The following is a 46,746-nucleotide window of genomic DNA, read 5'->3' as shown; positions in this document are numbered from 1 at the left end:
GCAAATGGCGGGATTGCGTTGGCATGATTGGTTGTTGAGCGTTGGTCAAAATGGTTGTTTTTACAGTAGCGCTAACACTTGCACCGCCCGAGCCGCTTCCAGCTGGCCCTGCCGCTGCCGGACGGCACGTGCGCCTCGGTCCTGGCGGCGCTCTCCTCCCTGCGCGGGGTCCTCGGCGAGGACGGCGCGAGGCGCGCCTTCGGCGCCGTGCTCACCGACAACGGCAGCGAGTTCGCCGACGAGGGCGCCATCGCGGCGCTGCTCGGCGAGCGGGACGGCGAGACCAGGCTCTTCTACTGCGACCCCCGGCAGAGCCAGCAGAAGGGCGCGTGCGAGAAGAACCACGTGGAGATCAGGAAGCTGCTGCCCAAGGGCGCCGGGGCCAGGTTCGACCGGCTGACGGCGGCGGACTGCGCGCTGCTCATGTCGCAGGTGAACTCCGAGCCGAGGGGCGCGCTCGGGTTCCTGACGCCGGCGCGCGTGCTGCGGATGGCCCTCGGGGAGGACGCCTCCGCCCTCATGGACGCGTTCGGGATAGAGGAGCTTGCGCCCGGCGAGCTCGACCTCACGCCCGGCTGCATCGACAGGGCCAGGGCCGCGAGGGGCGAGGGGCCGCTGGCGGGATAGGCGGCGGGCCGGGACATGGGCCGGATGGCCCGTTGCGCTGAGTCCGGAACGGCTGCGCGGCGGGCTGGCGGAGCATGCGGCGGCGGCATGGGGGCACCGGCCTCCATAGCCTCTCCACCTGCGGAAACGAGGCGACGGCCAGGTGCCGGGAGCTATTTCCGCGTTGCGCTAGCTGCGGAAACGCGGGTCCCGTTCAGGCTGTTGCGTTGAGATTGAAAATCAACCCTAGAAAATCGTTTTACGACTACCTACAGAGAAGGGGCACCCAGTTGGAGCGCCCCTTGCTTAGGGTTTGATGAGGTTTTGAATCGTCTGCGTACTAGCGGCGCTTGCGGGTGGCCGTTGCCTTGCGGACGGAGGTCTTCTTGGTCGGAGCCTTTTCCTCGGTCGCGGCGACGGGGGAGACCGGGGCCTTCTTGGCGGGCTCGGGCTTGGCCTTTACCTCGGCCTTGGGCTCCTCTTTAGCGGCAGCGGACTTGACCTCGGCTGCCTTCGGCTCAGGCTTGGCCTTTAGTGCGGTCTTGTCCTCGACCTTAGCCTCCGCTTTGGGAGCAGCAGCCTTGGTCGTGGACTTCTTGGCCGTCGTCGTTGCGCGCTTGCGCGTGGTGGTCTTGGCGGCCGGCTTGGCCTCGACGGTTACCTTGGCCTTGGATTCGGCGGGCGTCTCCTCGACTTTGGCGGCCGGCTTTGTGGCTACCTTGGTTGTGGCGGCCTTCGTGGTCGTCGATTTCGTTGTTATGGTCTTCTTGGCAGCTGTTGCCTTCTTGGCGGTCGCGGTCGTCTTCTTGGTAGCGGCCTTGGCCGGTGCCTTTGCTGCAGCCTTAGCCTCGACGGCGTCGGCCTTTACCTCGGGAGCAGCCTCGGCTTCGGCGGCCTTCTTGGCAGCTGCGGTGGTGCGCTTGCGCGAGGTCGTTTTCTTGACAGCGGTGGTCTTGGTTGCCGTCGCCTTACGAGTCGTGGTCTTCTTGGCCGCAGGCTTCGCAGCGGGCTTCACCTCGGACTCTGCCTCAGGAGCAGCCTCAGCCTTCACCTCAGACTCGGCCGTAACGGGCTCAGCTTCAACCGGCTTCTCTTCGGCCTTGGGCTCCTCAGCGGCCACCGGCTCAGCAACAGCCTCAGGCTCGTCGACAACAGCCACCGGGCGCTCGATCTCCGGGTGCATAAAGAAGTACAGGTCCAGATACTTATCGGCCGAGCGCGTCCAGCTAAAGTCCTGGCTCATGGCCTGCGTTACCAGCTGGTTCCAGGCGTCGCGGTTATCCCAGAACAGACGCGCCGCGCGGAACACGGCGTCGCCCATCTCGTCGCCGTTAAAGTTGGTAAACGAGAAGCCCGTGCCTTCGCCGGTAAACTCGTTATACGGAATCACCGTGTCCTTCAGACCGCCAGTCTCGCGAACAATCGGCAGGGTGCCGTAGCGCATGGCGATGATCTGCGACAGGCCGCAGGGCTCAAACTTCGAAGGCATTAGGAACATGTCGGCGGCGGCATACATGCGCTGCGACAGCGCAGGATCGAACTCGATGCGTGCGGCCATGGTACCGGGGTACTTGTCCTGGAAGTAGCGCAGACCGTCCTCGTAGTCGCGGTCGCCGGTGCCCAGCACCGCCACCTGCACGCCGCCGGCCAGAATGCGGTCGAGCGCGTACATGACCAGGTCCATGCCCTTCTGGCGCGTCAGGCGCGTGACCATGACCATAAGCGGACGGTCGTCGCGAACCTCGAGCCCCAGCTCTTCCTGCAGCTTGGCCTTGCATACGGCCTTGCCGGAACGGTCCTCCACGGTGTAGTTGGCGGCAATGCGCTTGTCGGTCGCCGGGTCAAAGCCCGCCACGTCAATGCCATTCAAAATGCCCTGCAGCGCATAGGAGCGCTCGCGCAGCACGCCGTCCAGGCCCTCGCCAAACTCGGGCGTCTGGATCTCGCTGGCATAGGTTGGGCTCACCGTGGTTATGGCGTCGGCATAGCGCAGGGCGCCCAGCATGTAGTTGATGCTGCAGGCGTCGCAACGCAGCTGCGAGGCGGCCGCCGGAATGTGTGCCACACCCAGGATGTCCTCCATCACGGTGTCGCTAAACTGGCCCTGGAACGCCACGTTGTGGATCGAGAACACGGTCTTGACGCGGTCATACAGCGGCAGGCCCTGGTAAAACTCGCGCAAAAACACGGGCGCAAGTGCCGTCTGCCAGTCGTTGCAGTGCAGGATGTCGCACTCAAAGCCGGCTGGCAGGTGCTGCAGGCTCTCGGTGATGGCCTTGGAGAAGAACGCAAAGCGCTCGCCGTCGTCAAAGAAGCCGTACGGATAGTCGCGCGCAAAGTAGCGCTCGTTGTCGATGAACATATAGGTGACGCCGTCGTGCTCGAGCTTCTCGAGTCCGCAGTACTCGTTGCGCCAGCCCAGACTCACGTAAAAGTCGGAGAAGTGCTCCATCTGCGCCTTGTACTCGTCCTTTATGGTGGCGTACTTGGGCACCATCACGATAACTTCGGCGCCGGCGCGCACAAGCGCCGCAGGCAGCGAGCCTGCCACGTCGCCCAGGCCACCGGTCTTTACAAACGGTGCGCACTCGGCCGAGGCAAACACGATCTGCATCTTTTTGCTGGAATCTGCCATATTGTCTCCCATGTTGCAATTCGAGAATAGCCGCCTGGCGCTAACCGGGCGGCTATTCTACTTGTTACGAGCGATGTTGCGGTGCCAACGTTAACGTACGATGGTGGTGTCGGAAGTTAACGGAGCCTTGCCCAGCACCAGGATGTTCTCGGGCGTGCCGCGAAGCTCGGTGTTGGTGGGAACCACGTTGTTTTTGTCCAGAATGGCGTTCTCAACGCGGGCGCCGCTCTTGATGATGCAGCTCTGGTTGATGATCGAGTTGGTCACCGAAGCGCCTTCCTCGACCACGACGCCGCGCGACAGGATCGAGTTGCGCACGGTGCCCTTGATGATGCAGCCGGCCGAGATGATCGAGTTGCAGGCGTGGCTGCCGGTCGCATAGCGCGAAGGAGGCACGTCGTGAGCCTTGGTCAGGATCGGGCGCTCGGGATCGAAGAGCTGGTCGGCGATGGTCTGGTCGAGCAGGTCCATGCTGCGGCGATACAGCGACTTCTCGCTAAACACGCCCACGACCTCGCCCTTGTACTCGTAGCTGCACACGTCGATGTTGCCAAAGTCGCCCTGGAGTGCCTCGAGCAGGTCCAGATAGTCGGCGGCCTGGTAGTGGTCGATGATCTCGAGCAGCGTCTCGCGGTTGACGATGCAGCAGTCCATGGAGGCGTTGTCGCCGTACACGACGCCGGCGCTCACGCCCGTCAGGCGGCCGTTCTCGTTAATCTCGAGCTTGGTCTCGTCTTCGACGTTGCGCGTGGCCTTGCAGTACACCACGGTCATCTGGGCACCGGAGTTCTCGTGCGCCTCGATGATGGTGTTGAGGTCCATGTTAAAGATGATGTTGGTGCCCATCATCACAACATAGGGCTTCTCCGAGCGCTGGAACAGCGTCTTGTTGGAGATGATGTCGCGCAGCAGGAAGCGCATGCCGCCCTTGGTGGTGCCATACGCGTTGCCGGGCACCATGAACAGGCCGCCCTTCTTGCGGTCCAGGCCCCAGTCCTTGCCCGAGCCCACGTGGTCGATCAGCGAGCGGTAGTTACCCGGCATGACGACGCCGACGGTCTTGATGCCAGCATTCATCATGTTGGACAGCGGGAAGTCGATCAGGCGGTAGCGGCCCAAAAACGGAACGGACGCGATGGGGCGATCCTTGAGCAGCACGCTGCCGTAGGTCGAAGAGTAGTTAGCGGTGATGTAACCGATGGCCTTGCGATTGATCATCGGATCATTCCCCCTTCCCGATAACGACGTCATTTCCAACGACGGCCGTATCCTTGGTGGTATCGACAGAGCCGAGCTTCACGCCCTCTTCGACCGTGGAGTTCTCGCCCAAAATAGCGCGGCAGATGTGTGCGCCGCTCTTAACGTGCGCACCCGGCAGCAGCACGGAGTCCTCGACCACGGCGCGCTCCTCGATGATGACATCGGTCGAAAGGATCGAGTGGCGAGCGGTGCCGTAGATCTTGCAACCGTTGGAGACCAGGCAGTCGTCCAGGCGGCCGTCCGGGCCAATGTAGTGCGGCGGACGCGTGGTGATGTTGGACATGATGGGGAAGTTCTTGTCAAACAGATCGAACTCGGGGTTGTTGCCCAGCAGGTCCATCGAGGTCTCGTGGAAGCTGGCGATGGTGCCAACGTCCTTCCAAAAGCCGTGGAACTCGTAGCTGTACAGGCGCTTGTTCTCGCCGAGCAGCTTGGGGATGATGTCCTTGCCAAAGTCGTGGCTCGAGCGCTGGTCCAGAGCATCCTCCTCGAGTGCCTCGATCAGCACGTCGGCCGAGAAGATGTAGATGCCCATGGAAGCGAGGTTCGAATCGGGCTTCTCGGGCTTCTCGGTGAACTTGGTGATGCGGCCGTCCTCGGGATCGGTGGTCAGGATACCAAAGCGGCTGGCCTCCTCCCACGGCACGGGCATAACGCTCACCGTGAGGTCGGCGTTGTTCTCAATATGCGTCTTGAGCATCTTGCGGTAGTCCATGCGATACAGGTGATCGCCCGAAAGAATCAGGACGTACTTGGGGTCGTTGGCCTTGATGTAGTCGAGGTTCTGCGTAATGGCGTCGGCCGTGCCCGCATACCAGGCGCCACCGGTCTGCGTCTCGTACGGCGGCAGGATCGACACGCCACCGTCGCGGCTGTCCAGATCCCACGCCTCGCCGGAGCCCACATAGGCATGCAGCAGGTAGGGACGGTACTGCGTCAGAACGCCCACCGTGTCGATGCCCGAGTTGGAGCAGTTGGACAGCGAAAAGTCGATAATGCGGAACTTACCACCAAAGCTAACCGCCGGCTTAGCGATCTTTTGGGTGAGTGCCCCCAATCGGCTGCCCTGTCCTCCTGCGAGGAGCATCGCGATGCATTCTTTCTTACTCATCGATTTCTCCTTCTGTCATCGATGTTCCTAACCCATTAGCGACGGGCGCGGCGCTCGGTCGCGCCCGTCGAATAATGCCGTGCGGCAAAGGGAGCTTGCGCGCTTTATGCGTGCCAGATCTCGTCGCGGTACTCGCGAATGGTGCGGTCGGACGAGAACCAGCCACTCGAGGCGGTGTTGAGCAGGGCCTTGCGGTTCCAGGTCTCCTGGTCGCCGTAGCTGTTCGTGAGCTTCTCCCAGGCGTCGACGTAGCTGCGGAAGTCTGCCATGACCAGATCGGGGTCGTTGTTGTTCATGAGCTCGTTGTAGATGCTCTCGAAGTTGCCCGAAAGACCCGCAAAGGTGTTGTCCTTGAGCTCGTCCATAACGCGGCCCAGACGCTCGCGGTCGCCGTTGAGGGTATCCCACGCAAAGTAGCTGTTGGATGCCCAGAGCTGCTCGACCTCGGGAGCGGTCAGGCCAAAGATGGCCTCGTTCTCGCGGCCGGCCAGGTCGGCGATCTCGATGTTGGCGCCGTCGAGGGTGCCCAGCGTAATGGCGCCGTTCATCATGAGCTTCATGTTGGACGTGCCCGAGGCCTCCTTGCCGGCCGTGGAGATCTGCTCCGAGATCTCGGCGGCGGGGTAGATGAGCTGGGCGTTGCTCACGCGGAAGTTGGGGATAAAGCAGACCTTCATGACCTCATTGACGCGGGCATCGTTGTTGATGACGTCGGCCACGGAGTTAATGAGGCGGATGGTCTCCTTGGCAAAGGTGTAGCTCGAGGCGGCCTTGCCGCTAAAGATGAAGGTCGTCGGCGTCACGTGGAAGTTAGGATCGGCGATGCGACGGTTGTAGATGTCCATCACCTTCATGATGTTCATGAGCTGGCGCTTATAGGCGTGGAAGCGCTTTACCTGGACATCGAAGACGGTGTTGGGGTCGATAACCAGACCGGTCTCGGCCTTGACGTAGGCGGCCAGACGCTCCTTGTTGGCGCGCTTGGAGGCACCCACGGCCTTCAGGAACTCGGTGTCGTCCTTAAACTCCTTGAGTTTCTCAAGCTCAAAGGCGTCTTTGAGCCAGCCATCGCCAATGGCCTCGGTCACGAGCCTGGCGTAGGTGGGGTTGGCCTCGGCAAAGAAGCGACGGTGCGAGATGCCGTTGGTCTTGTTGTTGAACTTCTCGGGCGTCAGGGCATAGAAGTCCTTGAGCACGATGTTCTTGATGATGTCGGAGTGGATCTTGGCCACGCCGTTGACGCTGTGGCTGCAGATCACAGACAGGTTGGCCATGCGAATCTCGCCGTCCCACAGGATGGCGGTCTGGCGCAGACGCTCCTGCCAGCCCTCCTGCGTGGTGTCGAAAGACTCGTGCCAACGACGACCGATCTCGTCGATGATCTGGTACACGCGGGGGAGGAGCTTGGAGAACGTGCCGATGGGCCACTTCTCCAGGGCCTCGGGCAGGATGGTGTGGTTGGTGTAGCTCACGACCTGCGTCACGATGTTCCAGGCGTCATCCCACTCGAGCTTCTTCTCGTCGATGAGGATGCGCATGAGCTCGGGGCCGCACATGGCGGGGTGAGTATCGTTGGTGTGGATGGCCACAAACTGCGGCAGCAGCTCCCAGTTCGCGCCGTGCTCCTTCTCAAAGGTGTCGAGCAGGCTGTAGATGCCGGCCGAAACAAACAGGTACTCCTGCTTCAGGCGCAGCAGACGACCGTGCTCGCCGGCGTCGTTGGGGTAGAGGATGGCGCTGATGGCCTCGGCCTCGGCGCGCTCGGCATCGGCCAGGGCATAGTCGCCGCGGTTGAAGGCCTCCAGGTCAAAGTGCTCCTCGACCGGCTCTGCGGCCCAGACGCGCAGCTTGTTGACGGTCTCGCCGGCATAGCCCACAACGGGGATGTCATATGGGACGGCCAGGATGTCCTGCGTGTCCACCGTGCGGTAGAACGTGCGGCCGTTCTCCTCAAAGCCCTCGACGCGGCCACCGAACTTGATGGTCACGGCCTTGTCCTGACGACGGACCTCCCAGGGATAGCCGTGGGTGAGCCACTCGTCGGTGGCCTCGACCTGGCTGCCGTTGACAATCTCCTGCTTAAACAGGCCGTAGCGGTAGCGCATGCCGTTGCCGTAGCCGGCAATGCCCTCGGCTGCCATGGAATCCAGGAAGCATGCGGCCAGACGGCCCAGGCCACCGTTGCCCAGAGCCGGATCGGGCTCCTGGTTCTCGATGACGGACAGGTCGAAGCCCATGTCTTCGAGCGCCTCGGCGACCATGTCGCGCACGCCAAAGTTGAGCAGGTAGTTGTCGAGCAGGCGGCCGATCAAAAACTCGATCGAGAAGTAGTACACGCGCTTCTTGCCCTCGGCGGCGACGCGGGCGTCGCTCTTGGTGGCAACGGTGCGCGCCTTCTCGGCCACGAGCTTGGCCAGGGCGTTAAAGCGGTCGAGGTCACTGGCGGCCTCGACGCTCTTGCCGCTGATGCTCATGACGGCATCGCGATAGAGCTCGGTAAACTCCTGCTTGTTGTCGAAGATCTTATTCATACGTTCCTTTCCCCCGGGGATGTTTCTCCCGGAACGGTTATGACTTACATCCTACGCCCCCGCGGGGCGGGTAATTACAGCTGTAACGGTTTTGTTACGCATCCTTGGCAGACGGCTTAACAGAAGCAGACTTGGCCTTGGTAGCGGCCTTTTTGGCAGCCGGTTTCTTGGCTGCGGCCTTAGCAGCGGGCTTTGCGGCAGCCTTGGCCTTGGCCTTGGTCGTCGTAGCCTTGGCCTTAGCCGGAGCCTTCTTAGCAGCCGCAGGCTTGGGCTTCACCGAAGACATACGCTTTTTGGGCGCAGCCTTGGGCTCCTCGACCACGGGCGGCTTATAGCTGCTGGGACCGCGACGCTTAAGCACCACGCCTGCCAGACCGGGCACCTTAATCTCAATGGAGTCCATCTGTCCATTCCAGGGATAGGGCTCGCTCGAACAGGTGTAGGGCTCCTCACCGGCGTATCCGCTGCCACCGAACTCGGGGCGGTCAGAATCAAAGATGACCTCCCAGTCACCCTCGCGCGGCACGCCCACGCGGAAGCTCTCGTAGCTCGCCGGATCAAAGTTGATCAGGATCACCAGGTCGTCATCGACGTCCTCGCCCTGGCGCACAAAGCTCACGATGGACTGCTTGGAGTTGTCCGCGTCGATCCAGGTAAAGCCGTCGTCGGTGTAGCCGCGCTCGTACAGGGCAGGCTCGGCGGTGTACAGGTGGTTGAGCGCCTTGATAAACGCCTGATGATGACGGTGGGTCTCGTACTCCTCGGTCAGGAACCACTGGATGGACTCGTAGTAGCGCCACTCAATAAACTGGCCGATCTCGTTGCCCATAAAGTTGAGCTTGGCACCGGGGTGCGTCATCTGGTAGAAAGCCAGCGTGCGCAGGCCGGCAAACTGGCGCCACCAGTCGCCCGGCATGCGGCCGATCAGCGAGCACTTACCGTGTACGACCTCGTCGTGGCTCAGCGGGCAGATGAAGTTCTCGGTAAAGGCGTACATGATGGAGAACGTGAGCAGCCCGTGGTTGCCGGGGCGCCACGGAAAATCGGTCTGCATGTAGTGCAGGGTGTCGTTCATCCAGCCCATGTCCCACTTGTAGTGGAAGCCCAGGCCGCCGTCCTGCGGCGGATAGGTCACGAGCGGCCACGCAGTGGATTCCTCGGCCATCATCATCACGTCGGGGTGGTGGGTCTCCACGGCGCAGTTGACCTGACGGATAAACGCACTGGCGTCCAGGTCCTCCTCAGTTCCGTACTTGTTGAACTTCTTTTGCCCCGGATCGTCAATGCCAAAGTTGAGATACAGCATGCTGGACACGCCGTCCATGCGAATGCCGTCAACGTGGAAGTTCTCGAGCCAATACAGCACATTGGAGACCAGGAAGGAACGGACCTCGCCACGGGCGAAGTCGAACTTGTGCGTGCCCCAGTTGGGGTGAATCTCGTGCTCAAACAGCATGTGGCCGTTAAAAGTGGCAAGGCCGTGGGAGTCGGCGCAAAACCCGCCGGGCACCCAGTCCATGATCACGCCGATGCCTGCCTCGTGGCACGCATCGATAAAGTGCATGAGCTGCTGCGGGTTGCCGTAGCGCGACGTGGCGGCGTAGTAGCCGGTCGTCTGGTAGCCCCAGGAGCCATCGAAGGGATGCTCCATGAGCGGCATGACCTCGATATGCGTGTAACCCATGTCGCGCACGTAGTCCACGAGCTCCACCGACAGGTCGTCGTAGGTGTAGAACTCGCCGCGCTGCGCGGGGAAGGGGTCCATGGGACCGGGGTAGTTGCCGAACTCGTCCGGCTCGCCCTGCGGCGCGTCGCCGTGGCGCTTCCACGAGCCAATATGCACCTCGTAGATGTTGAGCGGCTGCGACATGTGGTTGTGACCGGCGCGGCGCTTGAGCCACGCGGCGTCGTTCCACTTATAGCCGTCGAGGGTCCACAGCACGCTGGCGGTACCCGGAGGGCACTCGGCCTTAAAGGCATACGGATCGGCCTTATAGAGCTTTTCTCCCTCGTTTGTCTCGATGAGATACTTATAGAGCTGGCCCTGCTCGGCGCCAGGAATAAAGCCTTCCCAAATAGCGCTCGTATGCACGGGCACCAGCGGGTTGGCTTCCTCATTCCAATCGTTAAATTCGCCAATGACATGGACGCTCTTTACGTCGGGCGCCCAAACGCAAAAGCGCCAGCCGCGCGTACGGTTCTGCGTGTCGGGGTGCGCGCCCATCTTTTCCCAGCTGCGCTCCCACATGCCAATGCCAAACAGATAGACATCGTCCTTAGAGAGTTCCGGCGCGTGCGGGGCGGCTTTACGGGTAGCGGGCTTTTTGGTTGCTGGCTTTAGCTTTGTATCGCTCACGTTTGATCCCATCATGACGCGGCAGCGTGTTGCCTTGGTGACTAGATGCGAAAGGTCCAAGGCTGCACGAATCGAAGGGACGGCGATAGTTCTATGATTCGTTCCACCTCGCGTGCTCGGTGGAACTTTCGGCAGAAACTACGATAACACCTGTACGTTACTTTTATGAAGGAAAGTGGTTTTAGGGCGGCGTTTAATCGGTAAGCGCCATGTTTAGACCACTGGCAGAATTGCCGTGGTAAAACTCTTGACAGTTTTACCAATTAGGGTTTCAAGATTGTTAGTCTGACGTTTGGTAAAACGTTTTTAGCAGGATGTTTACCATTTGACATTGAAAGGTTCGTTTATGTCCCAGACCGCCGCCTCCAACGTTGCTTTTATTTTCGATTGCGACGGCACACTGGTTAATAGCACCCCCGTTTGGGCTTATGCCCAGCCCGAGTTATTGCACCGCCACGGAGTTGACGTGACGGTCGATGATTTTGCCCAGTTTGAGCATCTTTCGCTGGAGGACGAGTGCCAGGCCTACCACGATACGTGGGGTATTGGTGCGAATGGTGAGGAGCTGTATCGCGAGCTGGGCGACATCCTGATCGATGGCTACTCCAAGGTGCCGCCGCGCGAGGGGCTCCTGGCATTTTTGGAGCAGGCGAAAACGGCGGGCGTTGCCATGTGCGTGGCTACGTCCACGCCGGCCGAGCTGGTTAAGTCTGCGCTTGCGGGAGCCGGGCTCGATGCCTACATGGAGTTTGTGACCACCACCGGCGAGGCGGGACGCTCCAAGCAGTTCCCCGATGTGTATGAGCTGGCACTGCGCCGCCTGGAGGAGCGCCATGGGCATAAGTTTGACCGCGCATGGGTGTTTGAGGACGCCGTCTTTGGCCTTAAGAGCTCTGGCACCGCCGGCTTTAAGCGCGTGGGCATCTATGACCCGCACGGCCGTATGGAGCGCGATGAGGTGCGTGACAACTGCGACATCTTTATCGACAGTTATGAGGACCTGGTCCTGGCCCGCGTACTTTCGTTTGAGGGCTAGGCGAGTACCGTGGCTTGCAAAGTATTAGTGGTTTGTGGCTCGCCGGTGGTGGCGAGTGCGGATCTGTTGCGTAGGCTAGCAGGGGAGTGCAACCACGTCGTCGCCGTGGACCGCGGACTCGATGCGCTGCTGGGCGCCGGCCTGAGCTGCGATGTATATGTGGGAGATGCCGACACGGTGAGTGATGCGGGTCGCGCGTTGGTCGATGCCGCTAAGGACTTTGAAGTTGAGCGCCACGACCCGTACAAGGACTATACCGATCTTGCACTGGCCCTCGATTCCGTCCGACGCCGCTGGCCGGGTGCCGAAGTGGTGGCAACCTGCGCTACCGGCGGCCGCCCGGATATGGCGCTTTCCGTACTGGGGTTGCTCGCAGGCTACGATGACGCCCCAGTCTGGATTGCCGAAGACGAGACCACGGCCCGCATTCTGCACGAAGGCGAATCCTGGACCATTGAGGGCGCCGAAGGCAAGACGTTCTCCATCGTCGCCATAGCCCCTAGGACGGTTGTAAGCGAACACGGTCTAGAGTGGGAGTTAGATCACACTTCGCTGGGCTTGTTAGCCGATACGGGCATTAGCAACGTCGTCAGGTCAACAGCCACGATCCAAGTCCATACCGGCACCGCCATCGCTTACCTATATCAATAGGCATTTAGAATCTGACCCCAAAAAAGTCCTTGCGCGTCGCGCTAACTTCCCCTATAGTATTTCTTCGTCACGGGGGCGTAGCTCAGCTGGGAGAGCGCTTGACTGGCAGTCAAGAGGTCAGGGGTTCGATCCCCCTCGTCTCCACCATCGTGAATGCAAAGGCCTTCGGAATTCCGAAGGCTTTTTTCATGCCAAAACACCACGCGCCACAAACCCCACTTACGCCAACAAAAAGTTGCACAATTTATTTCCCATGTCTGTACATAGTTTGTTAGCCAAACGCAATTACCAGTGCAGCTCGCTGCTCTAGTTGGGCTTCATGAACGCTCCCAATTATTGCCAGCACCCCAATAACCTGCGCCAACGTGAACAACTTTCCAAAACAACCCCCTTTAGCACGTCAAATGAACGATATGTTGTCAAACGCAGCCCAAATCAGTTTCACTAACAGCTTGTGCTAGGATATCTAACGTTACATGAGTTCAACTGTGCTCACGGCTCCAATAGGCCACGAAGCGCAGGGTCGATCAGCATCCGGCCGTAACGGCGGTGCTAGAAAAACCACGAGCTCCAATATCGATTGCCATGCGCGATTTTGCACTTGCTTTTGCGGATATTTATAAGTTCGTTTTAGTCAGTTCAACAATTTACTATGGCTAATCACTGCGGTTCTTCAGCTGTTTGCGTGCGGTCCAGTTTTGAAATCCCTTGACTGGCTCGCACGCAGCCAGCTGAGGTTTTAGGCAATCTTGCGATACGTGCCTGAAGCTTCAGCGCTGCTTTTATGCATACCGTTCACGGTGGGGCAGAGCCACGTGCTTGTCTGACTGGGCTCAGGGTTTGAATATGGAGCGCCTTCGCGCACACGCGCCCTGGCGAAGCCATACCCAAACCCCGTGAGCCACACGTAAGACAGCAAGGGGGTGGTGCTCGTGTGGTATGTGATCCAGGTCATTAACGGTCGCGAAGACGTAATGCGCGAGCGCATCGAGCGCATGGTGCCGGCTGGCGCCATGCAGGAGCTCTTTTATCCCCAATATCAAACCGAGATCAAGGTTCACGGCGAATGGGTCAATACGACCAAGCCTCTCTTTCCCGGTTATCTTATCTGCGATACGGCAGATCCCCGCACCGTGCAACAGTATCTGCTACGTATGGACGACTTTGCCCGGGTGCTTTCCCAGGACGGTCAGTTTGTGCCGCTGGCAAAAGAAGAGGTTCAGCTTATTGGCGGATTTACGCATAGGGGAGACCGCGTGGTGCCCATGAGCGAGGCTCTAAAGGATGGAGACCAGGTCGTAGTAACGGCAGGCCCGCTGCTGGGGCACGAGGCCCTTATCAAAACCATTAACAGACGCAAGAGCACTGCCTTTTTGGAGCTCGACTTGTGCGGCCGACGCGTAACCACCCGCGTTGGCCTTGCGGTGCTTTCAAAAGAGCAGCGCGTTATGCGCAATCACAGAAGAGCGATCGCCTAGCTGCAAGCTCGCAAGCGGACGACCGAAGGCAAAAAGTATCAGGTGAGGGACTCTTGGAGCCTACGATGATGACCATGGCACAGGGCGCGCGGGAGACGCGCACGGCCGCCACGGCGAATTCCGTTACTGCCGCAGCCGGTGCTGCGGGGGATTACCTTACAAACGAAGAAGCGTACAAGATGCTGCGCGGTGCCAACTCCGGCGTGAAGCCCGAGCTTGGGCACAGGCTCTACCGCGTTGTTAAGCGTACGGTGGACATTGTCGCCGCCGGCGGAGCCCTGGTGTTGCTCTTTATTCCCGGGGTAATTCTGAGCGTGGTCATTTGCATAAAGAGCCCGGGCGCCAGCCCCCTATATTCACAGTGGCGCGTGGGCCGCGTGCGCAAAGACGGCACGTTCTACCTGTTTAAGATCTACAAGTTCCGCAGCATGGTTCCCAACGCAGACCAAATGCTCAAGGACTTGCAGGCCCAAAACGAGGCCACTGGCCCCATGTTTAAAATGAAGCACGACCCGCGCATTATTCCCGGTGTGGGTAACTTCATTCGCAAGCACAGCATCGACGAGCTGCCCCAGCTCATCAACGTGTTCTTGGGCCAAATGAACCTCATTGGCCCGCGCCCCGGCCTGCCGCGCGAGGTTGCCCTGTACAGCGAGCACGACATGAAGCGCCTGGCGGTAAAACCCGGCTGCAGCGGTCCTTGGCAGGTAATGGGCCGCAGCTACCTGGGCTTCAAAGAAATGGTTGAGCTGGATCTTCGCTATATAGAGAATCGCAGCCTGCGCCAGGACCTGCGGTTGATATTCGGCACGCTGAAGACGATGTTCTCTGGGGAAGGTGCCGTGTAGCATGCGCATCGCCATGATAGGCCAAAAGAGAACGGGTTCGCGCGAGGGCGGCGTAGAAGTGGTGGTAGGCGAGCTTGCTCGCCGTATGGCAGACCTTGGTCACCAAGTAACCTGCTACGACCGTATGGGCGAAGGAGCTCCTTCCGAGCCCTACGAGAAGGATGGCTACCGCATCGTTCCCGTAAAGGCTCTGGACATCAAGGGGCTCTCTGCGCTCACGAGCAGCTTTGCCGCAACAAGGGCCGCCATCAAAGACGGGGCAGACGTAATTCACTATCACGCAGAGGGGCCGTGTGTCCCCCTTCGTTTTGCGCGTTCCGCGGACATCAGGACCGTGGCAACGATCCACGGCCTGGACTGGCAGCGTGCAAAATGGGGCGGCTTGGCTTCCAAGTACATCAAGTTCGGCGAGGCGACGGCGGCCAAGTGCGCGGATGCGCTCATCGTGCTTTCCCGGGGCAATCAGGAGTACTTCAAGGAGGCTTACGGCCGCGAGGCTACGCTCATTCCCAACGGCATCACTCCCGAGGCGGATCTTCCCGCGAAGGAGATCTCCGAGCGCTTGGGGCTCACCCAGGGCTCCTATGTCCTCTACCTCGGTCGCATTGTGCCCGAGAAGCGACCGGAACTGTTGGTGGAGGCGTACAAGCAGGTAAAGACGGATAAGCGCCTGGTTATCGCGGGCGACTCCTCCGATACGGACGACTACGCCGTGGCGCTCAAAGAGGCTGCCGCGTCCGACCCCCGCGCGCTCTTTACGGGCCACGTTGAGGGCAACCTGCTCTCCGAGCTGTACTCCAACGCGTATTGCTACGCGCTCCCCTCCGACGTTGAGGGCCTGCCCATGAGCTTGCTGGAGGCCATGTCTCACGGTGCGGCATGCGTTACCTCGGATATTCCCGAGTGCGCGGATGTTCTGCAGGGTTGCGGGCTCACGTTCCCACACGGAGACGCGGGGGCGCTGCGCGACGTGCTTGAAGGCCTGATAGCGGATTCTGCCCAAGCGGAGAGGCTGGGCGCCATGGCACGTGACCGCGCGATTAATGGCTATGACTGGAACAGCGTCGTCCAAAGGACGCTTGCTTTGTATGAGGGTGTTGCGTAATGAAGATCCTTCTTGTAAATAAGTTTCATTGGCGCAAGGGTGGAAGCGAGACGTACTACTTTGCTCTTGCCGATGGTCTTCGCGCTCTTGGGCATGAAGTTGCCTTCTTCAGCATGGAGGATGAGCGTAATGAGCCGACTGAGTGGTCGCGTTACTTTGTAACGAATCGCGACTATAACGGACCGAGCTCTATTGTCGATAAGGCGAAGGCCGCGCAGGCACTTGTGTATTCCAAAGAGGCGCGCGAGAAGTTCGATGCGCTGTGCCGTGAATTCCAGCCCGATGTAATCCATCTCAATCTCACTCATAGGCAGATTACGTTTTCCATCTTGGACGCTCCCTGGCTAAAGCAGCATCCAACGCCGGTTGTGTATACCTCGCACGACTTGATTCTTGCTTGCCCGAGCTATCTTATGCTTGATTCCGAGGGCAACGTTTGCGATTCGTGTCTCGGGGGTCATTTTGGCAATTGCCTTAAGAAGAAGTGCGTAAAGGGTTCGATCGCAAAAAGCGCGTTAGCGGTGGCTGAGGCGGAGTGGCTTAAACGGCACAAAACCTATTCACGTCTCGATCGCATCATCTGCCCGAGTGAGTTCATGCGGAACAAGTTTATTGAAGCGGGGCTTCCCGAGCGTCAGCTTGTCCTCATGCGGAATTTCCTGAATCCCGATTCGATGTCACGGGAAGTTGCCAACCAAAATAATGAAGATCCCTACATGCTGTATCTGGGACGCCTTTCTCGCGAGAAAGGCGTGTTAACGCTCGTGCATGCTTTTGAGAAGGCGGCACCGGTGATCCCTGATTGGCGTCTTGTTATTGCAGGCGATGGCCCTGAATGTGATGCTGTGAAGGTCAAAGTTTCCGCAATGCCAAACGAAATAAGCTCGAGGATTGAGCTGGTTGGATATAAAACCGGTGACGCCCTGCGCGGACTTGTGAATCGAGCCACTCTGGCGGCTGCGCCGTCAGAGTGGCTCGAGAACGCGCCATATGCGGTTCTCGAGGCACTCGCCGCGGGCAAGCCCGTTATCGGTACGAACATGGGCGGAATACCCGAGCTGGTACGTGAGGGTGAAACGGGCTTCCTGGCTGAAGCCCACGATGAGGCAGGACTCGCAGATGCAATCCGTAGGGGTGCGGCGGTGGCCGCCGAACCTGCGGCTTACGCCGCGATGAGCGCGCATTGCCGTTCATTCGTGGCAGAGAACTGTAATCAAGAGAAATACATCCGGAATCTCGTCTCCCTGTATCAAGAACTAATTGACCGGAAGGTGGTGGCCTAACCCATGGCCGAGAAGAAACTCAACGGAACCGTAATCGTAACGTACCGCTGCAACGCGCGCTGCACCATGTGCAACCGCTACAAGGCTCCCAGCCGTCCGGAGGAGGAGCTCTCCCTCGACGTGATCAAGAAGCTCCCGCGCATGTACTTCACCAACATCACCGGTGGCGAGCCCTTCATCAGGACCGACCTTGCGGATATCGTGCGCGAGCTGTACAAGAAGTCCGACCGCATCGTCATCTCCACCAACGGCTTCTTCACCGACCGCATCATCGCCCTTGCCGAGGAATTCCCCCAGGTGGGAATCCGCATCTCCATCGAGGGTCTGCAGCAGACCAACGATGAGATCCGCGGTCTCCAGAACGGCTTCAACCGCGGCTACGAGACGCTCAAGAAGCTCGTGGAAATGAAGCACCCGGACGTGGGCTTTGGCATGACGGTGCAGGATCGCAACGCTGCGGACTTGGTGCCGCTGTACAAGCTTTCCGACGAGCTCGGCATGGAGTTCGCCACCGCCAGCCTGCACAACAGCTTCTACTTTGTCGAGGCGAAGAACATCATCAAGGACCGTCCCATGGTGGCCCAGAACTTCGAGAACCTGGTAAACGAGCTCCTCAAGTCCAACGAGCCCAAGAAGTGGTTCCGCGCGTACTTCAACATGGGCCTCATCAACTACATCTATGGGCAGAAGCGCCTGCTCCCGTGCGATATGGCGTTCGACACGTTCTTCATCGACCCCTACGGCGACGTCATGCCCTGCAACGGCACCAAGGAGAAGCTCGTTATGGGCAACCTTAACGACGAGTCTTGGGATGAGCTGTGGGAGAGCGCCCAGGCCGAGAAAGTGCGCGGCTGCGTGCGCCACTGCGACCGCAACTGCTGGATGATCGGCTCCGTGTCTCCTGCCATGCACAAGTACATCTGGAAACCCGCGTCGTGGGTGCTGGCGCACAAGCTCAAGCCCGGCAAGAAGTTCGACATGCACGAGCTCCCCATCGTGCGCGACTACGAGTCGGGCAAGGTGACGAAGGAGGAGCTGGACGCTCTTTCCACCTGCGACATGCACGCCGCGATCAACGACGGCCTTTCCGACGCAAGCCGAGCCGACGCGCACGTGTACGAGACTGAGGAGGCGCTGTAGTGCAGCCGGGTGGAAAAATCGAATGCAAAAATTCAGAAATAGCGGTTGCTCGATATCAATCGGAGGAAACACGTGAAAGTATCCTGCATAACCAGGCACGCAATCTCTAATTATGGCTCCCTGCTCCAGGCATATGCGACACAACGAGCGGTAGAGAGCTTGGGGCATGAGTTCGAGATTATGGACTATGTACCTGCTTGTGAGGACGTATCCCAGCAGGTGAGGACGCTTCTTTCGACAAAGCCGTCCTGGAACGGGAACCCGTTGAAGAAGTCTGTCTACAGACTTCTGATGGAGCCTGAGACAAGGGTGGCGGGCAAGCGGTTTGCGCGTGAGCGTTCCCAGCTGCTTAAGATGAGCCCTCACTATGCATCCCTGGAGGAGCTGAAGGCTAATCCGCCCAAGGCCGATGTCTATATGACTGGAAGCGATCAGGTGTGGGGTCCCATCAGCTCGGGCGCATACGACCTGTCATACGCGCTTGAGTTTGCTCCCGAGGGCTCAAGGCGCATCTCATATGCGGCAAGCTTTGGTAAGAAGAATATCCCGGATAGCGTGCGCCCCAGGTTTCTCGAGGACCTTCGAGCATATGAGGCCGTGTTCGTACGCGAGGATGCCGCGCGCGAGCAGCTTGCCTCGTGGGGCATAGAGGCCGGACAGGTTGTCGATCCCACGCTGCTGCTTGATGGCGAGGCGTGGAGAAGGATGGCGGCACCTGCTCCGAAGGGCGAATACATCCTCGTCTACCAGATTCACAGCGACCCGACGGTGGGGCAGTACGCCGTGAAGGTTGCCAAAAAGCTTGGCTTGCCCCTGATACGGATCTCCGCAAGCCTGCACCAGGCCTCACGCGAGGGCAAGTTCAAGTGGCTGCCGACGCTTGCTGAGTTTCTCTCGTATGTCGACAACGCAGCATGCCTAGTCACGGACTCGTTCCACGGTACGGCTTTTGCCATAAATCTCAATACGCCGCTGGTAGAAGTGCTGCCCAAGAACGGAACCTCGAGCAGGAACGTGAGTATTCTGCGACTCACGGACCTCACGGACAGAGTGCTTCAGAATCTAGATGATGTCGAGTTAGCATCCAAGCAGATTGACTTTGGTCGGGTCAACGATGTGATGGGTGCGGAGAGGGAGAAGTCCCTAGCGCAGCTCAAGAGCATGATTGAGGAGTAGGGCATTGTCAAACGTTGGCACTAGGACGGTATGCAAGAAGGATATGTGCGCTGGCTGTATGGCCTGCGTCGATTCATGCCGACATGGAGCGATTGCCATTGAGGATACGATTGAGGCGTATAACGCCCGTATTGATCCTACAAGGTGCGTGGGATGTGGACTGTGCGAGAAAACGTGTCCCCAGATGGTATCCCCATCTTCGTTGCGTCCTCTCGAGTGGCTACAGGGGTGGGCGAAAGATACATCGCTCAGAATGTCATCTTCGTCCGGGGGTCTGGCTACGGCCATCTCGGAGGCGTTTGTGGCGTCAAATGGATTAGTGTGTTCATGTGCACAGGAGGGCGGTGAGTTCCGGTTCCACCTCACTTCTGATGCGGATTACTTGAGGAGGGCCCAAGGCTCCAAATACGTCAAAAGCAATCCGCTTGGTGCGTACCGCGAGGTTAGGGAGGCCCTGCAAGGTGGTCAAAGGGTTCTCTTTATCGGTCTTCCTTGTCAGGTTGCTGCGATGCGTAACTTCGTTGGAAGCCGTTTAGCCGATTCCCTTTACACCATCGACCTTATCTGTCATGGTTCACCGTCCCCCAAGGTCCTGAGCCGATTCTTGGAAGAGACAGGTAACAACCTGTCTAATGAGCTGAAACTGGACTTTCGAAAGAAAGTCCAGTTTCAGCTCCGCTATCGCGGAGCTGAAACTGTGGGTAGGACGGGTGTCCGCGATCGCTACTCGATTGCTTTCCTCTCGGGTTTACCGTATACGGAAGGCTGCTACTCCTGCCGCTACGCCAAGGGTGATCGTGTCTCCGATATTACGCTTGGCGATTCATGGGGTAGCGAGCTTTCTGATGAGGTCGCGAACGGGATATCCCTCGCACTTGTGCAGACAGACAAGGGTCGAGAACTGTTAGAAATGACGGACCTTGAGCTTTTGCCGGTTGATCCTGGTCTAGCTGTGGCCAACAATGAACAGCTTCAACGTCCTTCGACGAAGCCTATAGAAAGAAATACCTTTATGGACGGCTTTCGTAACGGGGTACGGGTTAACCGACTCGTTCTCAGGGCGAGGCCAAAAGACTGCGCCAAGTACTTGGTCAAGGATATACTGCTTGCACTGGGTTTGCTCAGGGGTTAACACATCGAGAGCGTTTGCTTTAGGCATTAATGATAAGGTAATCCATATGTTGAGTAATTCCAAGGTGCCAAAGTGCGTCGTATTAATGGCGTCATACAACGGCATCCCATTTATTTCAGAACAAATTGACAGCATTCTCTCGCAGGCTGAAGTTGACGTACGTCTTTTTGTCCGTGATGACGGGTCATCTGATGGTACTCGTGATCTTCTGCAGCGCTATGCAGATGAGGGCAGTCTGACTTTGTTAACAGGAGAAAACCTAGGACCTGCTTTAGGGTTTTTGACGTTGTTGCGGAATGCTCCCGAAGCTGATTACTATGCGTTTTCCGACCAAGATGATATTTGGGATAGCGATAAACTGATAACTGCGATTAAACAGCTTAAGAAGCAGGAGAATTTGGCTCTTTATCATTGCAATTCAAGACTTGTAGATTCAGCTGGTAATGAGATGGGCCGGTTAACCTATGGGCAACAAAGGTGCATATCTTATCGAGATAACGACCCTCTCAACCAGCTTTGCATTTGGTCACCTATGGGATGTACGCAAGTATTTGATAGGCGTATTTGGGAAGTTGTTTGCTTGCATGAGCTGCCCCATCCCGTCATCATGCATGATAAGCTGATAGCTAATCTATGCGTACTGCTGGGTTATCGGATTGTTTTCGATGCTTCTCCTCATATGGGATATCGCCAGCATGGTCGTAATGTGGTCGGTGTGAGTACTGATTTACCATCTAAAGTGATTGAGAAAATCAATAGTTTTTGTCATCCGCGAGAGATTACTCTTGCAAAGCAAGTTACTGGACTTCTTTCAACTTATTCCGACTGCATTCTTCCTCCAGAGCGTGCTCTTGGAGAGTTGGTATCGAAAATGGACGCTTCTTTCATGGCTAGGTGCAGGGTTTCTTTCTCTTCGAGGCTGAATTTCGGCAGTCTACAAGAGGGCCTTTTCAATAGATCTCTCCTCTTGTTTGGGAAGCGATGATATGAGTAAAAGCATCCCCAAACCGCACAATAGTGGGTACGTCCTAGCGCTTGCCTTTTGCGACTATCTCAAGGACAAGACCGGCACCCCAAAGGCTATTATGGCGAGTCAGCAGGCCATGGCGTCGCACGGCATAAGTTACGTCTATCTCCACTCGGTTAAGAAGACCCTGTTCAGGGACGACCAGATGCTATTTTGCGAATTCGGGGTTACGGTCGACGGGGTGGAGGCTGGTGTTTTCAGTATTGCCCAGGTGTGCGAGGCCCTTTGCAGCTGGCAAAAAAGCGGCTTCAGCCTTCTTGAGCTTCATATCCACCACCTTCTGTACGTGAGCCTTGAGAAAGTCTCCGAACTGCTAAAAGTTACAGGCAAAACACCGGTCAGGGCCTTTCTCCACGACTATTACCTGTGTTGTACAAGCTATAACCTCCAAAATAGGAGCGGCTTTTGTGACAGCTCAAGGCTCGGCGACGCTCCCTGCGAGAAATGCCCCCACTTCAGTAACAGCCTTCGTGTGGAGTCGAAGATCCAAGGGCTGTTTGACTCCATCAAAAATCTCCGTTTTGTTGCACCTTCGACCTATACGAAGAATCGGTTTCTCTCATTCAGGCCCCAATACGAGGGCCTTGTTGATGTAATACCGCACCAAAAGCTGCTTGGAGAGTATCTGGGCAACAGACGTCCTCTGAACGCAGGGGAGCGCATCAGGGTTGCCTTTCTGGGGATGCCGAGGAAGACAAAGGGCTGGGAGACCTGGCTTCGCCTCGTATCTGCGGTCGATGAACAAGAGTACGAGTTCTTCGTCTTCAACAGCTCGAACGATATGTATCCAGGGATGAACAAGCGGTTTGTCGAATTTGATGAGAAGCACCCAAATGCCATGACCGACTCTCTCAGGGAGTGCGAGATTGCCATCGTTGTCATGTGGCCATCTTGTCCAGAGACCTATAGCTACACCTGTATGGAATCTTACTCCGCAAACGCTTATACGATTTCGAGTGCATGTGCAGGCAATGTCGCCGACTTTGTCGTTGAGCATGGGTCCGGTTTGGTGCTGAATAACGAGGAGGAGCTAATCGGGCTGTTTAGGGATAAGAGCCGGCTTATCAGGGAGGTCAATCGTTTCAGGAGCGGAAAGCCTGGTCCGCTCGATCTTGTCGATTCAGATGAGATCGTAGACCTGCTTCCATGCTCCTCGGTAGGTCTCAACACGGGAGTTCACATGCACACGAGGCTGATTGAACGTGTGCTGCTGGAGGTACTCAATGCAAGATCATAGGCATGCGAGGCTCGTTATAAATAAAGCGGAGGAGCGGGCTGGTCGAAGAGGTCGTTGGTATCTCCCTAATAAGCAAGGCGTTCTAACCGTTTGCATGGGTGACCTGGCGGATGCGACGATCGTTATAGGTATCTTGGCGCAGGTTTTCTTCCTTGAGTACTATGGTCTGGGGCGATACCTCAACTGGGTAATTACCGGCATGATTTGCGTGAGGGCGCTCTTCTCCGGATGGAAATATAGCGGTAGAGCGCTACTACTTGGGCTGATTACCGTTGCAGGGTGGCTGTCTGGTGCCCTCTTGGGTGGCAATATGGAAACGTTTAGGGCGAATATTTTGCTGCTCCTCTACCCGTTTGTCTATACGCTTTACTTCTTTCTTTTGGTCACTAACAAGAGGGATTTTCTTCTTGGACTCTTTGATGCAGGTTTTCCGGTCTTCAACGCCATATTGCTTCTCAATATGGCGATCATGTTTATCCAGTACTCTACCCATGGGATGATCGCTGCGACAACGAACGACATCAGTTACTTCGAGGACAATATCTCCGGCCTGTTCTCTTATGCGTCCGTCCATGCGGTGGCCCTTTACACTTCATTCGTCGTGCTCTACAACTTCGTCTGGATTAGGAGGCTTCGGGGTCCTCTCTGGCCATCCCTTGCCATCGCTTACAACGTCTGCCTTATCGTCCTGTCCTTCTATCTTGCGACACTCAACGATAATAAGGCGCTCTTCATAATCCTTCCTCTCGTTTTAGTGATGTTCTGGCTTATTTCAGTCATGAGAGGAGAAGCGGATGTTTCGGGTCCCTTCTTTTGGCTTGTCGCCTTGTATTTTATCCTGACAATTGCATACGCCTTGGTGCCTGCGTTCCAGATCCTCGTGGATACGCAAGTGTTTGGTCTGTTCGATATGGTTGGCAGTTCAGCTTCCGTCGGTACTGCTGCCGACGGCAGTAACGAGAGGATTGCTATCATCGGCTTCGCTCTCTTGAGACCGGCTACATGGAGTCTCGGAGAGGGTCTTGGAGCCTCAAGCTTCTACGCGTCCGGGTTCATGTCGTTTAACCACTTTGGTCAAGCGGATATGGGGTCTTTCTTGATTCTCATGGGGGTTTGGGAGACGGCAGCGTATGTAGCGTTTTTCCACTCCGTGGTTAGTGAGTTTATGGAGCAGGAAAAAGGATCTAATGGCCGGATTGTTCGTTTGCTCCTTTTGCTAACAATTCTTATTACCTTTCTGTATACGCAGTGCTTTACAAGGGTGAACTGCTGCTTGTGCCTACTGCTGCTCTGTGGAGCGCTGGCTTGGTCGTGGAATTCCTCGGCTGCAGACTATTTGATTATTGATAGAGACGAAGAACAGGTTTGAACATGAAAATAGGCATTTCCACATTTACGCATGGGGACAACTATGGGCAGAGGCTCCAGAACCTTGCTGTCCAAGAAACTCTCAAACTCTCGGGTGCAGATGTCCTTACGTTCAGACAGAAGGACTCGAGATCTGCCAAATACAAGCTCAAGTCTTTGGCTTCGCTCATTCCAAAGGGGCTTGCCGTTGCCCACATCCAGAGGCATCGTTCGTTTGAGGATTTCAATTCCCGTAACATTTCCTTTAGCCGGGAGGTTATATCTGATTCCAACCCTCCACGTGACATTAAATCCTATGACTTTTTCGTTGCTGGGAGCGACCAAGTTTGGTCTCCGTATTCCCCTGACGCTAACTCCACTATGTTTCTCACGTTTTCGCCAAGAGAAAAGCGCATTGCTTTTTCGCCAAGCTTGGCAGCTCCGACGATTCCCGAGGAGAAGCGTGAGCTGTTCCACGGCTATTTCGACGGGTTTGATAGGCTGTCCGTTCGTGAGCAGAAGAGCGCCGAGCTTATAAACAGTCTGTACGGCTTAAAGGCCGAGGTGTTGATTGACCCAACACTGATGTTTGACGGCTCCTGGTGGGAAAGGTATGAAAAAGAGCCGCACTGCGGGCTTCCAAATGATTATGTATTGACGTACTTCCTCGGGAGTGCAGCTTACGAAGAGAGGGTTGCCGAAATCTGTGATTCACTTAGCTGCAAGAGGGTCGATTTACTAGGGGATGCGCGCTACTACGCCCTCGGGCCTTCAGAGTTCCTCTATGCCGTCCGTCACGCAAAGCTTGTAGCGACAGATTCATATCACGGATCAATTTTCTCGATCTTGTTCGGGAAGCCGCTGATTTATTGCCCTCGTGAGTCCACTGGTCCAGACATGAGCAGCCGATTCGACACGCTAGCCAGCGAGCTGGGTGTTTCTTTCGTTGAGCGGTCAATTCTTTCCGTATGTAATTCGGAACTGCTCGAGAGTGACTATTCAAAGGCGTATGACAGGTTGGCAGCTCAGAGGAAGATCGTTGTTGAATTCCTCGATAGATGTGGATTGAGCATTCCCTCGGAGGCCGCCCGTGGCTAGCCAGCGTAAGGCGGGCGCCCTCCTCGGCTACGCCAACATCCTCGCAAAGAACCTCGTCAACCTCGTCTACACGCCGATGCTACTGTCCTACGTGGGGCAGGCGGACTACGGCGTCTTCCAGAGCTCGAACTCCTTTGTCTTCTCGCTGACGCTCCTGTCCTTCGGCTTCTCCGAGGCCTACGTGCGCTTCTACACGCAGACGGTGGCGCACGGCGGCGAGCGCGACATCCGGCACCTGAACGGCATGTACCTCACGCTTTACGTCGCCGTCACAGCCGCGGCGGTCGCCCTCGGCATGGGCTTCTCCGCAAACGCCGGCGCGGTGTTCTCGGCCGGGTTCACCGAGGCGCAGGTCTCGCTCGCCCGGGAGCTGCTCGCCATCATGACGCTCAACGTCGCCTCGACGTTGTTCACCGTCGTGTTCAATTCCTACATCACGGCGCACGAGCGCTTCGTCTACCAGCAGACCAGGCAGCTCGTCACCACGCTTGCGACGCCGCTGTGCGCCTGGGCCCTGCTGGCCGCCGGTATGGGGCCCGTGGGCGTTGCCCTAGCACAGCTCGCGGTGAACCTCGTCCTGCTCGCCCTCAACGCGCGCTACGCCATCGTCGTGCTGGGCATGCGCTTCGAGCTCAGGGGTGCCGACTGGGGCGTCATGCGCGGCATCGCCGCCTTCAGTGCCTGGATCTTCGGTAACCAGGTCTGCGAGATGGTCAATCAGAGCGTGCCCAACATCATGCTGGGGGCCATCTCGGGCGCGACTGCGGTATCTCTGTTCGCGGTGGCCGTGAACATCCGCCAGGTCTTCTACTCGCTCTCCACCACGATGTCGAACGTCTTCATTCCGAAGGTCAACCGCATCGTCGCCACCTCGGACGACAACGCCGAGCTCACTCGCCTTATGACGCGCGTGGGCCGCTACCAGATGGTACTGTTTTGCTGGGTGTACGGAGGTTTCGCTATTCTCGGGAAGTTTTTCGTGACGAGGTGGGCGGGCCCGGGCTTCGCCGAAGCCTACTGGCTCGTGCTCGCCATGACGCTACCCGTCATGGTGCCCCTCTGTCAGAACGTCGGCATCGAGATCCAGAGGGCCAAGAACATGCACCACGCCAGGAGTCTCGTCTACCTTGCGATGGCGGTCGGGAACGTTGCCTTCACCGCCGCGGCCGCCCCGGCGCTGGGGCCGTGGGCCCCCGCGATCGCCTATGTCGTCAGCATCGTGCTCGGCAACGGACTGTGGATGAACTGGTACTACCAGAAGCGGGTCGGTCTCGACATGCTCTTTTTCTGGAAGCGGAACCTGCCGGTGCTGCTCGCCTGGGCTGCCGTCACCGTCGCCTGCCTCGCTGGCACGACGGTCCTGCCCGTCAACGGATGGCCCGCGTTCCTCGAGTGGGGCGCCGTTTACAGCGCGCTTTTCGCCATAGCCCTTTGGCTCGCCGTCCTAACGAAGGACGAACGTATCGCGGTCGTCTCTCGTCTCCCGTTCCTTAGATAGGGTCCATCATGAATGATTCCGAGAAATCCCCGAGGGTCGTCTCGCTTGGCGACCGTTGCTGCGGCTGCGGCGCGTGCGCTGCCCGCTGCCCCAAGTCATGCATCTCCATGGAACCCGATGATTGTGGCTTCCTACACCCCACCGTCGACGCCTCCGGGTGCGTAGGCTGCGGGGCGTGCGACGCCGTATGCCCGGCGCTCAACGCCCCTGGGGAGGACGGGTGCGAGTTCGCCCTCTGGGCGAAGGCTCATGACGTCGGCTTGCTCGATAGATCGTCGTCGGGCGGCGTGTTCGGTCTACTCGCCGGTGACGCTCTCTCGCGCGGCGGTGTTGTGGCGGGCGCAGCGTGGACGGACGGTTGCCGCGAGCTTCGTCACGTGCTCGTGGAGGACAGGCCGGCGCTCGGCGCCGTTATGCGCTCGAAATACGTTCAGAGCGCGGTTGGCCGCGGCGTCTTCGAGGGCGTCCGCGCTGCCCTGCGTGAAGGCAGGCCGGCGCTCTTTGCCGGTACTGCATGCCAGGTGGCTGGCATGCGCTCATACCTGGGGAAACTCGCCGACTCTGACCTCTTCCTCGGCGTCGACGTCATCTGCCACGGTGTTCCGTCTCCAGAGCTCTGGTCGCGCTGGGTCGACTACCGTGGTGAGGCCTTCGGGTCGGACGTCTGCGACGTCAATATGCGGAGTAAGACAACCGGATGGTTGTCTTTCTCCGCTATGTACAAGCACATAGCGGAGAAAGACAACACCGGGGACACCGAGTCCCAGATATTCGGCAAAGACTGGTACATGAAAGCGTTTCTGGCCAATGCGAGCCTTCGTTCGTCCTGTCTGGCATGTCCAGCAAAGCGCTCCAGCGGCGCCGATATCACGCTCGGTGATTTCTGGGGGTTCCAGAATACCCATCCCGAGGTCGACAACTCCAAGGGCGTATCTGCCGTCCTATGCAATACCGAGAAGGGCGTGCGGGCATTCGAGGCTATTTCTGGGCTTACTGCAAACGGTCCGGCGACGCTTGATGGGGTAATCGCGGGCAACCCTAGCCTCGTCCATTCTGTCACGCCTTATCCAAAGCGCGACGAGTTCTTGAACGACGTGTCTGCCGGGCTTTCCATCCCAGATCTCATGGACAAGTGGGATTTCCGTCCCACTCTCTGGCAGCGTGTCCGCGGCAAGCTTGGTGGTATTAAACGACGACTAAAGAGACTCGTTGGAAGGAGAGCCTAGATGGCCAAGGATCGCTACCTTCAAGCTCTTCGTGGGCTTGCGATTTCCGCAGTGGTGCTTATCCACTGTCTTCCTCAATGTGCCGCGTCGGTCGCCATTCGCCCATTCCTCAACTTTTCTGTTGCGTTGTTCTTGTTTTTATCCGGTGTTCTTACCGACGAGCGCAAATTTAATGCGGGGGGGTCTTCGACGCCGCATTAGCAAGGTTGCCGGACCTTATGCGTTCTGGAGCGTTATCTATCTTGCGGCGTTTCCCGCCCTTCATGGGCGTCTGGGTTTCTGGCGTTCGCCGTGGGCTCCGTATCGGCTCAGATGTACTATCTATTGGTCCATTCACAGCTTGTGCTGCTTACTCCGGTACTGTTCAGGCTCCTTTCACGGTATAGGTTCTTTGTCTATTGTGTGACACCGGCTTGCTTGCTTCTAAGGGAGCTCGCTGCCGTTGCCGGTATCGCATTGCCTCTAATACAGGTTTTCTGCCCCATGTGGCTCATCTTTTATGTTTTCGGTCTCGACTGGAGGCGTTGGGCTGCGCTCATTGAAGGACGAACCACTCAGCTTGTTGCAGTGCTCTTTATATTTTTAATAATTCAGGAGGTCGCAGGCTTCTGGTGGTATTTGACTGGCGATTTCAATATGGCCACAACTCAGCTTAAGCTCGGTTCTGCCGCGACCTCTTTAGCTGTGATCGCGCTTCTTATGGCGGTTCCGGGATCATTCAAGTCGCGATTATCTTCTACTTTGCTTGTTGACCTTGGGAACGCCTCTTTTGGAATCTACCTCTGCCATATACTTGTTCTCAAGGCCGTTTGGAAACTGCTTGGATTATTCGTCATTCCACTTGGTGTTTCGACATTTGCTGTTTGGGCGCTAACTCTTGCCGGATCTTATTCGCTTGTATCACTTTGCGGTCGTTATTTGCCCGAACGAATTCACATCATTGTGGGATTATAAATTGATTTTCGATACTGGCGCTTTTCATAGCGTTAAAGCAAAGTGAGTCCATTACCAACATTTGGCACGCGATCATCGGTGAAGATACCGGACTTCCTGTTTTCGAACGAGAAGATGACTTTTTACTCAAAATGGCTGATTGGATTAACCAACCTGAAATAACCGGAATCAATCTCCCTTGGTCGAGCATTGAAAAATGGAAGGGGCAATTCAGGTAGCCATATTCCGCAGTCATTACCTTGCCTATTTCGTTAAGAATGAGGGGGTTTAGCAAAATAGGATACCCAAGTCTTATTTATCACTCGATCTAAAGCGCATTTCGATTGTAGAGGACAGATTAAATGAAAGGCATCATCCTCGCGGGCGGGTCCGGCACGCGACTGTACCCGCTCACTCTCGTGACCTCCAAGCAGCTGCTGCCGGTCTACGACAAGCCCATGATCTACTACCCGCTGTCCACGCTCATGCTGGCGGGCATCAAGGACATCCTGGTCATCTCCACGCCGACCGACCTGCCCAACTTCCAGCGCCTGCTGGGCGACGGCTCGCGCTTCGGCGTGAACCTCTCCTACGCCGAGCAGCCCTCGCCGGACGGCCTGGCGCAGGCCTTCACCATCGGCGAGGAGTTCATCGGCGGCGAGCCCTGCGCGCTCGTGCTGGGCGACAACATCTTCTACGGCAACGGCCTGTCGCGCCACCTGACGCGCGCCGTCCAGAACGCCGAGTCGGGCCGCGCCACGGTCTTCGGCTACCACGTGGACGACCCCGAGCGCTTCGGCGTCGTGGAGTTCGACGGCGAGGGGAGGGCTGTCTCCATCGAGGAGAAGCCCGCCGAGCCCAAGAGCTCCTACGCCGTCACCGGCCTGTACTTCTACCCGGGCGACGTGTCCTCCCGCGCCGCCGAGGTGAAGCCCTCCGCACGCGGCGAGCTGGAGATCACCACGCTCAACCAGATGTATCTGGAGGAGGGGACGCTCTCCGTGGTGACCCTCGGCCGCGGCTACGCGTGGCTGGACACCGGCACCATGGAGTCGCTCCACGAGGCGGCGGAGTTCGTCCGCGCCGTCGAGCACTCCCAGGACCTACCGGTCTCGGTCCCCGAGGAGATCGCCTGGGAGAACGGCTGGATCACGACCGCCGAGCTGGAGGAGGCGGCCGCGGCCTACGGCAAGTCGGTCTACGGCCAGCACCTGAAGAAGGTCGCCGCCGGCGAGATCGTCAACAGCCCGCGCGAGTACTAAACGATTCAATGGGAGATACAGATATGTCTGAAGAGCTCTTCGAGCCCAGGAACATCATCGTCACGGGCGGCTGCGGCTTCATCGGCAGCAACTTCGTGCACCACGTCGTGAACAACCACCCCGACGTGCACGTCACCGTCCTGGACAAGCTGACCTACGCCGGCAACCCCGAGAACATCGCGGGCCTTCCCGCCGACCGCGTCGAGCTCGTGGTGGGCGACATCTGCGACTCCGAGCTGCTGGATAGGCTCGTCCCCGGCCACGACGCGATCGTGCACTACGCCGCCGAGAGCCACAACGACAACTCCATCGCCGACCCGGAGCCCTTCCTGCGCACCAACGTCGAGGGCACCTTCCGCCTGCTGGAGGCCGTGAGGAAATACGGCGTCCGCTACCACCACGTCTCCACCGACGAGGTCTACGGCGACCTGGCGCTCGACGACCCGGCGAAGTTCATCGAGGAGACGCCGTACCGCCCGTCCTCGCCGTACAGCTCCACCAAGGCGTCCTCCGACATGCTCGTGCGCGCCTGGACCCGCACCTACGGGCTGCGAACCACCATCTCCAACTGCTCCAACAACTACGGCCCCTACCAGCACGTGGAGAAGTTCATCCCCAGGCAGATCACCAACATCATCGACGGAGTCCGCCCCAAGCTCTACGGCCGCGGCGAGAACGTCCGCGACTGGATCCACACCGAGGACCACTCCTCGGCCGTCTGGGACATCCTCACGAAGGGCCGCATGGGGGAGACCTACCTCATCGGCGCCGACGGGGAGAAGAACAACATCACCGTGCTGCGCATGATCCTTGCGGCCATGGGACGCGACCCCGAGGACTTCGACTGGGTCGCCGACCGCCCCGGCCACGACCGCCGCTACGCCATCGACTCCACCAAGCTGCAGACCGAGCTCGGCTGGAGGCCGGCGCACACCGACTTCGCCGAGGGCCTCAGGGCCACCATCGACTGGTACGTCGCCAACGAGGCCTGGTGGCGCCCGGCCAAGGAGGCCACCGAGGCCCGCTACCGCGCGCAGGGGCAGTAAGGAGAGCAGAGACATGGCAGACATCGCATTCGAGAAGGACCTCTCCGTCACCGAGACCGGCATCGAGGGCCTGAAGGTCGTCGACCTGGCCGTCCACGGCGACTCGCGCGGTTGGTTCAAGGAGAACTGGCAGCGCGCCAAGATGTGCGCGCTGGGCATCCCGGACCTCCGCGTCGTCCAGAACAACGTCTCCTACAACGACAGCCGCGGCGTCACGCGCGGCATCCACGCCGAGCCCTGGGACAAGTTCATCTCCGTGGCGCGCGGCTCGGTCTTCGGCGCCTGGGTGGACCTGCGCGAGGGCAGCGCCACCTACGGCAAGGTCTACACGACCGTGCTCGACCCCTCGAAGGCCATCTACGTGCCGCGCGGCGTGGGCAACTCCTTCCAGGCCCTGGAGGACGGCACCGCCTACACCTACCTGGTGGACGCGCACTGGTCCCTCGAGCTGAAGAAGACCTACACGTTCGTGAACCTCGCCGACCCCGAGCTCGACATCCAGTGGCCGATCCCGCTGAATCTGGCCACCGTATCCGAGGCCGACCTGAACCACCCGTACCTCAAGGACGTCGTCCCCATGGCGCCGAAGCGCACGCTCGTCACCGGCTGCAACGGCCAGCTGGGCCGCGCGGTGCGCGCGCTCGCCGAGGAGCGCGGCCTCGCCAAGGACTTCGACTTCTGCGACATCGACACCTTCGACATGTCAGACCCGGCGGCCTACGCGCAGTACGACTGGTCGCTCTACGGCACCGTGATCAACTGCGGCGCCTACACCGCCGTGGACAGGGCCGAGACCCCCGAGGGCCGCGTGGCCGCCTGGAAGGCCAACGCGACGGGCCCGGCCCTTCTCGCCCGTACCTGCGCCGGGCACGGGATCACGCTCGTCCACGTGTCCTCCGACTACGTCTTCGACGGCACCGCCGAGGTCCATACCGAGGAGGAGCCCCTCAGCCCGCTGTCCGTCTACGGCCAGACCAAGGCCGCCGGCGACATCGCCGTGGCCGGCAGCCCCCGCCACTACATCATGCGCTCCAGCTGGGTCATCGGCGAGGGGCACAACTTCGCCAAGACCATGAGTGGGCTGTCCGACCGCGTAGCCGACCCCGAGGACAAGCTCGAGCAGGTCACGGTCGTGGACGACCAGCTGGGCCGCCTGACGTTCACGCGCGACATGGCCGCCGCCATCTTCCATGTGCTGGACGCGAAGGCCCCCTACGGTACCTATAACTGCACCGGCTCCGGCGCCGTCAAGTCTTGGGCGGACATCGCCCGCGCCGTCTTCGAGGCGACCAACGGCAACGGCGACAGGGTCGTGCCGGTATCGACCGCCAACTACTACGCCGAGGCCTCCGGCCCCATCGCCCCGCGCCCGGTCCACTCCGCGCTCGACCTGTCCAAACTCGAGTCGGTGGGCTTCCACATGCCCGACTGGGAGGAAGAGCTGGGGGAGTACCTCAAGACGCTCTAGCCGCTATTAACTTTTCGAGAGTAAAAGCCGCCGCTTGTTAACGGTGGCTTTTCTTATACCTGGTGTATAGCCCCGCTACAAAAAAAGCGGCAGATATCGCATGGTATACCGTAAGCCCTACAATTACGACCAGGTTCTTAGAAGAGGACCTTGCTTAATTAATTATTTACTACCGAGTTTAGATAAAACGCTAGAACCTGAAGCAAATGACCTAAGACCAGCTATTTGCTTACTGTTTTATAAACGACATAGCCGATAAAATCAAATGGCACCGGAATGGTCTAGGCGTACTCTTTGATTTCTATCCAGGTGGCGTAGAAGTCCACGTTGCCCGAGGGGGCCGTGCCCGACACCTTTCCCCCGTCGACGTAGCGGTAGAAGCTCCACCCCTCCGGCAGCGCCCCGCCGTCCAGCTTCGCCCACCTGCCGTTGCCCGCGGCGTCGATGACGAACCACGCGTCGTCGCAGTCGCGGTGGGCCTTCCAGCCCGCGAACGCCATCGGCCCGCCGGAGAAGCCCAGCGCCGACGACGTCAGCGTGGCGGTCGGCGTGCCCACGACGACCCTCGTCGTCCTGGCGTCGGCGGGCGCCTCGTCCGACCCGTGGTAGCGGATCGTGTAGGATGCGGGCTCCTTCCAGGTGGCGTAGAAGTCGAACCTTGATATCCACTTGTAATCAGATTGCATGGCAACAATGGAATTGGCAGCAAGATCGGCCTTGGCGTCGGTCGTCTTCCATTCGCGCAGGTTCATCGCAAAGGCGACGATGCCGTTCTGGATGCCACTGATGCTGGGCGGGAAGGACTGATTGTCGGCGTCGATAGAGAATCTGCTCTCCTTTACGTCGAGGTGCTGCTGGATGCGATTGGCGTACTTGGCGGCCCATTCGTCGGCCTTGCCGTTGTGGACGAAGTAGTTGTCTTTGAGGCTCGTCGAGCGGGTGGCGTATCCGTCTGCAGTGTAGATTTTGGCGTGTCCCTTGTGCGCGATTGCCATGAGTTCATCGGTGATACAGAAGTACAGGTGGCGCTGGTCAAGGTCGCCATAGAAGTTGTCGGATGTGTCGTCCCAGGTGCAGTCGACCTGGTACCATTTTTCGTCGAGCTTGACGGCATTCCAGGTGTGGCCGTCATAGGTATCGCGGGTCTCTGAATTGGTAATGCCGGCAGCGGTGAGCAGCTTGGAATAGGCGCTTTCATACGCCTGACAGGTACCCAGTCCGCGCGTGAGGGCACTCTCGGCAGATGACCACTTCAGCGAGTTGTCGTACTCAAGTTGATCTAGAAGCCAGTCATGAAGATAAAGGGCCATTTCGTATTCAGAGCCATTTGTGTTTTGCTTGGCCTGCGACACTGCTTTATTGACAATACTCGCAACGCTGGGATACGCATCATCTGCAACCTGGATATACGAGTTGGTGCGCAAGTAGTAAACGCCCGACGCCTTGTCCATGAGGTAAAAGCGGAAGTTGTATGATCCGGTAGCTGTCGTTGTGAACGTAAAGTCGTGGCTAACGCACGCGTCGGTGTATTTTGTCCACTCTCCGCGGCTTGGATCGGCGACCGACTCGTGGGCGTACTCGTTGGGGTTAGAGTACGAGGGCGCATCCATGCGGAAAAGATAACTGCCACTGCCACCTGTTGCGCTTACGTGGAAGGTCGTTGGCTGTCCAAGTACTGGGTCGTTCCATTCAACGGTGAGGGTGACACTACCGCTGGTAGCGCTATCGCTGTGCTGATATCCACTTACTGCGGCCTTTGTGGCTTGTTCCGAATCAGGCGACATATCGGAAGCTAGGGAAACCTGAGGTTCCGCCTGATGTGAAATTGGATTCACGAGATCGGAATCATTTTTGATGGACTCATTGCCGATCTCACTTGTATCGATATCGCCTGTCATACTGCCGCCCGAATTGTCCGCTGCGCCAGTATCAGCCTGCTCTAGAGTGTTTTCTTGCCGCCGTTCTTCTTCCGCTATAACCCTTACAGGTATTGCTGCGCTAAGCATGGAAACGCAAAGAGCTGCGCAGATCGAGCGGTAAAAGACTCGTTTCATAGCGGTGCCTCTCTATAAGGTGGGCGCCAAGGCCCGGAGGCGGCGCCAGGCCAACACTCCGTGTATATGTAAGTGGGATCAATTTTACGGTAACGTCAGTCAGCAACTGCGAACTTTTTGGACAAAGTTGGGGAGGGGATGGTTGGGGTTGCTTAGCACTGATTCGCTATTTGCAATTAAGTGAACAAGCTTAGAATTGCGATAAGAACGTTTCATCTTAATCGGGAGCCCACTATGAAAGAACCTGCTGTTCTCTACCATTATACAAGCCTAGAAACACTGGCTTTGATTCTACGTTATCGGACTATCAGGTTCAGCCGATTAGATATGGTCGATGACCCACAAGAGCAACGTTCAGCCGACTCTCAAAATCTTGGAAAAATGAAACTCGTCAGCTGCTGGACTTCATCCGACGAAGAGAGTATTCCGATGTGGCGTGAGTATGCCGGAGCTGAATGCGGAGTAAGAATCCAGATGAAGAGTTATCCGTTTAAGCAGTACTCTGTTTCAAATGAGAGCCTCAATAAGTTATCAAGTGAAGCGGTTTTGAATGCCCCTGGCGGTTCATTTGATGGCCTTCATCTACCACTCGAGGACTTTTGGGATAAGAATTACCTGTTTTTTGAAACGGCTCGTAATATTGAGATGCTTCACGAGGTCGAATACACAAATGATGAGTCTCTTTTGTTTCCAAAGGTAATTAACGCATTTGAAAACGGCGGACTCGTGGCTGATTTAAATGCACTTGGAGTTCACAAAACAACTGCATGGTCGTATCAGAAAGAATGGCGCTATATCTTGACAGCCGTTCCTATAGGTATCGATTCCGTAATAAACGAACGACTAGATCAGATTGTCAGAGCAAATGATGTCATACTCGATAAATGCGATCCCGGAATCCCACCCTATTACGATCTTGTTATCTCCGATGAAGCTTTTTCATCAATGAAGATCGTTTCTTCGCCAAAAATGACACCTGGCAACCGCGTGATTCTGAACACGTTGATAGAGAAATACGCACCCGGTATTGAGGTTGCAGAGAGCTCGATTGAACTTTCTTGAGTCGACAACCACGCGTAACCCAAAGATATCTCCGCGCTTGTCTATGGCAAGATGCGCCGGCTTTCATTACCGATTGTTAGTAACCGTGGCAATTAGGATAGGACCAAAACTGAAATTAGACTCGAAAGCCGTTCCAGATGAACTTCAAGGAAAAGGTGTAAGTGGACGACTGCTTAACTGGAGACATCATCCACTGCGGCACGTGTCAAGGGAGGAGGAGACAATGGGTCTAACAAATCTACCTGAGTACATCTCAGCGATTGTGGCAATCATCGCGTTGCTCATTTCTTGTTACCAAGCTCGTCTCAGCAATAAACAGTCTCTATTCAATCGACGTTTAAATATATGGATAACCGTCGATAAACTCATGGGTGTTTACGCAAAAAACGCGAAGAACTTGGAGCATGATGACGAACCGCAAATGGCTATCGACCTACTATTTGTTTGGCTGACTAACACCACGTACCTGCAATCAATTTCAGCCTCGATTAATAAGGTGTTAGATGCCGACCTTCAACTCAAATTGGCTTTAAAACTTGATGAAATGAGATCGCTCGCCATGGAGGCAAGATTTTGCTTCAAGGGAAAGAGCGGAGAGGCAATTGCCGAATTCATAGAAGCTTATCAATCCCTTTTGTTTTCAATGTATCAGTATCAGATTCTATTTAATAAGATGCTCCAGAATGCAAGGGAATATCAATGGACGCTTGAACAGGCTTCTGAAAAGTTACATGAGCCCGATCAACGGCAAGATCTCTTTGAAAGAGAAAGCACTCTTGCCGCATCATACAAGACTCTATGCCAGCTAAACAAGAGAGGCGCAATTCAGCGCCAAATACAACTAGCAGGTCCTATATGGCGCTAAGCTAAAGTGGTTACTTAAGACGATCGATGCCACGCCAAACCTCAATACCATTAGCCCAATGAGCAAAAAATCTTAAGCTCTAAAGTAACGCAAGGCCCGCCAGCTTTCATTGCTGCGAGTTTGAGAACGTTACCAATTAGAATAGAACCTAGTGCTGGAATAAGACTCGGAAGCTGACTCAGGTGAACTTTAAGGACGAATACATAAATAGTCAGATGTTCAGCTGGAGACATCATCCACTGCGGTACGTGGCAAGGGAGGATGAGCTCGCCTACAGTCGTCTTTATGACTACATAGAACAATTGGCGGATTCCGTTAGTGGTTTAGTTTCTACGCCATCTTTCAACCAGTTTTTACTTGAATCCTGTCAGCTCTTGGCTAACTCGCTAGATCTAATTCATCAAGGTTACTTCGACGCTGCTTTTTATTCAGTAAGACAAGCTGGAGAGGTCATCCTTATCGGAACGTTGTTTTCGAATCTAGAAGAATCTGAGCGCAAGGCTAAATATGAGAAATGGGTCTCGCTCGACAGGTTCCCCTCATTTAGCGAGCTGTCCAAAATGCTGCGTTCAAAAGATATTGAATATCGAGACCTTCTTGAACAAATGCCCGAAATTGATGAGCTGATCAGCAAGCTCAATAAGAGGGCGAACAAGTATATTCACAAACAAGGCCACGAATCCTTTTATACCAAGCCTTACGAGGTGGTTTCCGAAAGCGCGAGGCGTATTCGAGAAGATTTCACCGTTTATTTCAAGACTACTGTAAAGGTCTGTTCAATTTTTCGACTTGCCGTCGATCCTTTCCCCATATTACTGAACGACCCCGAAGAAATCAATGCTGTTGTCCGAGGTAAAAAGCCCCAGTGCGAATCAATCGTCTACTGTCCCCCTGAAAAGGGTCGGATTGATGCGCAGGGCATGAAACTACTTAGCATGATTCCATTTACTGCACTTTGCAACTTCAGGGGACGAATGGTCAACGACGTTCTTCTGATGATGTTATCCACGTCGTTTAAAGGAAAAGATATCAATTAGGGCACTATTCCCTAAACAGCCCATATAACCAATCAAATAACAACATGAGCTACGATGCGGAACGACTTTCAAATCAATCGGGTATTCTACTGCGATCAATGACCCCAATAGCGCAATTCTCATTGAATACAGTGTTGAACACCTTACAAAATGTCATAAGACAGTTCGTAATTTAACGCTCGGCTTTAATAAAACGCTGATTCTGACAAAATAAACTAGTATTATTTAAATAGTACTAGCAAAGTTGTTCATTCTTAAAGATTGCCTGCACGATGAAATTTTTCTTTTGGAATATAAACAAACATGATCTTTCTGATCTTATTGTTAGTTTTATTATTTCGGAAAATGTAGATGTGGCAATTTTTGCAGAAGCTTCAAAAATGGACTTCGCATCACTTCAAATTAAACTAAGCGGTAAATATAGGCTTTTAGGATTTCCTGAATTTCCTGGTAAAGTGCGCTTTTTAGTAAAATCTGATACCAAGACCTTCGAGTTCATGGACGCGCAACGTTATTCAGTCGGAACTTTTTCTCTTGGGTCGTCATTAATTAATATAGTTGGGGTTCATTTACCTGACAGATCAACTGATCCAAACGGCAGCGGTCGAGAATTAGCGGCTCAAGAAATTATGGAAGAACTAAACGAAAGAGCCTCGCGCTTTACTCACACTTCCAATGTGATAATTGGCGATTTCAATGCATCGCCATTTGACCGCGAAATGATTAAAGCGACCAGCTTTAATGCAACGCTATATTCAGAAGTCGCATGCCGCCTTAAAACGAAAACGTACTCGTTTCACCAATTCCCCTTTATGTATAACCCTACTATTGAGTTTATTTCCGAGGCGAATGAAAACTGTGGATCATTTTATCGGTCAAACGGTGCAGAAACGTACTATTGGCATTGCTATGATCAGGCCATCGTAAGCCCTGATTTGTCCAAGAAAATACTCCGTTACCACTATCTTCGCTCAATTGGTGACACATCTCTTATTGCCAACAACTTACCCAATAAAGCCGTTAGCGATCATTTGCCTTTATTTATCGCGATTGGAGAATAGATCATGGATACAGAGAATTTATGGGAAGATATATTTGCTAGCGACGATATTAATACCACTGACTCGTTCATATCAATTGTCGATTCATATGCACAAGATTTGGAAGCCGCCTCAAGTAACAAGGTGCATGCAAGATTTACTCAAATTAAAATCACCGAGTCTTCACCGCTGCTAATCTCGCAAGAATATGCCCAGACTGTAAAATCAGTTTTTCAAAATTCAAAAACTGAGAAGGATCAGCTCTCACAAATAGACGCTAATTCCCTATACGATACTCATAGATATGCTTTTGACATCTACGGTGACGAATACAAATTCCGTGTGTTTACGGCAGACGTTGGCCCCGTTTATCCGGTACGCGTCAAACCTGATAAAGATATATGTCACGAAGTCGAAGATGACCTTGAGCGTTTTCTTGATTTGTATACCGATACGCTAAATTACTGGATAAATGATGACGGGGCGGTTCATTCCTTTTTCAAGGTAATTATTAAAAGTCGTAAAATGCAATTCATGGTTAAACGGCTTTCGGAAAACTGAGCCGGCAATTAAAGCACTACATTCACTGCCTATGCCTTATTGGCGGCAATATAAATGGCCTCGTGAGGCGCTTCTACAAAGAAATATAGCTTGCAAGCTCGTTGATCTGGAAGCTTAGAAAGTTCGTTTAACCATGTTTAGGGCATCAGAAGACGCGCAAAGGCAGAGTGCCACCTATTCGTGGTCCACCGTTTATACTCAATGCAAACCCCTCCCCTCACCGACTGGCAAAACGATTTACACCTAATTGTTGGCACAGTACAGAGGCATTTTCTTTATTTTCTGCTTGATCTCGCTAAACTAACAATTGCTGCTACCAGGGCATTTTCTGGTGCACATTCTATTGGCTCCTGCGAAGATCGGAGCGGGTATGTTTGCTGCCGAGTCCTACACCAGCCGTAACTACATTGCGATTGTTGCCATGGCCTGCCTATGCGTTTTGCTGGGCGGGCCTTCTTATGCCGCGGGCGCGGAGAGCCTCATCATCGCGGGCGCGACGTACTACGAACCGGGCGTGTCGGGCCCCGGTTGGGCCTGGACCGATGCCGACCATCTGGAGCTCAACGGCTACGCGGGCGAGGCCATCGGCGCCGAAGGCGACCTGGTGCTGACGCTTGCCGGGCAAAACTCCGTGACGGAGTCGCATGCGCCCGATGCGGACATCACGCTGTGCGGCATGGAGGTGTGGGGCAACCTGACGCTTCGCGGCACCGGGACCCTGACGGCGACGGGCTCGCAGTGCGGGATCCACGTCTCGCAGGCGCTCGCGGTGGACGGATGCACCGTCGATGCCCGGGCAGACGGGGCCGATATTACGGACGAGGCAGTTGCCGGCGTGATCGCAGGCGACATGGCCGTGCGCGGCGGCGGACGCGTCGTTGCCGCGGGCGCCGGGTACGGAGCGGGCGTGCGCGCCTACGGCGTGTATCTGCAGGACGCGGGCCTTGGCGATGGGCCGACTGGCCGTCGGCTTTCCGTCGATGCCTCGTGGCTTGATGCGGCCGGTGCCGACGGCGGCGTTGCTTGCCTGGGCGGGTCGCTTGTGTCTGCGCGGTTTGTAGCACCTGTTGGTGGGGCTTTTGGTGCGGGTAGCGTGGTGGATGCCTCCGGTGCGGTGGCACCGCATGTGGTGGTTGAGCCCGATGTCGCCACGCCTCCGGCGGGGGAGACCGGTGGGGGCGAGGTACCGGGTGGCGCGGGCGAGCCGGCTGGTGGCGCCGGTCCTGCCGGTGGGCAGCCCGGTGCCGGGTCCGCGACGGATCCCGCCCTGAAGCCCGCGACTGCGACGCCCAAGACGATCACGACAACCAAAACGACAGTAAACAGGACCACGGTGTCCACGCCATCCAAGGCCAAGGCTGCCGGCGCCGCCACCGCCACGCTCCCCAAGACCGCCGACAGCAACTGGATCGCCGCCTCATTAGCGCTATTCCTGCTAGGAGCAGCGCTTATAGCTGCCGCGCACCGCTGCTCGGTATCGCATGCATCGTCATGGCGGTTGTTCCCGCTTTGAGCTACGCAGGCAACCGATTAAAAGCGAGTTTTATGTTTCCCAAAGTAGGGGCGCACCGGCTAACGCCGGCGCGCCCCTACTACTGAGCGGACAGTTTTAATTACTAAGGATACGGCAGCAATCCGTACATTCCGCAGCAGTCGGGAACCATTCTATTCCGCCTCTACGATTTCGTCTGCATTGCCTTCGGTTTCGTTGTTCGGCTCATTTATCTCAGTGTTCTTGGCCACCGTCTCTGTGTCACCGTCTTCTGCAGGGAGGTAATACATTAAGCCAAATAGCTCATTTATCGCTCTGCGAGTATTTGCAGCTGAGACACCGATGCGCTTCAGCTGCATTGCATAGACAAGATAGCGTAGAAGCAGCAAATCAAGAATGGCAGCACCTTTGAAATCCTTGTCAATGTTTCCATGGGCAAAGTCATTTCTTTGCTCAGCCAGCCTGCTTCCAATGAATTCGTAGGAAAATTCCTCATCATTCCTTTTGTATAGACCTTCCCCAAATACCCCAATCATTTCATGAAAATCTCGACCAGCCTGTACTATCTTCGATTCCAGATTGCTAAAGCCGATGCTCTTCTTTGCATATTTCAATATCTTTTTAGCTTTTCCGGAGCTTTGGTTAATGCATTCATCCATCTGAGCTGATGCTCGTTGCTCAGCAGCCACTCGAGCTTCTGATTTGACAACTCCGCTTGGATACGCTTGGTCAAATTCCCATTCAAATGCTGCGGAAGTCAGCACGAAGTCCGATGCATCGAGCGTATGTCCCTTTTCGTATGTTTCAGGAATATGCCTTAGGTAGATTTCTCCGTCTGCAATTGCTCCAAACATTTTAATCTCATACGGGTCCAGCAAAGACAGCTGAATATATCGACCTTTTTCAAGAGGCTTGGTATCAAATGGCTCTGAGGATCTCGCTAGCTTGAATTCAGCTGTGCTGGGGTAATGCGAGTCGTCGTACATAGCCTGCAGGCTGCAATCCTCAATTAGTGTGTTTTTGCTGAATGTCAGATATTTGAGGAAGTCTTCTGCTGCATGCCACAGGCGATAGAAAAACCAGTAATCGTCCGTTTCATCAAACTCGAAAATCATGCTGGAATTAAGGGTGATGGGTGGAGTACTAATTTTCATACTGCATGTCCACCCAACTGAGAAATACGCCGCGATATCTCTGCCCTCAAAGCGAAATGCTCTCTTCACGGTCGAAGTTCTGTCGAATCCATTTGTCCTGATAGAGATGATTCCCTTTTCTGTAAGGTCGTCAGAATCAAATACCTGCGAGAATGCCCTATTAACCGGATGAATGTAATTCAAGGCCCTGCCGGATAGAGTCATCCTGCAAAAACCATTGGTATTCGGGCTACATTCCAGATACCCAGCAACGTTGATATACAGAGTCGAATTTCGACTTCCGACAGTCGATTCCTCCCTGGTCAAAAAGATCAATCGCTTGCTTGTCTCGTTGCAGAAGCCGTCAAGATAAGGCACATCAACAGTCAAAGGGTCGCCGGATGTATACACACCGGGGCAAATTTCTTTTTTTAGCCAACCCCACATAATGTCATTCTTGCGTTCTTTGGGCGGGATGAGAACAAGCTCAGAGCCATCGAACACAAAGACAAAATCAACATCTTTGAATTATAGAGTTCCCGAATACGTGTTGTCTGTCATCTTATTTACCCCTCATAATGACCTTTCCAGTCCTTGTTCGCAACCTTGTCGCCGATCCTCTCGAGATCGACGCAGGCGAAATGCCAGTCTCCTAACAGCTTGTCCAAGCTGGGCTTAACGGGTTCCACATCACCTGCGTGAACCCGAAGTCGGAGTGGGGGAAGCTGATAGTGAGGTACTTTCCCGAGCTCGCGCCGCTGCAGGCGATTCGGAACAACTATCCGAAGACCCCGCTCACGCTCGACCGCGTTGACGTGGGAGGTCGCGGCGGCATCAGGCAAGAGAACATCATCGACTGGATGCTGTCCGGGGCATGGCCAACAACGTCTCTTATGCCGAGTTCACAATTTAGACAGGAGAACCTGTACCCGCGAGATTAATTGCGTCTCATCCATTTCCTCGGGGGCAATCATCGAACTTAAGGTGGCGCATCGGAGCCATGGAATTAAAGAACTTATCACCGAAATAGTCGAGCAGAAACTCTGGAAAAGCCGATAGCACAAACACCGAACCGTCCTCGATCCGCATCCTTTTCTCCTCGCGGAAGATCGCATCGACCGTAACCAGCTCTCGATACGTCTCAAATGAAACCTCATCGAGACCGAGCAGGCACTTGCATCTCAATACGAAGGCAGCGATTGCATCTTTCCATTGGGGAAGCTCCATGTGCTTCCCCACGTTAACGTTTCCCTCTCCCGACTTATTTTTATATTGAGCGATTTCCGAGTTGTCAACAAAACAGCCTGAATGCGCCTGGCACTGCCCTGCGCGATAATCGTACAGTGCCTCGACCATCGGGTAGCTTATATAGAGCTTTCCGCTCTCGTGCTCGTTATCGAATGCGAGGAGCATCGTCTCCACAAGGGCATCGGACTCGCATCCAGGCGCATTGTTCTGATGAGAGTCGTAGTCAAAGAAGAGAAAGACCTCATCAACAGAATCCCTCTCCACGCCCTCTAGACATTTTGCAGCAGAAGGCACCGTTTCTCTCAGTACCTCCACAACATCCAGATCGAAGTCCTCCTCTGCAAGCCGCTCGTAAAGCATGTAGATGTTCTGCGCCGCTGGCAGACAGATCACCCTCAGGTCATCTCTCCCTTTCAGAAAAAGATCCTTCATCTTCTCCGCAAAGCGCAGGTCACGCGACTCTCCTTCAACGATGAAGAGCGTGACCGGGCTAGCCATCGAAAGCACCGGCCTTAAACATCTTCTGGAGGTTATGCGCCAATCTGAGCTCCTTGGGTGTTAGCTTTTCCAGCGAGCGAATCTCCCCCTCCTTGAGAATGAAATAGACATCGGGACGCATGAGGTCGTTCGTCAAAAGGTCCGTGTTGTGCGTCGTAATGAAAACCTGGACACCCTCAAGGTCCCGTAGCATCTCCACGATCGACCGGGACAATTCAAAGTGATAAAAGGCATCGAATTCATCGATAAAGACCAAGGAAGCCTTGCTCATCTTGATATACCAGTAGTAGTACAGAGCAAGTGACATGGTGCCTGTCGAGGCGACCGACGCAAACGGAACGGTACCGCCCTCGAACCTGCAATAAAGCTCGGGAACTCCATTCACGTCCACGGATACGAGGTTCAGGGAGATTCCCTGCTGGCGCAAGAATTCTTGGAAGTCCTCCATCTTTCCTTCGCGAATAATGCCCTGGGTAAAGATATCCGAGCCAACCGAAAGCCCCTGATATCCACGCTCATCGAGCGAGTAGAACATGAGCATGTTGTCGACAAAGGAGGTGAAGGCTCTAAACGCCCTGGCAGACGGCTCATCTCGCAGTATTGCATTGCTCTTGACATATTTGACACGCGACAGCCTGTCGGACTCAGTGGGGAGATCGGTAGAAAGCGAGAGGGACTCGGCGCCCGGCAGGTCAACATGGCCCGTTTGAGCGTCGAACCTGTAGCTCAAGACCTCCACGCCAGCAATGTACAGACTCTCGTATACAAGCGTCTGTGGGTCGGTTTTCCCGTAGCGGTATACGACCTCGATATTGTCGAAGACATAATCGTATTGAAACTCTGTAATTGAACTCTTTGAATTAAGGCACCGGTATGGCGAGTATTTTTTGAGCAGCTTTTCCTTGTCGGTCAGATGCAGAACAATGTCGAATATCGCGAGGGCGAAATTGGACTTTCCACTGCCATTCGCACCATATATGATGCCCTTTGCCTTAATGCCATCCTGAATTACCTGTTGATTGAATGAATAGTTGGCGGGATCGGATAGATCAAATGTAATTCGCTTATTGAAGCACTTGAAATTTGAAACCGAAAACTTCTTGAGCATGGCACGGCTCCTCTGCTTTCTGAGTCTATTTGAAACACAGGATAAAGTAGCTTAGCAAATTGGTCAATTTGCCCGTATTTTTAATACGGATATTCCGAAGAAAAACTACGGAAGTACGCGATATACGCCGGGCCTGTCCAACCGATCATAGTCTTCGCAGGGCAAGACTTCTTCGCGCGCGAGGGAGAATGTGATCTCGATCGTTAGGCGCACGCTGATAAAACTAGGCGGTACCGTCTCAGCGACCCCGCCTTACAAATCCGAAGGTTTTTCATCTAAATCTATTATGAACCATCTTTTATGGACTATCGGAACCATTTATCAAACAACATCATCAGAAACGTGAAGGGCGAATTCGGAAGCTGATTCTCCCTTTCACCGGCTGGCAAAACGATTTACACCTAATTGTGGACATTGCCCACGCGATTTCTCTTTGCTCCCGCATCGATCTCGCTAAACTAATAGGTGCTGCTACCAGGGCATTTTTCTGGTGCATATTCTATTGGCTCCTGCGAAGATCGGAGCGGCTATGTTTGCCGCCGAGTCCCACACCGGCCGTCATCACATCGCGATCGCTGCCATGGCCTGCCTATGCGTTTTGCTGGACGGGCCTTCTTGTGCCGCGGGCGCGGAGAGCCTGTTTATCGCGGGCGCGACGTACTGCGAGCCGGGCGTGTCGGGCCCCGGCTGGGCCTGGACCGATGCCGGCCATCTGGAGCTTGACGGCTACGCGGGCGACGCCACCGCCGCCGACGGCGACCTAGTCGTGACGCTCGCCGGGCAAAACTCGGTGACGGAGTCGAATGCGCCCGATGCGGACATCACGCAGTGCGGCATGGAGGTGTGGGGCAGCCTGACGCTTCGCGGCACCGGGTCCCTGGCGGCATCGGGCTCGCAGTGCGCGATCCACGTCTCGCGGGCGCTCGTGGTGGACGGCTGCGCCGTCGATGCCCGGGCGGACGGGGCCGACGTCACGGACGAGGCCGTGGCCGGCGTGATCGCCGGCGACATGGCCGTGCGCGGCCGCGGGCGCGTCGTCGCCGCGGGAGCCGGGTCCGGAGCGGGCGTGCGCGCCTACGGCGTGTATCTGCAGGATCTGGGCATTGTGCTGGCGCGGCTGGCTGCCGGCTTTCCGTCGCTGCCTCGTGGCTCGATGCGGCCGGTGCCGACGGCGGCGTTGCGTGCACGGGCGGGTCGCTTGTTTCCGCGCGGTTTATGGCGCCTGCTGATGGGGCATTTGGAGCTGGTGGCGTGGTGGATGCCACCGGTGCGGTGGCACCGCATGTGGTGATTGAGCCCGATGTAGCCACGTCTCCGGCGGGGGAGACGGACAGGGGCGAGGTACCGGGCGGTGGGGCGGAAAAGTCTCCCGCCGATTCAAGCCCCGCTGCTGGAGAGCCCACCACGGGGCCCACGGCAAATCCCTCGCTGAAACCCGCGGCCGCGACAACCAAGACCACGGTCGCCAAGACGGTCAAGCCCAAGCCTGCCACCGCAACAACTGTGGCACTCCCCAAGACCGGCGACAACAACTGGATAGCCGCTTCTTTGGCGCTTTCGCTGCTTGGGACAGTGCTCATGGCTGCCGCATGTCGGTGCTGAAGCACCCATTTCGATAGACTATGTAGAAGGCCATATTCTTAACGACGCATTAGTAGATTAATTTATTACAACAATTGCTCAGGATTTATCTAACATGTACCACGAATCGGATCATACAGTTGACGCTGCCAAGAAAGAATTAAACGCCGGCCTTCTTGAGCTGCTTGACCGTTGCAGCTATCTATACAACGAGGCATTTTATGCCAACACGAAACTAGCAATCCTTCGCGAACTGTCTAAAGCATCTTCCGACTATGAGAATGAGGTAATTTGCGCTGGCTGCTTCTTCAGCTTTACACAACTTGCATTAACCGAATCCTGTTTCATGAATTGCGCACGGTTATTTGATGCCAAAAGCGACGTCAGTATTGGGAACTTGATAGAAGACGTCAAGTCTCATTCTGCTGAAATCGACGCACTTGCAATCTCCTTATTTAATGATCGACCAAACTTTGACAGGCTTAATCCAATCGTTCATCCATTGGCAAAGGACGAGGAGCGTTTCTACCCCAAAGAAGTTGAGTCACAACGCTCAGAGGAAAAGCTGTTCGGAAAT

The 46,746-nt window shown here is 56.1% G+C and carries 40 protein-coding genes and 1 tRNA gene (1 of these 41 cut by a window edge); 32 read left to right on the top strand and 9 right to left on the bottom strand.

The features are described from left to right. Positions 1 to 78 precede the first annotated feature (78 nt). The gene (locus tag ACRX4W_RS02700; protein WP_432299049.1) at positions 79 to 627 is read left to right on the top strand and encodes a transposase; all 549 of its coding nucleotides are present in this window, start codon (positions 79 to 81) and stop codon (positions 625 to 627) included. Positions 628 to 946: 319 nt separating this feature from the next. Here the strand turns inward: ACRX4W_RS02700 and glgA are convergent, their stop codons facing one another. From glgA to glgB, 5 genes are all read right to left on the bottom strand, one after another. Continuing rightward, on the bottom strand, positions 947 to 3,241 hold the full coding sequence (gene glgA, locus ACRX4W_RS02695; protein WP_432299048.1) for a glycogen synthase GlgA: 2,295 nt from the start codon (positions 3,239 to 3,241) through the stop codon (positions 947 to 949). Between the two features lie 90 nt (positions 3,242 to 3,331). After that, positions 3,332 to 4,459: a glucose-1-phosphate adenylyltransferase subunit GlgD gene (glgD, locus tag ACRX4W_RS02690; protein WP_432299047.1), complete on the bottom strand. Its 1,128-nt coding sequence runs from the start codon at positions 4,457 to 4,459 to the stop codon at positions 3,332 to 3,334. Positions 4,460 to 4,463: 4 nt separating this feature from the next. Beyond that, positions 4,464 to 5,612, bottom strand: coding sequence for a glucose-1-phosphate adenylyltransferase (locus tag ACRX4W_RS02685; protein ID WP_035138263.1), 1,149 nt, complete (start codon positions 5,610 to 5,612; stop codon positions 4,464 to 4,466). Between the two features lie 104 nt (positions 5,613 to 5,716). Then, the gene (locus ACRX4W_RS02680; protein ID WP_432299046.1) at positions 5,717 to 8,143 is read right to left on the bottom strand and encodes a glycogen/starch/alpha-glucan phosphorylase; all 2,427 of its coding nucleotides are present in this window, start codon (positions 8,141 to 8,143) and stop codon (positions 5,717 to 5,719) included. Positions 8,144 to 8,237: 94 nt separating this feature from the next. Continuing rightward, entirely contained in the window at positions 8,238 to 10,514 is a 2,277-nt protein-coding gene (gene glgB / locus ACRX4W_RS02675) for a 1,4-alpha-glucan branching protein GlgB (protein WP_432299058.1), read from the bottom strand. 331 nt (positions 10,515 to 10,845) lie between these two features. Between glgB and ACRX4W_RS02670 the strand changes: the two genes are divergently transcribed. The 21 genes from ACRX4W_RS02670 (at position 10,846) to ACRX4W_RS02570 (ending at position 32,490) form a co-directional block, all read left to right on the top strand. Then, positions 10,846 to 11,535, top strand: coding sequence for an HAD family hydrolase (locus ACRX4W_RS02670; protein WP_432299045.1), 690 nt, complete (start codon positions 10,846 to 10,848; stop codon positions 11,533 to 11,535). 9 nt (positions 11,536 to 11,544) lie between these two features. Further along, positions 11,545 to 12,186, top strand: a complete 642-nt coding sequence (locus ACRX4W_RS02665) for a thiamine diphosphokinase (protein ID WP_432299044.1) — start codon at positions 11,545 to 11,547, stop codon at positions 12,184 to 12,186. Positions 12,187 to 12,257: 71 nt separating this feature from the next. Continuing rightward, positions 12,258 to 12,333 (top strand) — tRNA-Ala (locus ACRX4W_RS02660). Between the two features lie 785 nt (positions 12,334 to 13,118). Then, entirely contained in the window at positions 13,119 to 13,664 is a 546-nt protein-coding gene (loaP, locus tag ACRX4W_RS02655) for an antiterminator LoaP (protein WP_432299043.1), read from the top strand. A 65-nt stretch (positions 13,665 to 13,729) separates the two neighbouring features. Beyond that, positions 13,730 to 14,512 (top strand): sugar transferase, encoded by a 783-nt coding sequence (locus ACRX4W_RS02650; protein WP_432299042.1) that lies wholly within the window; start codon positions 13,730 to 13,732, stop codon positions 14,510 to 14,512. A gap of 1 nt (position 14,513) precedes the next feature. Then, positions 14,514 to 15,617, top strand: coding sequence for a glycosyltransferase family 4 protein (locus tag ACRX4W_RS02645; RefSeq protein WP_035138271.1), 1,104 nt, complete (start codon positions 14,514 to 14,516; stop codon positions 15,615 to 15,617). Then, a complete protein-coding gene (locus tag ACRX4W_RS02640) occupies positions 15,617 to 16,900 on the top strand; it encodes a glycosyltransferase family 4 protein (RefSeq protein ID WP_117786266.1) in 1,284 nt (427 codons plus the stop codon). The genes ACRX4W_RS02645 and ACRX4W_RS02640 overlap by 1 nt, the downstream gene beginning before the upstream one ends. Positions 16,901 to 16,903: 3 nt before the next feature. Beyond that, positions 16,904 to 18,040 carry a radical SAM protein gene (locus tag ACRX4W_RS02635; protein WP_432299041.1) on the top strand — a complete coding sequence of 379 codons (1,137 nt, stop codon included), beginning with the start codon at positions 16,904 to 16,906 and terminating at the stop codon, positions 18,038 to 18,040. Between the two features lie 72 nt (positions 18,041 to 18,112). Then, positions 18,113 to 19,216: a polysaccharide pyruvyl transferase family protein gene (locus ACRX4W_RS02630; RefSeq protein WP_199575516.1), complete on the top strand. Its 1,104-nt coding sequence runs from the start codon at positions 18,113 to 18,115 to the stop codon at positions 19,214 to 19,216. A gap of 43 nt (positions 19,217 to 19,259) precedes the next feature. Further along, entirely contained in the window at positions 19,260 to 20,348 is a 1,089-nt protein-coding gene (locus tag ACRX4W_RS02625) for a Coenzyme F420 hydrogenase/dehydrogenase, beta subunit C-terminal domain (RefSeq protein WP_432299057.1), read from the top strand. 46 nt (positions 20,349 to 20,394) lie between these two features. Further along, entirely contained in the window at positions 20,395 to 21,333 is a 939-nt protein-coding gene (locus ACRX4W_RS02620; RefSeq protein ID WP_432299040.1) for a glycosyltransferase family 2 protein, read from the top strand. A gap of 1 nt (position 21,334) precedes the next feature. Continuing rightward, the gene (locus tag ACRX4W_RS02615) at positions 21,335 to 22,612 is read left to right on the top strand and encodes a glycosyltransferase family protein (RefSeq protein ID WP_055287332.1); all 1,278 of its coding nucleotides are present in this window, start codon (positions 21,335 to 21,337) and stop codon (positions 22,610 to 22,612) included. 94 nt (positions 22,613 to 22,706) lie between these two features. Beyond that, entirely contained in the window at positions 22,707 to 23,981 is a 1,275-nt protein-coding gene (locus tag ACRX4W_RS02610; protein WP_117786263.1) for a hypothetical protein, read from the top strand. Positions 23,982 to 23,983: 2 nt separating this feature from the next. After that, positions 23,984 to 25,057, top strand: a complete 1,074-nt coding sequence (locus ACRX4W_RS02605; RefSeq protein WP_117774364.1) for a polysaccharide pyruvyl transferase family protein — start codon at positions 23,984 to 23,986, stop codon at positions 25,055 to 25,057. After that, positions 25,050 to 26,555, top strand: coding sequence for a lipopolysaccharide biosynthesis protein (locus tag ACRX4W_RS02600; protein WP_432299039.1), 1,506 nt, complete (start codon positions 25,050 to 25,052; stop codon positions 26,553 to 26,555). The genes ACRX4W_RS02605 and ACRX4W_RS02600 overlap by 8 nt, the downstream gene beginning before the upstream one ends. Before the next feature lie 8 nt (positions 26,556 to 26,563). After that, positions 26,564 to 27,781, top strand: a complete 1,218-nt coding sequence (locus ACRX4W_RS02595) for a Coenzyme F420 hydrogenase/dehydrogenase, beta subunit C-terminal domain (RefSeq protein ID WP_118225747.1) — start codon at positions 26,564 to 26,566, stop codon at positions 27,779 to 27,781. Beyond that, positions 27,782 to 27,982: a hypothetical protein gene (locus tag ACRX4W_RS02590; RefSeq protein ID WP_055287323.1), complete on the top strand. Its 201-nt coding sequence runs from the start codon at positions 27,782 to 27,784 to the stop codon at positions 27,980 to 27,982. It begins immediately after the preceding gene. Positions 27,983 to 28,006: 24 nt separating this feature from the next. Further along, positions 28,007 to 28,735, top strand: a complete 729-nt coding sequence (locus ACRX4W_RS02585) for an acyltransferase family protein (RefSeq protein ID WP_334203753.1) — start codon at positions 28,007 to 28,009, stop codon at positions 28,733 to 28,735. Between the two features lie 341 nt (positions 28,736 to 29,076). Continuing rightward, on the top strand, positions 29,077 to 29,976 hold the full coding sequence (rfbA, locus tag ACRX4W_RS02580; protein ID WP_432299038.1) for a glucose-1-phosphate thymidylyltransferase RfbA: 900 nt from the start codon (positions 29,077 to 29,079) through the stop codon (positions 29,974 to 29,976). 23 nt (positions 29,977 to 29,999) lie between these two features. Next, entirely contained in the window at positions 30,000 to 31,022 is a 1,023-nt protein-coding gene (rfbB, locus tag ACRX4W_RS02575; protein WP_432299037.1) for a dTDP-glucose 4,6-dehydratase, read from the top strand. 13 nt (positions 31,023 to 31,035) lie between these two features. Further along, a complete protein-coding gene (locus ACRX4W_RS02570; protein WP_432299036.1) occupies positions 31,036 to 32,490 on the top strand; it encodes a sugar nucleotide-binding protein in 1,455 nt (484 codons plus the stop codon). A gap of 281 nt (positions 32,491 to 32,771) precedes the next feature. On the opposite strand, the gene ACRX4W_RS02565 is transcribed toward ACRX4W_RS02570, so the two are convergent. Continuing rightward, positions 32,772 to 34,544, bottom strand: coding sequence for a transglutaminase domain-containing protein (locus tag ACRX4W_RS02565; protein ID WP_432299035.1), 1,773 nt, complete (start codon positions 34,542 to 34,544; stop codon positions 32,772 to 32,774). Between the two features lie 234 nt (positions 34,545 to 34,778). On the opposite strand from ACRX4W_RS02565, the gene ACRX4W_RS02560 reads away from it, so the two are divergent. From ACRX4W_RS02560 to ACRX4W_RS02535, 6 genes are all read left to right on the top strand, one after another. Beyond that, the gene (locus tag ACRX4W_RS02560; protein ID WP_432299034.1) at positions 34,779 to 35,606 is read left to right on the top strand and encodes a DUF2971 domain-containing protein; all 828 of its coding nucleotides are present in this window, start codon (positions 34,779 to 34,781) and stop codon (positions 35,604 to 35,606) included. Between the two features lie 223 nt (positions 35,607 to 35,829). After that, entirely contained in the window at positions 35,830 to 36,471 is a 642-nt protein-coding gene (locus ACRX4W_RS02555; protein WP_432299033.1) for a hypothetical protein, read from the top strand. Positions 36,472 to 36,653: 182 nt separating this feature from the next. Beyond that, positions 36,654 to 37,508 carry a hypothetical protein gene (locus ACRX4W_RS02550; RefSeq protein WP_432299032.1) on the top strand — a complete coding sequence of 285 codons (855 nt, stop codon included), beginning with the start codon at positions 36,654 to 36,656 and terminating at the stop codon, positions 37,506 to 37,508. Between the two features lie 272 nt (positions 37,509 to 37,780). After that, a complete protein-coding gene (locus tag ACRX4W_RS02545; RefSeq protein WP_432299031.1) occupies positions 37,781 to 38,569 on the top strand; it encodes a hypothetical protein in 789 nt (262 codons plus the stop codon). 3 nt (positions 38,570 to 38,572) lie between these two features. Then, complete coding sequence (locus tag ACRX4W_RS02540) at positions 38,573 to 39,109, top strand: hypothetical protein (protein ID WP_432299030.1); 537 nt, start codon at positions 38,573 to 38,575, stop codon at positions 39,107 to 39,109. Between the two features lie 370 nt (positions 39,110 to 39,479). Further along, positions 39,480 to 40,622 (top strand): hypothetical protein, encoded by a 1,143-nt coding sequence (locus tag ACRX4W_RS02535; protein ID WP_432299029.1) that lies wholly within the window; start codon positions 39,480 to 39,482, stop codon positions 40,620 to 40,622. Between the two features lie 152 nt (positions 40,623 to 40,774). On the opposite strand, the gene ACRX4W_RS02530 is transcribed toward ACRX4W_RS02535, so the two are convergent. Continuing rightward, positions 40,775 to 42,238 (bottom strand): hypothetical protein, encoded by a 1,464-nt coding sequence (locus ACRX4W_RS02530; protein WP_432299028.1) that lies wholly within the window; start codon positions 42,236 to 42,238, stop codon positions 40,775 to 40,777. Between the two features lie 227 nt (positions 42,239 to 42,465). On the opposite strand from ACRX4W_RS02530, the gene ACRX4W_RS02525 reads away from it, so the two are divergent. Then, positions 42,466 to 42,675 (top strand): hypothetical protein, encoded by a 210-nt coding sequence (locus ACRX4W_RS02525; RefSeq protein WP_147357156.1) that lies wholly within the window; start codon positions 42,466 to 42,468, stop codon positions 42,673 to 42,675. Positions 42,676 to 42,682: 7 nt separating this feature from the next. Here ACRX4W_RS02525 and ACRX4W_RS02520 read toward each other — a convergent pair whose 3' ends face one another. Beyond that, positions 42,683 to 43,480: a hypothetical protein gene (locus ACRX4W_RS02520; protein ID WP_432299027.1), complete on the bottom strand. Its 798-nt coding sequence runs from the start codon at positions 43,478 to 43,480 to the stop codon at positions 42,683 to 42,685. Further along, entirely contained in the window at positions 43,473 to 44,588 is a 1,116-nt protein-coding gene (locus ACRX4W_RS02515) for an AAA family ATPase (protein WP_432299026.1), read from the bottom strand. The genes ACRX4W_RS02520 and ACRX4W_RS02515 overlap by 8 nt, the downstream gene beginning before the upstream one ends. Before the next feature lie 529 nt (positions 44,589 to 45,117). Here ACRX4W_RS02515 and ACRX4W_RS02510 point away from each other — a divergent pair. The 3 genes from ACRX4W_RS02510 to ACRX4W_RS02500 form a co-directional block, all read left to right on the top strand. Beyond that, the gene (locus ACRX4W_RS02510; RefSeq protein WP_432299025.1) at positions 45,118 to 45,879 is read left to right on the top strand and encodes a hypothetical protein; all 762 of its coding nucleotides are present in this window, start codon (positions 45,118 to 45,120) and stop codon (positions 45,877 to 45,879) included. Continuing rightward, positions 45,840 to 46,190 (top strand): hypothetical protein, encoded by a 351-nt coding sequence (locus tag ACRX4W_RS02505; protein WP_432299024.1) that lies wholly within the window; start codon positions 45,840 to 45,842, stop codon positions 46,188 to 46,190. The genes ACRX4W_RS02510 and ACRX4W_RS02505 overlap by 40 nt, the downstream gene beginning before the upstream one ends. A gap of 94 nt (positions 46,191 to 46,284) precedes the next feature. Then, positions 46,285 to 46,746, top strand: the 5' portion of a protein-coding gene (locus tag ACRX4W_RS02500; RefSeq protein ID WP_432299023.1) for an AbiU2 domain-containing protein. The gene runs 357 nt beyond the window's last position; 462 of the gene's 819 nt are visible here — the first part of the coding sequence; its start codon is at positions 46,285 to 46,287; its stop codon lies off the right edge, out of view.

It is taken from the genome of Collinsella aerofaciens, assembly GCF_964283865.1.
Lineage (GTDB): Bacteria > Actinomycetota > Coriobacteriia > Coriobacteriales > Coriobacteriaceae > Collinsella.
Note: the sequence above shows the minus strand (reverse complement) of the source record. Positions and strands in the feature narration are given on the sequence as shown.

Excerpts from the sequence above, each read along its gene's own strand:
- glgA (WP_432299048.1), bottom strand. The coding sequence starts at position 3,241 with ATGGCAGATTCCAGCAAAAAGATGCAGATCGTGTTTGCCTCGGCCGAG.
- glgD (WP_432299047.1), bottom strand. The coding sequence starts at position 4,459 with ATGATCAATCGCAAGGCCATCGGTTACATCACCGCTAACTACTCTTCG.
- ACRX4W_RS02685 (WP_035138263.1), bottom strand. The coding sequence starts at position 5,612 with ATGAGTAAGAAAGAATGCATCGCGATGCTCCTCGCAGGAGGACAGGGC.
- ACRX4W_RS02680 (WP_432299046.1), bottom strand. The coding sequence starts at position 8,143 with ATGAATAAGATCTTCGACAACAAGCAGGAGTTTACCGAGCTCTATCGC.
- glgB (WP_432299058.1), bottom strand. The coding sequence starts at position 10,514 with ATGATGGGATCAAACGTGAGCGATACAAAGCTAAAGCCAGCAACCAAA.
- ACRX4W_RS02670 (WP_432299045.1), top strand. The coding sequence starts at position 10,846 with ATGTCCCAGACCGCCGCCTCCAACGTTGCTTTTATTTTCGATTGCGAC.
- ACRX4W_RS02650 (WP_432299042.1), top strand. The coding sequence starts at position 13,730 with ATGATGACCATGGCACAGGGCGCGCGGGAGACGCGCACGGCCGCCACG.
- ACRX4W_RS02645 (WP_035138271.1), top strand. The coding sequence starts at position 14,514 with ATGCGCATCGCCATGATAGGCCAAAAGAGAACGGGTTCGCGCGAGGGC.
- ACRX4W_RS02640 (WP_117786266.1), top strand. The coding sequence starts at position 15,617 with ATGAAGATCCTTCTTGTAAATAAGTTTCATTGGCGCAAGGGTGGAAGC.
- ACRX4W_RS02635 (WP_432299041.1), top strand. The coding sequence starts at position 16,904 with ATGGCCGAGAAGAAACTCAACGGAACCGTAATCGTAACGTACCGCTGC.
- ACRX4W_RS02625 (WP_432299057.1), top strand. The coding sequence starts at position 19,260 with ATGTGCGCTGGCTGTATGGCCTGCGTCGATTCATGCCGACATGGAGCG.
- ACRX4W_RS02620 (WP_432299040.1), top strand. The coding sequence starts at position 20,395 with ATGTTGAGTAATTCCAAGGTGCCAAAGTGCGTCGTATTAATGGCGTCA.
- ACRX4W_RS02615 (WP_055287332.1), top strand. The coding sequence starts at position 21,335 with ATGAGTAAAAGCATCCCCAAACCGCACAATAGTGGGTACGTCCTAGCG.
- ACRX4W_RS02610 (WP_117786263.1), top strand. The coding sequence starts at position 22,707 with ATGGGTGACCTGGCGGATGCGACGATCGTTATAGGTATCTTGGCGCAG.
- ACRX4W_RS02605 (WP_117774364.1), top strand. The coding sequence starts at position 23,984 with ATGAAAATAGGCATTTCCACATTTACGCATGGGGACAACTATGGGCAG.
- ACRX4W_RS02595 (WP_118225747.1), top strand. The coding sequence starts at position 26,564 with ATGAATGATTCCGAGAAATCCCCGAGGGTCGTCTCGCTTGGCGACCGT.
- ACRX4W_RS02590 (WP_055287323.1), top strand. The coding sequence starts at position 27,782 with ATGGCCAAGGATCGCTACCTTCAAGCTCTTCGTGGGCTTGCGATTTCC.
- rfbA (WP_432299038.1), top strand. The coding sequence starts at position 29,077 with ATGAAAGGCATCATCCTCGCGGGCGGGTCCGGCACGCGACTGTACCCG.
- rfbB (WP_432299037.1), top strand. The coding sequence starts at position 30,000 with ATGTCTGAAGAGCTCTTCGAGCCCAGGAACATCATCGTCACGGGCGGC.
- ACRX4W_RS02570 (WP_432299036.1), top strand. The coding sequence starts at position 31,036 with ATGGCAGACATCGCATTCGAGAAGGACCTCTCCGTCACCGAGACCGGC.
- ACRX4W_RS02565 (WP_432299035.1), bottom strand. The coding sequence starts at position 34,544 with ATGAAACGAGTCTTTTACCGCTCGATCTGCGCAGCTCTTTGCGTTTCC.
- ACRX4W_RS02560 (WP_432299034.1), top strand. The coding sequence starts at position 34,779 with ATGAAAGAACCTGCTGTTCTCTACCATTATACAAGCCTAGAAACACTG.
- ACRX4W_RS02555 (WP_432299033.1), top strand. The coding sequence starts at position 35,830 with ATGGGTCTAACAAATCTACCTGAGTACATCTCAGCGATTGTGGCAATC.
- ACRX4W_RS02545 (WP_432299031.1), top strand. The coding sequence starts at position 37,781 with ATGAAATTTTTCTTTTGGAATATAAACAAACATGATCTTTCTGATCTT.
- ACRX4W_RS02540 (WP_432299030.1), top strand. The coding sequence starts at position 38,573 with ATGGATACAGAGAATTTATGGGAAGATATATTTGCTAGCGACGATATT.
- ACRX4W_RS02535 (WP_432299029.1), top strand. The coding sequence starts at position 39,480 with ATGTTTGCTGCCGAGTCCTACACCAGCCGTAACTACATTGCGATTGTT.
- ACRX4W_RS02520 (WP_432299027.1), bottom strand. The coding sequence starts at position 43,480 with ATGGCTAGCCCGGTCACGCTCTTCATCGTTGAAGGAGAGTCGCGTGAC.
- ACRX4W_RS02515 (WP_432299026.1), bottom strand. The coding sequence starts at position 44,588 with ATGCTCAAGAAGTTTTCGGTTTCAAATTTCAAGTGCTTCAATAAGCGA.
- ACRX4W_RS02510 (WP_432299025.1), top strand. The coding sequence starts at position 45,118 with ATGTTTGCCGCCGAGTCCCACACCGGCCGTCATCACATCGCGATCGCT.